This window comes from Actinoplanes sp. NPDC051343, from assembly GCF_044455125.1.
Taxonomy (GTDB): Bacteria; Actinomycetota; Actinomycetes; order Mycobacteriales; family Micromonosporaceae; genus Actinoplanes.
Map to the genome: position 1 here is coordinate 168,548 of NZ_JBITEL010000014.1, position 57,671 is coordinate 226,218.

47 protein-coding genes and 1 pseudogene (1 of these 48 cut by a window edge) are annotated in these 57,671 nt (G+C 70.4%); 25 read left to right on the forward strand and 23 right to left on the reverse strand.

All coding sequences use genetic code 11. The features are described from left to right. The first annotated feature begins 73 nt into the window (after positions 1 to 73). A complete protein-coding gene (locus ACIA5C_RS37810) occupies positions 74 to 1,405 on the forward strand; it encodes a BNR-4 repeat-containing protein (protein ID WP_396063842.1) in 1,332 nt (443 codons plus the stop codon). 166 nt (positions 1,406 to 1,571) lie between these two features. Next, positions 1,572 to 3,524, forward strand: coding sequence for a family 43 glycosylhydrolase (locus tag ACIA5C_RS37815; RefSeq protein ID WP_396063844.1), 1,953 nt, complete (start codon positions 1,572 to 1,574; stop codon positions 3,522 to 3,524). Here the strand turns inward: ACIA5C_RS37815 and ACIA5C_RS37820 are convergent. From ACIA5C_RS37820 to ACIA5C_RS37885, 14 genes are all read right to left on the reverse strand, one after another. Next, entirely contained in the window at positions 3,509 to 3,799 is a 291-nt protein-coding gene (locus ACIA5C_RS37820; protein ID WP_396063846.1) for a glycosyl hydrolase family 28-related protein, read from the reverse strand. The two genes, ACIA5C_RS37815 and ACIA5C_RS37820, sit on opposite strands and share 16 nt — an antisense overlap. A 76-nt stretch (positions 3,800 to 3,875) precedes the next feature. Further along, positions 3,876 to 6,089: an FUSC family protein gene (locus ACIA5C_RS37825; RefSeq protein ID WP_396063848.1), complete on the reverse strand. Its 2,214-nt coding sequence runs from the start codon at positions 6,087 to 6,089 to the stop codon at positions 3,876 to 3,878. A gap of 10 nt (positions 6,090 to 6,099) precedes the next feature. Next, complete coding sequence (locus ACIA5C_RS37830; protein ID WP_396063850.1) at positions 6,100 to 6,252, reverse strand: hypothetical protein; 153 nt, start codon at positions 6,250 to 6,252, stop codon at positions 6,100 to 6,102. A 102-nt stretch (positions 6,253 to 6,354) separates the two neighbouring features. Then, positions 6,355 to 6,570 carry a hypothetical protein gene (locus tag ACIA5C_RS37835; protein ID WP_396063852.1) on the reverse strand — a complete coding sequence of 72 codons (216 nt, stop codon included), beginning with the start codon at positions 6,568 to 6,570 and terminating at the stop codon, positions 6,355 to 6,357. A gap of 89 nt (positions 6,571 to 6,659) precedes the next feature. After that, complete coding sequence (locus ACIA5C_RS37840) at positions 6,660 to 10,553, reverse strand: family 78 glycoside hydrolase catalytic domain (protein ID WP_396063854.1); 3,894 nt, start codon at positions 10,551 to 10,553, stop codon at positions 6,660 to 6,662. Positions 10,554 to 10,674: 121 nt separating this feature from the next. Then, the gene (locus ACIA5C_RS37845) at positions 10,675 to 13,155 is read right to left on the reverse strand and encodes an alpha-L-rhamnosidase C-terminal domain-containing protein (protein ID WP_396063856.1); all 2,481 of its coding nucleotides are present in this window, start codon (positions 13,153 to 13,155) and stop codon (positions 10,675 to 10,677) included. Positions 13,156 to 13,301: 146 nt separating this feature from the next. Beyond that, positions 13,302 to 13,970, reverse strand: coding sequence for a response regulator (locus ACIA5C_RS37850; RefSeq protein ID WP_396063858.1), 669 nt, complete (start codon positions 13,968 to 13,970; stop codon positions 13,302 to 13,304). After that, positions 13,967 to 15,343 carry a histidine kinase gene (locus tag ACIA5C_RS37855; RefSeq protein ID WP_396063860.1) on the reverse strand — a complete coding sequence of 459 codons (1,377 nt, stop codon included), beginning with the start codon at positions 15,341 to 15,343 and terminating at the stop codon, positions 13,967 to 13,969. Before ACIA5C_RS37855 ends, ACIA5C_RS37850 begins: the two co-directional genes overlap by 4 nt. A gap of 77 nt (positions 15,344 to 15,420) precedes the next feature. After that, positions 15,421 to 16,269 (reverse strand): ABC transporter permease, encoded by an 849-nt coding sequence (locus ACIA5C_RS37860; protein ID WP_396063862.1) that lies wholly within the window; start codon positions 16,267 to 16,269, stop codon positions 15,421 to 15,423. Further along, complete coding sequence (locus ACIA5C_RS37865) at positions 16,266 to 17,192, reverse strand: ATP-binding cassette domain-containing protein (protein WP_396063864.1); 927 nt, start codon at positions 17,190 to 17,192, stop codon at positions 16,266 to 16,268. The genes ACIA5C_RS37860 and ACIA5C_RS37865 overlap by 4 nt, the downstream gene beginning before the upstream one ends. 149 nt (positions 17,193 to 17,341) lie before the next feature. Further along, positions 17,342 to 17,875 (reverse strand): NifU family protein, encoded by a 534-nt coding sequence (locus ACIA5C_RS37870; RefSeq protein WP_396063866.1) that lies wholly within the window; start codon positions 17,873 to 17,875, stop codon positions 17,342 to 17,344. 5 nt (positions 17,876 to 17,880) lie between these two features. Next, entirely contained in the window at positions 17,881 to 19,821 is a 1,941-nt protein-coding gene (locus ACIA5C_RS37875; protein ID WP_396063868.1) for a ferrous iron transporter B, read from the reverse strand. After that, positions 19,821 to 20,120, reverse strand: coding sequence for a ferrous iron transport protein A (locus ACIA5C_RS37880; RefSeq protein WP_396063870.1), 300 nt, complete (start codon positions 20,118 to 20,120; stop codon positions 19,821 to 19,823). Before ACIA5C_RS37880 ends, ACIA5C_RS37875 begins: the two co-directional genes overlap by 1 nt. Before the next feature lie 82 nt (positions 20,121 to 20,202). After that, the gene (locus ACIA5C_RS37885) at positions 20,203 to 21,843 is read right to left on the reverse strand and encodes an MFS transporter (protein ID WP_396063872.1); all 1,641 of its coding nucleotides are present in this window, start codon (positions 21,841 to 21,843) and stop codon (positions 20,203 to 20,205) included. 331 nt (positions 21,844 to 22,174) lie between these two features. Here ACIA5C_RS37885 and ACIA5C_RS37890 point away from each other — a divergent pair, with 331 nt between their 5' ends. After that, positions 22,175 to 22,285 (forward strand): hypothetical protein, encoded by a 111-nt coding sequence (locus tag ACIA5C_RS37890; protein ID WP_396064079.1) that lies wholly within the window; start codon positions 22,175 to 22,177, stop codon positions 22,283 to 22,285. Between the two features lie 78 nt (positions 22,286 to 22,363). Further along, on the forward strand, positions 22,364 to 22,594 hold the full coding sequence (locus ACIA5C_RS37895) for a hypothetical protein (protein ID WP_396063875.1): 231 nt from the start codon (positions 22,364 to 22,366) through the stop codon (positions 22,592 to 22,594). A gap of 28 nt (positions 22,595 to 22,622) precedes the next feature. Here the strand turns inward: ACIA5C_RS37895 and ACIA5C_RS37900 are convergent, their stop codons facing one another. The 3 genes from ACIA5C_RS37900 to ACIA5C_RS37910 form a co-directional block, all read right to left on the reverse strand. Beyond that, a complete protein-coding gene (locus ACIA5C_RS37900; protein ID WP_396063877.1) occupies positions 22,623 to 23,504 on the reverse strand; it encodes a hypothetical protein in 882 nt (293 codons plus the stop codon). A gap of 160 nt (positions 23,505 to 23,664) precedes the next feature. Then, positions 23,665 to 25,062, reverse strand: a complete 1,398-nt coding sequence (locus ACIA5C_RS37905; protein ID WP_396063879.1) for a glycosyltransferase family 39 protein — start codon at positions 25,060 to 25,062, stop codon at positions 23,665 to 23,667. Positions 25,063 to 25,370: 308 nt separating this feature from the next. Beyond that, positions 25,371 to 26,495 carry a Vms1/Ankzf1 family peptidyl-tRNA hydrolase gene (locus ACIA5C_RS37910; protein ID WP_396063881.1) on the reverse strand — a complete coding sequence of 375 codons (1,125 nt, stop codon included), beginning with the start codon at positions 26,493 to 26,495 and terminating at the stop codon, positions 25,371 to 25,373. Positions 26,496 to 26,764: 269 nt separating this feature from the next. Between ACIA5C_RS37910 and ACIA5C_RS37915 the strand changes: the two genes are divergently transcribed. The 4 genes from ACIA5C_RS37915 (at position 26,765) to ACIA5C_RS37930 (ending at position 33,214) form a co-directional block, all read left to right on the forward strand. Then, entirely contained in the window at positions 26,765 to 28,579 is a 1,815-nt protein-coding gene (locus tag ACIA5C_RS37915) for a thiamine pyrophosphate-requiring protein (RefSeq protein WP_396063883.1), read from the forward strand. Positions 28,580 to 28,665: 86 nt separating this feature from the next. Then, positions 28,666 to 28,866, forward strand: coding sequence for a DUF2795 domain-containing protein (locus ACIA5C_RS37920; protein ID WP_396063885.1), 201 nt, complete (start codon positions 28,666 to 28,668; stop codon positions 28,864 to 28,866). A 180-nt stretch (positions 28,867 to 29,046) separates the two neighbouring features. Beyond that, a complete protein-coding gene (locus ACIA5C_RS37925; RefSeq protein ID WP_396063887.1) occupies positions 29,047 to 30,525 on the forward strand; it encodes an arabinose isomerase in 1,479 nt (492 codons plus the stop codon). Positions 30,526 to 30,964: 439 nt separating this feature from the next. Continuing rightward, positions 30,965 to 33,214, forward strand: coding sequence for an alpha-L-rhamnosidase C-terminal domain-containing protein (locus tag ACIA5C_RS37930; RefSeq protein ID WP_396063889.1), 2,250 nt, complete (start codon positions 30,965 to 30,967; stop codon positions 33,212 to 33,214). Here the strand turns inward: ACIA5C_RS37930 and ACIA5C_RS37935 are convergent. Together ACIA5C_RS37935 and ACIA5C_RS37940 are read right to left on the reverse strand one after the other, a co-directional pair. Next, positions 33,195 to 34,241 (reverse strand): LacI family DNA-binding transcriptional regulator, encoded by a 1,047-nt coding sequence (locus tag ACIA5C_RS37935; protein ID WP_396063891.1) that lies wholly within the window; start codon positions 34,239 to 34,241, stop codon positions 33,195 to 33,197. The two genes, ACIA5C_RS37930 and ACIA5C_RS37935, sit on opposite strands and share 20 nt — an antisense overlap. A 10-nt stretch (positions 34,242 to 34,251) precedes the next feature. Then, positions 34,252 to 34,890: a LacI family DNA-binding transcriptional regulator gene (locus ACIA5C_RS37940; protein ID WP_396063893.1), complete on the reverse strand. Its 639-nt coding sequence runs from the start codon at positions 34,888 to 34,890 to the stop codon at positions 34,252 to 34,254. Positions 34,891 to 35,105: 215 nt separating this feature from the next. Between ACIA5C_RS37940 and ACIA5C_RS37945 the strand changes: the two genes are divergently transcribed. The 9 genes and pseudogenes from ACIA5C_RS37945 to ACIA5C_RS37985 all read left to right on the forward strand — a co-directional run bounded on the left by ACIA5C_RS37945 (position 35,106) and on the right by ACIA5C_RS37985 (position 45,475). Continuing rightward, on the forward strand, positions 35,106 to 36,035 hold the full coding sequence (locus tag ACIA5C_RS37945) for a carbohydrate ABC transporter permease (protein WP_396063895.1): 930 nt from the start codon (positions 35,106 to 35,108) through the stop codon (positions 36,033 to 36,035). Next, entirely contained in the window at positions 36,032 to 36,853 is an 822-nt protein-coding gene (locus ACIA5C_RS37950) for a carbohydrate ABC transporter permease (protein ID WP_396063897.1), read from the forward strand. Before ACIA5C_RS37945 ends, ACIA5C_RS37950 begins: the two co-directional genes overlap by 4 nt. After that, positions 36,850 to 39,423, forward strand: coding sequence for a family 78 glycoside hydrolase catalytic domain (locus tag ACIA5C_RS37955; RefSeq protein WP_396063899.1), 2,574 nt, complete (start codon positions 36,850 to 36,852; stop codon positions 39,421 to 39,423). Before ACIA5C_RS37950 ends, ACIA5C_RS37955 begins: the two co-directional genes overlap by 4 nt. 20 nt (positions 39,424 to 39,443) lie before the next feature. Then, on the forward strand, positions 39,444 to 40,709 hold the full coding sequence (locus ACIA5C_RS37960; RefSeq protein ID WP_396063901.1) for an ABC transporter substrate-binding protein: 1,266 nt from the start codon (positions 39,444 to 39,446) through the stop codon (positions 40,707 to 40,709). A gap of 66 nt (positions 40,710 to 40,775) precedes the next feature. Beyond that, entirely contained in the window at positions 40,776 to 42,365 is a 1,590-nt protein-coding gene (locus ACIA5C_RS37965) for a carboxylesterase/lipase family protein (protein ID WP_396063903.1), read from the forward strand. Between the two features lie 66 nt (positions 42,366 to 42,431). After that, positions 42,432 to 43,016, forward strand: a complete 585-nt coding sequence (locus tag ACIA5C_RS37970) for a TetR/AcrR family transcriptional regulator (RefSeq protein WP_396063905.1) — start codon at positions 42,432 to 42,434, stop codon at positions 43,014 to 43,016. A 43-nt stretch (positions 43,017 to 43,059) separates the two neighbouring features. Continuing rightward, positions 43,060 to 44,154, forward strand: a complete 1,095-nt coding sequence (locus ACIA5C_RS37975) for a glycosyltransferase (RefSeq protein ID WP_396063907.1) — start codon at positions 43,060 to 43,062, stop codon at positions 44,152 to 44,154. Beyond that, positions 44,102 to 44,973, forward strand: a pseudogene (locus ACIA5C_RS37980) (IS5 family transposase). The gene ACIA5C_RS37975 and the pseudogene ACIA5C_RS37980 overlap by 53 nt, the downstream one beginning before the upstream one ends. 28 nt (positions 44,974 to 45,001) lie before the next feature. Beyond that, positions 45,002 to 45,475, forward strand: a complete 474-nt coding sequence (locus ACIA5C_RS37985; RefSeq protein ID WP_396063909.1) for an NUDIX domain-containing protein — start codon at positions 45,002 to 45,004, stop codon at positions 45,473 to 45,475. Here the strand turns inward: ACIA5C_RS37985 and ACIA5C_RS37990 are convergent. Continuing rightward, the gene (locus tag ACIA5C_RS37990; RefSeq protein WP_396063911.1) at positions 45,460 to 45,927 is read right to left on the reverse strand and encodes a MarR family winged helix-turn-helix transcriptional regulator; all 468 of its coding nucleotides are present in this window, start codon (positions 45,925 to 45,927) and stop codon (positions 45,460 to 45,462) included. The two genes, ACIA5C_RS37985 and ACIA5C_RS37990, sit on opposite strands and share 16 nt — an antisense overlap. 90 nt (positions 45,928 to 46,017) lie before the next feature. On the opposite strand from ACIA5C_RS37990, the gene ACIA5C_RS37995 reads away from it, so the two are divergent. From ACIA5C_RS37995 to ACIA5C_RS38030, 8 genes are all read left to right on the forward strand, one after another. Further along, on the forward strand, positions 46,018 to 46,920 hold the full coding sequence (locus tag ACIA5C_RS37995) for an SDR family NAD(P)-dependent oxidoreductase (RefSeq protein WP_396063914.1): 903 nt from the start codon (positions 46,018 to 46,020) through the stop codon (positions 46,918 to 46,920). A 1-nt stretch (position 46,921) separates the two neighbouring features. Next, positions 46,922 to 47,803: an amidohydrolase family protein gene (locus ACIA5C_RS38000; protein WP_396063916.1), complete on the forward strand. Its 882-nt coding sequence runs from the start codon at positions 46,922 to 46,924 to the stop codon at positions 47,801 to 47,803. Further along, positions 47,800 to 48,255 carry a MaoC family dehydratase gene (locus ACIA5C_RS38005; protein WP_396063919.1) on the forward strand — a complete coding sequence of 152 codons (456 nt, stop codon included), beginning with the start codon at positions 47,800 to 47,802 and terminating at the stop codon, positions 48,253 to 48,255. The genes ACIA5C_RS38000 and ACIA5C_RS38005 overlap by 4 nt, the downstream gene beginning before the upstream one ends. Continuing rightward, positions 48,255 to 49,784 (forward strand): long-chain fatty acid--CoA ligase, encoded by a 1,530-nt coding sequence (locus ACIA5C_RS38010; protein ID WP_396063921.1) that lies wholly within the window; start codon positions 48,255 to 48,257, stop codon positions 49,782 to 49,784. Before ACIA5C_RS38005 ends, ACIA5C_RS38010 begins: the two co-directional genes overlap by 1 nt. Continuing rightward, on the forward strand, positions 49,777 to 51,117 hold the full coding sequence (locus ACIA5C_RS38015) for a hypothetical protein (protein WP_396063923.1): 1,341 nt from the start codon (positions 49,777 to 49,779) through the stop codon (positions 51,115 to 51,117). The genes ACIA5C_RS38010 and ACIA5C_RS38015 overlap by 8 nt, the downstream gene beginning before the upstream one ends. Before the next feature lie 12 nt (positions 51,118 to 51,129). After that, positions 51,130 to 52,767, forward strand: a complete 1,638-nt coding sequence (locus ACIA5C_RS38020) for an MFS transporter (RefSeq protein WP_396063925.1) — start codon at positions 51,130 to 51,132, stop codon at positions 52,765 to 52,767. A 220-nt stretch (positions 52,768 to 52,987) separates the two neighbouring features. Continuing rightward, positions 52,988 to 53,542: a Uma2 family endonuclease gene (locus ACIA5C_RS38025; RefSeq protein WP_396063928.1), complete on the forward strand. Its 555-nt coding sequence runs from the start codon at positions 52,988 to 52,990 to the stop codon at positions 53,540 to 53,542. 229 nt (positions 53,543 to 53,771) lie between these two features. Next, positions 53,772 to 55,523: an ABC transporter ATP-binding protein gene (locus ACIA5C_RS38030; RefSeq protein WP_396063931.1), complete on the forward strand. Its 1,752-nt coding sequence runs from the start codon at positions 53,772 to 53,774 to the stop codon at positions 55,521 to 55,523. Here ACIA5C_RS38030 and ACIA5C_RS38035 read toward each other — a convergent pair. The 3 genes in view from ACIA5C_RS38035 to ACIA5C_RS38045 are tightly spaced (each overlapping or abutting the next) and all read right to left on the reverse strand, a layout consistent with a single transcriptional unit that may run on beyond the window. Further along, the gene (locus ACIA5C_RS38035) at positions 55,502 to 56,230 is read right to left on the reverse strand and encodes a hypothetical protein (RefSeq protein ID WP_396063933.1); all 729 of its coding nucleotides are present in this window, start codon (positions 56,228 to 56,230) and stop codon (positions 55,502 to 55,504) included. The genes ACIA5C_RS38030 and ACIA5C_RS38035 overlap by 22 nt on opposite strands. Continuing rightward, entirely contained in the window at positions 56,227 to 56,445 is a 219-nt protein-coding gene (locus tag ACIA5C_RS38040; RefSeq protein ID WP_396063935.1) for an MbtH family protein, read from the reverse strand. The genes ACIA5C_RS38035 and ACIA5C_RS38040 overlap by 4 nt, the downstream gene beginning before the upstream one ends. Beyond that, positions 56,442 to 57,671 carry the 3' end of an amino acid adenylation domain-containing protein gene (locus ACIA5C_RS38045; protein WP_396063937.1) on the reverse strand. Its footprint extends 4,734 nt past the window's final position, so 1,230 of the gene's 5,964 nt are visible here — the last part of the coding sequence; its start codon lies off the right edge, out of view — the gene reads right to left on this strand; the stop codon is at positions 56,442 to 56,444. The genes ACIA5C_RS38040 and ACIA5C_RS38045 overlap by 4 nt, the downstream gene beginning before the upstream one ends.

The following is a 57,671-nucleotide window of genomic DNA, read 5'->3' on the forward strand; positions in this document are numbered from 1 at the left end:
TCTCTGAAGTGGCTTCCACGATTGCGAACGTTGTCCATATACATAGACAGACCTCATGCCGATCGGAGTTGCTATGCGCAGGCAGGCTGTGGCGGCGTCCTTCGCCGCGCTCGTAGCCGCGACCGGGGCCACCCCCGCCGCCCCGTCCATGCACGTCATGACGCCGGCGAGCGCGGTCGCGGCGCGCACCGACCGGCGGCCCGTGGCGGGCGGCCTCTACGACGCCGCCGCACAGAAGACCTTCATCTCCTGGGGCGGCCAGTACGAGGACAACTACGTGCAGGCCTACGACCACCGCACCCGCACCTGGTCGGCGCCCGTACGGGTGGCCGGTGGCGACAGCGACTCGCACAACTACCCGACGATGATCCAGGCCGCTGACGGGCACCTGCTCGTCTTCCGCGGCCTGCACAACAAGGAACTCTGGGTGGCCCGCTCGGCGAAGCCGCACTCGATCGACGGCGCCTGGACCGACGTGCAGATCCCCGAGGGGCTGGGCGCGACCTATCCGATGCCGGTACGCACGGCCGACGGCACGCTGTTCGTCTTCATCCGGGAGACGGCCGGCGACTTCGACCCCAACTACCCGACCGACACGCGGCCGATGAAATACGTCCGGTCCACCGACAACGGGTTGACGTGGCAGAGCTCGGCGTCGCTGACCGGCGACCGGTGGGCCATCGCACCGCTCGGCCGCCCCGACAACATGAACGAGATCTACATCGGGCAGTTGCGCTACGAGCCCGCCACGCTGCTGCACCGGGAACGGATCGCGATCGTCTACACCCTCGCCGGCGGCGGCCCCGAGGGCCACCTGCACGATCGCTATCACCGCAACCTCTACTACGCCAGCTTCAGCCCGTCCGATCTCCACTTCCACGCCGCCAACGGGCACGATGTGGGCACCTCCATCGACGACGCCGACCAGGAGGCGTACCTCAAGGTGGCGGAGACGCCGCTGCAGACCGTCAATCCGCGCTCACCCGACTACATCAGCCTGGTCGGCAGCACGCTCGGTGGGTGGCCGTTCGTGGTGTGGATGCGGCTGGACGCGGACGGCCAGGTGCACGACGAGGCCTCGATGTGGTCGCCGCTCGGCGGCTGGCGCAGCCGCGAGGTGGCCGCCGGCGTGCGGGTCCGCGACATGGAACGCCTCGACGCGAAGACGTGGCGGATCTACGGCACCGACAACGCGGGCACGCCCGGCATCACGACCTACCGGCTGAGCGGGGGCACGGACTGGCGGCTCGAGTCGGCCATCGCGACCCCGAAGGCCGTGCAGCGGATCGAGGTGATCGCCGACCACCGCGATCCGGCCCGCATCCTGGCCACCGGCGCCAGCAGCGACCGCGACGTCTCGGTGGCCGACGGGGACGTCTACGTGGCCGGCTACGCCGGACGCTGAGCGAGGTAGCCGGGCGCCGCAACCGTGACCCGGTCCGCATTGTCGGCCGGCACGACCACCCTCGCACGTTGGCCTTCCCGAACGGGCAGTTCTTCGGCCGGATGCCGGTAAAGCCGGTAACCTGATCGACGTAGGTCTATTGATACGTTTCAGGACTGGGGGAGTCATGCGCCGATGGCTAGCCGTTCTCGTGACCGCGGCCGCAGCCCTGCTCTTCGCGCCCACGGTGGCCCACGCCGCGTACGACACCACCGTCACGAACTTCGACAACGCGGGCAATCAGATCGTGCGTTTGGACGTACACGGGAACGCGGTCGACGCGCACGACGGCGAGATCTCCGTATTCGGTGGCACGTATTACCTCTACGGCACCGCATACGACTGCGGCTACCAGTGGCAGGGTGGCGGGACACCGTTCTGCGGGTTCAAGGTCTACTCCTCGCCCGACCTGGTGCACTGGGCCGACCGGGGTTACCTTTTCGACCCGACCACGAGCACCTGGCAGACGCGGTGCAACGGCAACACCTACGGGTGCTTCCGGCCGCATGTGGTCTACAACGCCGCCACCGCCCGGTACGTGCTGTGGGTCAACGTCTACGACAACAGCGTCGGCTACCGGGTGTTCACCGCGACCTCCCCGATCGGGCCGTTCACCGAGCAGGCCGTGCCCACGCTGGCCGTGAACAACTCGGCGCCGGCCGGTGGCCTGAACAACGGCGACCACAGCCTGTTCGTCGACGACGACGGCACGGCCTACCTGGCTTACACGGACTGGCGCAGTTCCGGCGACATCGTCGTCGAACGACTCGACACCGGCTATCTCACCGGCACCGGCGCGTTCGTCCGGTTGCACCAGAGCGCCACCGAGGCGCCGGCGATGTTCAAGCGCAACGGCGTCTACTACCTCACCTACTCCGACCCGAACTGTGGCTATTGCGGCGGCACCGGCACGTCGTACAAGACGGCCGCCGCACCGTTGGGGAACTGGTCGGCCGGTACCAAACTGACCACCGACTCCTGCGGTGGTCAGCCGGCCTTCGTGTCGGCGATCCCCACCAGCGCGGGCACTACGTACCTCTACGCCAGCGACCTCTGGAACAACGGCGCCACCAACGAGGCACTGGCGAACTACTTCTGGACGCCGTTGTCGTTCAGCGGCAGCGCCATCCAGGCAATCACCTGCCGGCCGAGCTTCGCCCTCGACCTCGCCGGCGGCTCGGCCGGGGCCCAGCAGCCCGCACCGGACCAGGACCAGGCCGACGGCGTGGCCGGCTTCCAGTCCTGGTGCGACGTCGGGCGCAACATCGACCGGATCCAGACCTGGGTCGCCGGGCGCACCGGCACCCTCACGTCGGTCAAGTACACCACCTTCCAGAGCGGGAATCCGGACGCGGGCCTCGAGGTCGACGTGGTCACGGCGGACGGTTCGCTTCAGCCCGCGGGCTCGCCGCTTTTCCGTACGGTCGTGCCGCAGTCCTCGATCGGCTGGTCCCCGCGCGACGTCACGATCTACCCGAATGTCACGGTGACCGCGGGCATCCGGTACGGCATCGTGGTCAAGTCGGCCAACACCATCGGCTGCTATGGCATGGTGCACAACGACAATTCGCCCTACCCGGGTGGCGGCGAGGGCTACAGCAGCAACTCCGGCGGCTCGTTCACCGTCGAGACGAACCGGTCGATCCGCTTCGCCACCACCGTGAGTTCGCGATCCGTGCTGTCGGCCGGCGCCCTGCCAGCGGGCTGGACCGCGTGCGCCGGCGAGCACGGCGTCTGCGCAGTGCCGGCGCCCGGCATGATCGCGTACGGCGCCCCTGGCGGGTACGTCTACCAGTCCGTCGCGGCGGGCGTCATGCCGTGCACGACGGTGGCATTCGGCGGGGACCCGGCCTACGGCACGTTGAAGTCGTGCTACCTGCCCCCGCAAGGCGGTCCGAGCGGGTATGCCTTCTGTGCCGGTGAGAACGGCAACTGCACGGTGTCCGGAACCCGCACCGTCGCCTACGGGCTGAACGGGGCGTACAGCTACCGATCGGTAAACGGCTCGGTGACATGCGGCAACGACGCCTTCGGCGATCCGCTCTACTCGGTGGCCAAATCCTGCTACGTCGCTCCCTGATCCGGGCGTGGAACGGCGGGGAGGGCGCCCCTGTCCGGGCGCCCTCCCCGCGGTGCCGGGCGGCCCCTCAGTCCGTCGGCACCAGTGTGAGTGCCGGACGGCACCCGGACGGTGCCGCCGCCCGCCGCCGAGGCCGCGTCGACCGCCTTCTGGATCGCCGCGCTGTCGTTGCTCAAGCCGTTCCCGGTGGCCCCGTAGTCGCGGATGTTGAAGGTGCCGGCCGCCGACGCGCTGGTCGCCGCGACGAGCGAGGCACCGAACGCGAGCGCCGACACGCCGGCCAGCAGGCCGATGGTTCAGAGGTGGCTCGGTTCGGCGTACGCGGGCGGCGGCAGCACCACGGCGCCGGCCTCAGGAAGCCCGGGCCTCGTCCAGGGCCACCACGTCCAGGCCGACCAGATCCGCGACCACGGCCAGCGCGCCGTCGATCAGCTCGAAGTCCCGTAGGGCCAACTGGACCGGTGCGGTCAGCGGGCCCGCCACGGCCACCGCGACCGTCTCGTACAGCGACGCCGACCGTACATAGATCGCCTTCTCCGCGCCGTCCAGCATCGCGGTGATCTCTTCGATCGAAGTTCGCAGCGTCTTCGTCGCCAGCGTGAGCGCCTCGGCCCGGGCCGGAGCGAATTCCGGCCCGGGTTCCGTGTCCGCGAGCAGGTTGCGGGCGTAGTTGCGGGAGGCGCTCAGGCTGGCCGCGAACTGCGCCCGCTCCGACGGCGCCGGCAGCAGAGGAAGGCCCCGTGCCGCCAGCGCGGCGATCAATGCCTGGTAGGCCACGTCCAGCCGGCGGGCGGACGCCCGCACCTCGGAGACGTCCGTCGTGCCGAGCATCCGCTCCGAGGCGAGCCCGGCAAGTGACGCCAGCTCGGTCAGATATTCCCGCGTCGCCACCCGGACGACTCGGTGGGTGCGCAGCGGCACGACGAGGAGCACGGTCAACACGGCGGCCGCCGCGCCGATCGCGGTCTCCTCGAGCCGCAACAGCAACAGGTCGTCCGAATACTCGTTCAGTTCGACGTACAACTGCGACACCGCGATGGTGATCGCGACGACGAACCACGCGTAACTGGAGCGCATCAGCCACACGCCCAGGAACAGCGCCACCAGGATCACCGCCAGGGCCACCACGACGTGCGGGCCGACGAGGTGGGCCAGCAGGGCCCCGATCAGTACCCCGGCCAGCGTCCCGACGACTCTCAGCGAGCCCTTGCGGAGTTGCTCGCCGGCGTTGTGGACGCCCATGAAGGTCACGAAGGCGGCGATCACCGCCCAGTAGTAGCGGCGGCCGTCCAGGGCGTCGCCCAGGATCAGCGCGGCCGTGGCGGCCACGCACATCTGCACCGCCACCCGCACGTTGGGTGCCAGCCGGGCGGAGGCGGTGGCGCTGACCGTGGCCGAGCCCGCGAGGAAGCCGCCCACCAACGTCGCGGCGGGCTCGAAATCGGCCGACGGCTCGTTGCCGACGGCCGCGCGGAGCACGGCCAGACCCTCCCCGAAACCGACGAGCGACGAGGCGAAACGGTGCGCCACGATGCGTACGCGGGGATCGGCCAGACCTTGACTGTCGTCGTCGGTCAGCGTCGCCAGCATCGCCTCACCGGACGCCTTCGCCGCGGCCGGGTTCAGTTCGCCGACCGCGACCAGACCCTCGCGGGCCCGCCGGTGCACCTGCGGCGGCAGGTCGGTGCTGCCCAGCGTGATCGCGAACCGGGCGATGTTGGTGACCGCCAGTTCAAGATCGAAGAGCCGCTGGTGTACGGCCGCCGGACCGCCCTGTCCGATGAGCGCGCCGGGACGGCCCAGGTAGGCGTCGACCATCAGGGCCGACTCGTTGAACCGCAGCGTGCGGCGTTGCAGGCGGCGGACCAGGCGGGCCCGCTCGCGTTCGTGACCCGGCGGCAGATCGAGCAGGTCCAACGCCACCGAGGCGACCCGGCCCGAGCGGGCGCCGAAGGATCGCCGTAGCCGGCCCAGCGTGCGGTCGTCGCGGGACGAGAGGAAAGCCAGCTGTACGGCGACCGTGACCGCCGCGGCCAGGCAAACCTCGAGGGCCAGCCAGCCGATCGCCGAGATGGTGATCAGCCCGTGCAGGAAGATGCCGAAGAAGGTGCCCTGGAAGGCGAAGTTGCCACCGAAGAACCCGCGCGGGCCGAACCGGCGGGAGTACGCGCCGAGGGTCAGCACTCCGACGATCGCGACGAAACTCCAGATCCGGTACGGCGCCAGCGCCAACCCGAGCGCCAGCCCGCCCACGGTCGGCAGCGGGACCATCGCCAGGTTCAACGCCCGCTGCCGCGCGGTCTCGAACATCGGGGCCGCGAACACCGCGACCATCGCGACGACCGCACCCAGCATCAGCGCGACCACCAGGACCCCGTGGTGCTGCGCCGCGACGGCGGCCGGAGGCAGCCCGTCACCGTCGATCTGCAACGCGCCGGTCCACCGGACGAACGCCCACTCGGCGGTCATCGCCGCCGCCATCGTGACCGCGAGCTGGCCGGCCATCAGAAGCCGGGTGGCGCCGGGATCGGCTGCCCGCAGGCGATCCACCCAGTCCCGATTCACCAGCTCAACCTTACTCCGGAGGCCATCCTCCGGAGACTGTGCGCCGGGCGGGCCGGACGAGCTGGAGGCCGGTCAGCAGAGCCCAGAGCAGGTAGCTGTAGAGCGAGATGCGTTCGGCGAGCCCGGTCGGCGTCCATCCGTAGGCGAGCGGGATGTTGAGCAACCCGATGCCGCCGAGGGCGAGGCCGGCGGTCGCCAGCCACCGGGGGAGCCTCAGAGCTCGGCCCCTGAGCGGCCGGCGGCGCCACCGCCTGGTCCGAGCTGATCAGACCAGGCCCCGGCGGGCCGCCCAGGCGACGGCGGTGATCGCCGACGGCACGCCGAGCAGTTCACAGATGGTCCGGATGCGCCGGCGCAGGGTGCGCTCCGAGACGGCGAGCCGGCGCGCCACCGAGTCCAGCGGCAGGCCCGCCGCGAGCAGGGTCAGCAGCGCGACCTCGTCGTCGCGCAGGGAGCGGGGCCGTTCGGCGGTGGTCGGCATGCGACTCCTTCCCGGTGGTGCGCACGGGCCTGAATCGTTTCAGTAACGGTTGACACTACTTAATGTTTCGGGAGTGTCAAGGTTGTCGATCAGGGGGTCAGCTCCGTTACCCGGCTGAAGCTGTTCTGCGCCGCGGTCACGACCACCCGTACCTGGCTGGTTGTCACCGCCCGGTCGAACGCGATCCAACGGTGTACGGCGGTGTTCCCGGTGACCGTCGCCTGAGTCGTCCACTGTGTGCCGTCCCAGGTCTGCACGGTGAAGTCAGTCGGTACGCCGTCGGGATGCGAGCCGAAGCCGACTCCGCCGAGGCTGACCGGGGCGGGCGCGGTGACGGTGAGCGTGTCCGGGTACCGGCTGTCGGTGTCGTCGTTCCAGAACGTCGCCGGATCGCCGTCGATCGCGTTCGCCGGATCGTAGGTGCGGGTCGCCCCGTCGACGACGTTCGGGGCGTGGAAACTGGACGCCGTGGCCGTGCTGCCGGCTGCCCACGTGCCGAAGACGAGCACGTCCACCGTCGTGGAAACGGCCGTGCCGTCGGATGCCCGGACGGTCACGGTCACCGGGTAACTGCCACTGGTCGTACCGGCCGGGGCTGTCAGGCGCAGGCTGACCAGGTCGGCCGTCGGGGCCGGGGTGAGCGGGACGAGAGGCGGGGTGGCCTGCACCGTCCAGCCGGCCGGGACCGCGGCGGTGATCCGCGCGGATCCACCGCCGGTGGAGTGGCCCGAGACGAGCAGGGTGACGTCGCCGGAGCGGCCCGGCTTGATCGGGGCCGGATCGCCGGTCGACGCCACGGTCAGCGCGGTGACCGGCGTTCGTGGCGCGGTGACGCTGAAGGTGTAGTCGCCCGAGCCGACTGTCATCGTCAGCACGTCGTCTCCGGCCGCGCCGACCGTCAGCCCGGGATCGCTGCCGACCGGGCGCCCACCGGCCCACACCACCCGGCCGCTCTCGCGAACTGTCGAGCCGGGGCCGCCGAGCAGGGGCAGCTTGATGGTCGCGGTGGCGCCCACCGGCACGCCCGCTCGGTAGTTCAGCGTGCTGCCCGACCGCTTCCACGAGCTGACGACCCGGCCGCGGACGGTCTCCTGCGACGCCGTCACCCGGGTCAGGTCGCCGACCACGCTGGGCGCCAGGGTGAAGGTGCGCCAGCCGGGCGTACCGGGCTGGATGCCGGCCAGCTGCTGGTAGTACCACTGGCCGATCGAACCGGCCAGGCCGATGTGGTCCTTGGACGAGGTTCCGTCCGGGGCGGACGAGTTGGTCCACTTCTCCCAGATGGTGCCGGGGCCGTTGGCGAGCATGTAGCCGAAGCTCGGGCCGTCGGTGCGCTCGGCGATTGCCAGGGCGACGTCGTTGCGGTGGAACAGCCCGAGCGCCTGGTAGACGAACGTGGTGCCGACGAAACCGGTGGTGACGTGGTTGGCGTGAGCGGCGATGTCCTGGATCAGCTTGGCCAGCATCGCCGGCTGCCGGTCCGGCGCGACGATCCCCAGGGCCAGCGGCATCGCGTACGCGAGCTGGGTGTTGGGCGTCGAGTTTGCGTAGCGTGCGGTGAAGCCGGCCTGGATGGCCGTCGCCAGTGCCGCATAGGAAGCGGCATCCGCGGTGTTGCCGAGGGCGGTCGCCATCTGGCTCAGCAGGCGGCTGTCGAGCAGATAGAACAGGGTCTGGAAGTAGACGTGCGGGGTGCTGACCGTGGCGAGCCAGTCGTCGCCCCACGAGCCGGGCGCGTTCGTCACGACGTGGTCGCTGTCGCTGATCGTGGCGAGGTAGTCGACCCAGGCCTTGACGGCGGCGTAGTTGTCGCGCAGCACGGTCGGGTCGCCGTACTGGGTGTAGCTGTCCCAGACCACCTGCGGGAAGGCCGTGCCCCAGGCCGGGTCGGTGAAGAAGCGGCTGCCCTCGCCCTGGTCCGGCGCCACCGACGGCACGCTGCCGTCGCCGTTGGCGCTGCTACGGATGTCGCCCAGCCACTTGGCGTAGAGCGACTGCAGGTCCAGGTTGGCCAGCGCCTCGGCGTCGGTGTCGCCGGCGTCGCCGAGCCAGCCGCGCTTCTCCCGGGTCGGGCAGTCCAGCGGCATGGTCTGCAGGTCGTTGAGCTGGGTCCGCAGCAGCGCGCCCTGGATCTGGTTGAGCAGCGGATTCGAGGTGCTGAACGAACCGGCGGCCGCCACGTCGCTGTGGATGACGTCGGCGGTGACCGTCGGCGCGGTGCCGGCCGGCAGCCCGGTGACCTCGGCGTAGCGGAAGCCCGCGTAGTTGAGCCGGGGCGTCCAGGTCTGCGCGCCCGAGCCGTCGAACGTGTACTCGTCGCGCTGCCGTCCGGTGTCCGAGTCGGAGAAGCTGATGTTGGTGGTCGACACCCGGCCGTTCGCGTCCAGCAGCTCGCCCTTGGTGATCACCGCCGTGGTCCCGGCCGGCGCCGAGGCCCGCAACCTCACTTGGCCGACGTAGTTCTGCCCGAAGTCGTAGACCCGCACACCGGGGGAGGGCGTGCTGGTGCCAACCGGGGCGAGGGTGCTGATGACCCGGGTCGGCGGCGTGCTGTCCGCCTCGAGCCGGGTCAGGCCGAACGAGCGGGCCGGGTTCGCGCCGTACAGTCCGAGCTCGGCCAGCCGGAAGGTGCAGGACGTGTCGCGGCAGGCCAGCTTGGTGGCGGTCACCCGGACGTAGCGGCCCTGACCGTCGACCGGCAGCGACACCGGCGCGGTGCCGGGGTTGGGCTGGTCGGCGCCGGTGCGGTCGGCGAGCGTGGTCGCCGTACCGAAATCGGGGTCGTCGCTGACCTGGACCCGGTAGCGGACCGGGAAGCCGGCGCCCGGGAAGTCGCCGGCCGGGTCGTTGGTCGGCCGGGCCGGGAACAGGGTCACGGTCTTGAGGCTCTGGCTGCCGCCGAGGTCGACCTGCACCCACTTGGCGGCGTCGGCGGTCGACGCGACGGCCGAGTGGTAGCCCTCGCTCTGATCGGTGGACCGCTCGACGCCGTCCACGAGGGCGGCCCGCGACCAGCCGCAGCAGGCGGTCTCGTCGAGCGCGGTGACCGGCCGCCCGAGCGCCAGGCTGGTCGCCTCCGAGACCGGTGCGTAGACCGGGACCGCCGCCCAGCCGGAGGCGTCGAAGGAGGCGCTGTCCCAGCCCGCGATCTGCTTGCGGGCGTCCCAGCTCTCGCCGTAGTAGAAGTCGTCGCGGGTGACCGGTCCGGCGGCGGTACGCCAGGACCCGTCGCTCCCGATCAGACCCGTCGAGCCGTCCGCGTAGGTGACCGACAGCTGCGCGATGAAGGTCGGCTTGCCGGAGTGCTGGCCCTGACCGGCCATCACGCCGAGGACGTTGGTGCCCCGGTGCAGCTGACCGGTCACGTCGAAGTCGCGGTAGAGCACATGCTTGGCGTAGTCGGTCACGGACGAGTCCAGCACCCGCTTCGCGTCGACCAGCGCGCCGTTGAGGTGCGGCTCGACGAGGCCCTGCGCGCCCAGGTAGAGCCGGGCCCGGACCACGCGCTGGGGGAGCTCGAAGGTGCGGCGGACCTGCGCGCCGTCATTGACCTGAAGCCAGTCGGCCGACCAGTCGTTCACCGACATGGGGCCGGTGTCGAAGCTCTCGGGCCGGGCCCACGGCGAGGCCTGCCCCCGGGTGTTCCAGGTGCGGACGGTCCACCGGTAGGTGTGGTCCGCACGCAGAGCCGGTCCGGCGTAGGCGATCCCGGCCGAGGCGTCCGAGCTCACCCGTCCGGAGTCCCAGACCGGCCGCCGCGCGGCGAGAACATCGAAAACCTTTATTTCGTACGCGGTCTGAGCCTGTCCACGGCCCGAGTCGTGAGGCGCCCAGGACAGCGCCGGGGCGGGGGAGTCGACCAGGGCGTCGGCGGCCTGCCCGGCAACCTTCAAAGTGGATGGTGCCTCGGCCGTACTCCGGCTCGCCGGGACGACACCGATGGCAAGGGAGGCCGCGGTGGTGGCGGCGAGGACGAGCTTCAAGGGGTTACCTCCGCGAGTCGGCTGAAGTTGCCGTTCTGGGCCAGGTCGGCGTCGATCGCGTTGCCCGGGTGCCGGAGCCGGGCCGAGAAGTAGTGCGGCGAGGATGGCGACCGCCCACATCTCAGGCGCCGATCATCGTGACGACGTGGTGGCCCTCGCGTACCTGCATCGTGGTGCCCCGGACTGGTCGGCCGTCGAGCAGAACCACGCCCTTGCCTGGCAGACTCACCGTGCCGGAGGTGCCGCGCGGGGCGTCGACGGTGAGCGTGAACGTCTTCCTGCCGCTGACCCAGCTGACCTTCAGCGGGCCGTGCGGGGTCGGCAACTGGCCGCGGGCCCAGGTGACGCTGCCCGGGTGCGGCCGCACCGACCACGTCGCGAAGCCCGGACCGGTCGGGGTCGCGCCGAGCAGGTCGTTGGTGAGCGCGGGCAGCACCCCGGTCGACCAGCCGTGCGCGGCCGAGGTGTACGGGCCCTCGTACATCGAGCCGTTCGCCCCGATGCCCTCCCAGCTGGTGATGCCCGGGTCGTGGGTGGTCATCCAGCCGTACATCCGCTTGATCTGGTCGATCGCCGAATCCGCCTGCCCGGTCTGGAAGCGGGCCTGGATCTCCGGGTACGAGGTGAAGGCGTAGACCCGCTGCCGCCCGTCGGAGACCAGCGTGTCGTTGTCCATGAAGGAGTTTCCGTACGGCGTGGCCGTGTTCGCCGCCAGATAGCCCAGCGCGCTGGCCGCCCGGGCCGGGTCGGCGACGCCGGTCAGCACCGCGTACCCGTTGCCGTCCTGACCGTGCCGGACCGCCCCGACGGCCGAGTCGAGGTACGCGCCGGCGTTCGCGTCCCAGAGGTGGGCGTTGATCGCGGCGGCGACCGTGCCGGCCCGGGCCGTCCACCGTGCCGCGTCCGCCGGGTGCCCCAGCGCGGTGGCTTCGTTCGCCGCGTTTTCGAGCGCCTGCACGTAGAGGGCGTTGTAGTAGGTGACCTCGCCGGAGCGGCCGAGGAAGGCGTAGTCGCCGTAGCCGTCCGGCCGCGACAGCAGCCCGTTCGCGTCGGTGACCGAGGGATACCAGCCGTCGAGCACCTTCAGCAGGTTCGGGTAGTAGGTGGCGCCGTAGCCGGTGTCGCCGGTGTAGAGGATGTAGTCCCAGCTGCTCGTCACCCAGTAGAGCGGATAGTCGAACAGCGGCAGGGTGTAGTTGTTGATCGAGGCGGGTGGGATCCAGCCGTCCGCGCGCTGGTGGTCGGCCAGGTCGGCGAGCACGTTGCGGGCCGCGCCGCCGAGAGCATGGGTCAGGTAGCCGGTGCGGCCGGAGACGGCGATGTCACCGACGTACGGGTCGCGGTCGCGCTTCGCCCCGTCGGTCAGCACCACCTTGCCGGTAAGGCCCGGCGAATCGGCCCCGCGCGGGTCGATGTCGTCGGACCGGAAGGTGTCGGTGATCAGCTCGTTGGTGTACGAGGCGTCGAACCAGTACTGATTGAGCTGCTGGTCAGAGGACTCGAACCAGCCCTGGTAGCTGGCCGGGGTGCCCAGGTAGGGCGTGAAGTCGAGCGAGATCCCGGCGACCTTGACCACGCCGTACGCCTGGGTGTCGGGGGCGTCGGCGGCGAGCGCGTCCAGGCTGATCTTCAGGTAGCGGAAGCCGTGCAGGCCGTCCGCGCAGACCTTGGTCCCGTCCGCGCAGCCGTGCGCGTCCGTCCACGTGAACGGCTTCGGGCCGACCGCCACCTGGTCGCTGCCTCCGGTGATGCTGTCGCCGTTGTAGGAGCGGCTGAAGTCGGAGACGTCGCCCAGGTACTGGGTGGTCTCGGAGAAGGCGAGCCGCACGCCAGGATTGCCCGTTGAGGCACCCGCGAACCGTACGACCGGGTAGCCGGCGACGACCTTGCCGAAGTCGACGGTCACGCTCGGGACCGGCGGATCGTCCGGGACCAGACCGGGATAGACCTCGTTGACCCGGGTGAAGTCGCCCTTGCCGGAGGACTGGTCGGCGGTGACGGTCAGCCGCACCTGGGTGGTCTCGACCGGGGCGGCGAACGGCACGCGCAGCTGGACGGCGGTGTTGCCGGTGACGGTCGCGGCGCTCTGCCAGGCGCTGCCGTCCCAGGTGTCGACGGTGAAGTCCTTCAGGACGCCGTCGGTGTTGGACAGCACCGTGATGCCGGGTAGATCCACCCCGGCGGGCGTGGTGACGGTCAGCACGTCGGGGTAGGCGCCCAGGGTGTCGTCGTTGAAGAAGGTGTCGGTGTCACCGTCGATCGCGTTGCCGGGCACGTACGTGCGGGGCCGCCCGTCGTTGCCGTTGTTGCCGGCGTGGAAGGACGACGCGGTGGCGGTCGTGCCGGCGGCCCAGCGTGGCCGGGCGGCCGGGGCTTCCCGGGTCAGCGTGGTCACGCCGCGGCCGAGCGTGCCGCCCGGGTTGACGACGGCGCCGGTGGTGGCGAACACCCGGACTGGTTGCACGTGCCGGCCGGCCGGGGCGACCACGTACCGGGCCCAGGATGCCGGGGCGCCGGGCCGGGCGGCCGCCGCGGGCGCCGCGGTGGCGGCGAGGACGGTGAAGACGACCGCGCCGAACGCGGTGGCTGTGCGGATCCGCATGGGAGGACCTGCCCTCTCTGACCGCGGTGGCGCGGCCGTTCACGTCCGGCCGACGGGCCCGGATATTCATGAACGTAGGTGGCAGACGACCCGGTTGCAACGTTTCAGTGTGGCCGCTTCCGGCCATATTGGACCGCCGGCCGCCGCTAGCGCGGGCGGGTCAGGCCCAGGTCGTAGGCGAAGATGACGGCCTGGATGCGGTCGCGGGCGCCGACCTTGGCGAGCACGCGGCCCACGTGCGTCTTGACCGTGGACTCGGAGAGCACCAGCCGCTCGGCGATCTCGCCGTTCGTCCAGCCGTGGCCGATCGCCACCAGGATTTCCCGCTCGCGGTCGGTCAGCGTGTCGAGTCTCGGGTCGGTGGCCGGTTGCCCGTCGGTCTCGCCGCCGCCGAGGTGGTGACCGAACGCGTCGAGCAGTCGTCTGGTCAGCGCGGGCGCGATCACCGCGTCACCGGCGGCGACCGCGCGGATGCCGGCAAGAAGCTCCTCCGGGTACGCGTCCTTGAGCAGGAACCCGCTGGCACCGGCGCGCAGCGCGGCGTGCACGTACTCGTCGAGGTCGAACGTCGTGAGCATGAGGATGTGCGACCGGCCGCCTTCGGCCACGATCCGGCGGGTGGCCTCGATGCCGTCCATGCCGGGCATGCGCACGTCCATCAGGACCACGTCGGGTCTCAGTTCAGTGGCCCGGCGCACCGCTTCGGTGCCGTTCTGGGCCTCGCCGACCACCTCGGTGTCCGGGTGGGTCTCCAGCAGCATTCGGAAGCCGAGGCGTTGCAACGGCTGGTCGTCGACGATCAGCACGGTGATCATGCCGGTTCACCAGGGTCGGCCAGCTGAGGGTCGGCCAGCTGAGGGTCGGCCAGCTGAGGGTCGGCCGGTTGACGGTCGGCCAGTTCGGGGTCGGCGGACTGAGGCCCGGCCGAATCGGGCCCGGCCAGATCGAGCGCGGCCGCCACGAGCCAGCCGCCGCCGGGTTCCGGACCGGCCGTGACCGTCCCGCCGTACATGGCGGCGCGCTCCCGCATGCCGAGGACACCATGGCCTTCCCCGGTTGCCGGTATCGGCCTCCCTCCGGCGGGTGGGCCGGTGTCGCGGACGGTGATCAGCAACCGGGCGCCTTCGGTACGCACCGCCAGGTGGATCCGCGTGTCGGGGCCCGCATGCTTGAGCGCGTTGGTCAACGCCTCCTGCGCGATGCGGTAGGCGGCCATCTGAACCCCGACGTCGAGCGCGTCGAGCGCGCCTCCGCTCTGGTAGTCGACCCGCGGCCCGGCGGCGCGGATGTGGCGGCACAACGCGTCCAGGTCGGCCACGCGTGGCTGGGGGCTGAGGCTGGACTCGTCGGTCCGCTCCCGCAGCACGCCGAGCATGCGGCGCAGCTCGCCGAGGGAGGTGCGGCCGGTTTCCCCGATCAGCCGGAGCGCCTCCTTGCCGCGTTCGGGTGCGGTGTCCGCCGCGAACCGGCCGCCGTCGGCCAGCGTGATGATCACCGAGAGGCTGTGGCCGACGACGTCATGCATCTCGCGCGCGACCCGGGCCCGTTCGGTCGCCGTCGCGAGCCGGCTGCGCTGGTCCCGCTCGATCTCCAGCTGGACAGCCCGTTCCCGCAGGGCGGCGAGCTGGGCGCGGCGGATCCGGATCGCGAAGGCCAGCGCGACAGCCGCCGTGCCGACGCTCGCGAGGAAGAACAACGCGTCCCACACCGGCACCACACCGGACAGCCGTATCACCACCAGGACCACCGCGACGGCGAGCCCCGGCACGGCCCAGGGCACCCGGCGCAACCGGCCGTGCAGGACCAGGCTGTAGACCCCGGCCAGCACCGCCACGTCGGCGCGCATCATGATCCCGGCCGTCCACTCCGCGACGAAGACCGCCAGCACGGTGTAGAACGCGGCCAGCGGGAAACGGCGCCGCCACCACAGCGGCAGTATCAGCGCCGACTGGAGCAGCACCATCTGCACCGGCGGGCGGACGGTGAAGGTGATCGGCCCGTCCGGGCGGTGCCGGCCGGGAAAAAGGTCCGGCGTGGCGAACAGCAGGAAGATCACCAGGACCACGGCCGTGTCCAGCACCCACCGGTGGTCCGCGTCCCATTGCCGCAGGCGCCGGCCGGCCTCGAACAGCCGGCTGGCCACCGGGTGCCCGACCAGCAGACCGACGGCGTTGTCCTCGCTGCTCACCGATCAATCCTCCGTCACCAGGGCGGTGCGGCACCCGGCTCCGCCGGATGCCGCACCGCTCGATGGGTTCCCGCTCGTCAGGCGTCCGAGCGCATCAACCGGTACGCGGCCCCGCCGAGCGCGAGCACCGTCCAGCCGAGCAGCACGAGCAGCCCGGCGCCGACCGACAGTGTCCCGGCGGAGTGATGCAGTGCGAAGACCGACTCGCCCGCGTTGCTGGGCAGGTACGGGGTGAGGTCGGCCCGCCACGACTTCGGCAGCAGTGACATCAGCCCCGGAACCAGCAGGAACGTGCCGACGAGCGCGGAAATGCCGCCCGCGGTCGAGCGCAGCAGGGTGCCGAGCGCGACGCCGATGACCCCGACCAGCCCCAGATAGAGCCCCACGCCGAGCAGCCCGCGCAGGACCCCCGAGTCCGAGAGGCTCATGGCGATCGGGGTGCCGGACAGCACTCCGCTGCTGATCAGGAAGCCGGCGAGTGCGCCGACCACCCCGGCGACGAAGGCCAGCGCCCCGTAGACGGCGGCCTTCGACCAGAGCACCGGCAGCCGGCGCGGAACGGCCGCGAGGGTCGACCGGATCATGCCCGACGAGTATTCGCCGGACGCGGTCAGCACGCCGAGCACGCCCAGTGCGATCAGCGAGAACGGCACCCCGAAAAGCGCCAGGCTGTACGCGGTGGCGTCGGCGAAGTCCGGGTCCATCGGCTGGCTGGAATTGAGCATCGACTTGTAGCGCAGGGCCGCGATGGTGCCGAAGGCGAGCAGGAAGAGCAGCCCGAGCCCGAGGGTGATCCAGGTCGAGCGCAGCGACCACAGTTTGGCCCACTCCGAGCGCAGGACCCGCGGCCCGGTCACTTTCAGGTGAGTATCGGTGGCCCGCGACGGTGCGGTCTCGGCGGGCCGGGTGTCGGCGACAACGCTCATGCCGCCCTCCCCAGCGCGCTCGTCGCGTGGTATTCGACGGACTCCTTGGTGAGTTCCATGAAGGCCTCCTCGAGGGAAACGGTCCGGGGGGTGAGCTCGAACAGCGCGAGACCGTGCGCGGCCGCCTTGAGCCCGATCTCCCGCGCCGGCAAGCCGGTCACGATCAGCTGTTCCGAGCCCGGTTGCCCGGTGATCTCGACGCCCGGGCCGGCGAGCACCCGGCGCAGTTCGGCCGGGTCCCCGGCGGCGACCGTCACGGTGTCACCGCCGGCCTGCTCAACCAGATCCCGTACGGTCGTGTCGGCCAGCACCCGGCCCCGTCCGACGACGATCAGGTGGTCGGCGACCAGCGCTATCTCGCCCATCAGGTGCGACGAGACGAAAACGGTCCGGCCCTCGGCGGCGAGGCCGGTGAGCAGGTTGCGGATCCAGAGCACGCCCTCCGGGTCGAGGCCGTTGACCGGCTCGTCCAGCATCACCGTCTGCGGGTCGCCGAGCAGCGCCGCGGCGGTGCCCAGCCGCTGGCCCATGCCGAGCGAGAAGGCGCCGGCCCGCTTGCGGGCGACCGACCCCAGGCCGGTCAGTTCGATCACCTCGGTGACCCGGGCGCGCGAGATGCCATGGGTGTATGCGAGGGCCATCAGGTGGTCGAACGCGGACCGGCCCGGGTGGATCGACCGGGCCTCGAGCAGCGCGCCGACCTCGTGCAGCGGTGCGGAGTGCTGGGCGTAGCGCCGGCCGTTCACGGTCACCGACCCGGACGTCGGCGCGTCCAACCCGATGATCATCCGCATGGTGGTGGACTTGCCGGCGCCGTTCGGCCCCAGGAAACCGGTGACCGCGCCCGGCCGTACGGTGAAGTCCACGCCGTCGACGGCGGTCTTCTCGCCGTACCGCTTGGTCAGTTGTCGTGCCTCGATCATCGTTCCCCCTCGGGACCCGTACGCCGGTGTCCCGACGTCCTCGAGGCAAACGCTAGGTCCGCACGGGCGGCGATCCGTCGTACCGCGGTCGGATCTTCGTACCCCGCCGTGGTACCGCGGTACCACTCGAAAGCTGGTTACCGCTGGTTCTACCGATCGTCGGCCGTGACTACGGTACGTAACTGCGGGCAACGCTGTCGTAGCTGCTGCTCGAATCGCCGGCCGAGCGTGAGCCGGGCGGCGGGGCAGCCGTGACAGGCGCCCTCGAGGCGTACGGTGACGACTCCGTCGTGGACGCCGATCAGCTCGATGTGGCCGCCGTGCGAGGCGGCGAAACGACCCAGATCACCGTCGAGCAGGCGCTGGGCGGTCGTCCGCAGCGACTCGTCACTCGTGCCCGCGGAACCGGCGGCGGGCACCCAGCCGTCCCGGTCGGCCAGGGCGCCGTGCAGTGCCGTGCGGACCCGTGCCCCGTCCCGGGTCCAGTCGCCGCCCGGACCGAGCGTGGTCTGGACGGCCGCCGGCTCGAGGCGTACCTCAGCAAGCGTGCCGTCCGCGAGAAGCGCGGCCAACGGCGGCGGTACGGCGGCCGCCGGGCCGGCGAAAGCCGGCACGCCGAGCGGGGTGATCCAGCGCAACCGCTCGGGGTGGCCGGGACAGGCCTGCGGGTGGAGGGGAATCATCGCGGTCACCGGCCGCCGAGCAGTCCGACCAGCGTGTGGGCGAGGTACGCCATGATCCACGCCAGCCCGGTCAGATAGCCGAACGCGATCGCCGGCCACTTCCACCCGCCGGTCTCCCGCCGCATGATGCCGACGGTGGCCATGCACTGCAGTGCGTAGGCGAAGTAGACCAGCAGCGCGGCAACCGTGGCCGGGGTGAACAGCCGGCTGCCGTCGGCGCGGGTCATCGCCTTCAGCGCCTGGGCCGGCTGGTCCGGGTTTTCCGCCGCGGCGACCTGGCCCAGGGTCGCGACGAACGTTTCGCGCGCCGACTGGGCCGAGAGGACGCCGATGTTGATCCGCCAGTCGAAGCCGAGCGGCTCGAACACCGGGGAGACGAAGCGGCCCAGGTCGGCGGCGTAGCTGTGATCGGCCTGGTACGCCGAGACCGCGGCGTTGTCACGGGGGTCGACGCCGTGGGCGCGCAGGCCGGCGTCCGAATGCAGAGGCAGGTTGAGCAGCAGCCAGAGCGCGACTGTGGTGAGGGTGATGATGGTGGAGCACTTGCGGACGAACGATCTCGCCGAGTCCCACACCGCGAGCAGCACGCTGCGCGGCGACGGGAGTCGATAGGGCGGCATCTCCATGTAGAACGGCATCATCAGGCCGCGGCGGTTGCCGATCTTCTTGAAGACCCAGGCGGCGGTCATCGCCGAGAGCGCGCCGAGCAGATACATGCCGAACATCACCAGGCCCTGCGCCGGTATCGGGCCGACCCGCGCCGACGGCTCCACCAGAAGGCCGATCAGCAGCACGTACACCGGTAGCCGGGCCGAGCAGGTCATCAGCGGCGCGGCCATCATGGTGGCCAGCCGGTCCTTGGCCGACGGCAGCGTGCGGGTGGCCATGATGCCGGGGATCGCGCAGGCGAACGAGGACAGCAGCGCGACGAACGCGCGTCCCTCCAGCCCGGCCCGGGCCATTACCCGGTCCATCAGGAACGCGGCCCGCGACATGTAGCCGACGCTCTCCAGCAGGGCGATGAGCAGGAACAGGAGCATGATCTGGGGGACGAAGGCGAGCACGCTGCCGACCCCGCCGATCAGCGCCTGGCCCAGCAGGTCGGCGACCCACCGGTTGCCGATGTGCGCGGTGACCTCGCCGGACAGCCAGCCGAAGAAGGTCGCCACCCAGCCCTGGATCGGCGCCGCCAGTACGAAGATCGTCTGGAAGAACAGCATCATCACGGCCAGGAAGACGACGGTTCCCCACACCGGGTGCAGCAGCACCGCGTCGACCCGCTGGGTGATCCGGTGCCGGCCGGCCGGACGGTACGCCGCGAACGCGAGCACCGAATCCGTCCAGGCGTCCACCTCGGCCGGGTCACTGGGCGGCGGCAGCGGCGGCACCGGCCAGGACGACCACCCGGCGAGGCGCTCGCGCAGATCGTCGATGCCGTGTCCCCGGTTGCCGACGACCCGCAGCACCGGCACGCCCAGTGCCTGCTCGAAAGCCTCCAGATCGAGATGGCCCTGCCGGGCGGACAACTCGTCGGTGAAGGTCACCGCGACGCAGGTGGGCAGCCGGCGGGCGAGTACCTGGGTGAGGAAGCGCATCGAACGGCGAAGCGTGGTGGCGTCCACGACGACCAGGAGCGCGTCGGGTGCCCGTTCGCCCTCGACCCGCCCGTCCAGGACATCGACCAGGATCTGCTCGTCGGGGCTGATCGGCTCGAGGCTGTACGTTCCGGGCAGGTCCTCGATCACCAACTGCAGCGCGCCGGCCCGAGCCCGGCCGACGTATCGGGAAACCGTGACGCCCGGGTAGTTGCCGGTCTTGGCGTGCAGGCCGGTGAGCGCGTTGAAGATGCTGGTCTTACCCGCGTTCGGGCTGCCGACCAGGGCGATGTGCGGCTCGCTGGTCCGGACCGCCCCCGCTTCGCCGTCCTCGTAGCACGCGGCCGACATCAGTCGACCACGCGCACGAGCACGCACCCGGCCTGAGCCCGCCGCAGGCACACCTCGTAGTCGCGCAACCGGTAGATCATCGGGTCACGCAACGGCGCCCGGCGCACCACCTCGATCAAGGTGCCGGGGGTGAAGCCGAGATCGGTCAGGCGACGGGCGGTCGCCTGCGACGTACCGCTGGACACCGCCGCCACGCTCGCCCGGCTGGCCGGCGCCAGGTCGCACAGCGGCACGACGTCGCCGGGCGCCGGGGCGCTGACCGCCGGACGGCGCGACAACAGCTGAAGTCTTCGAGGCACCCGCCCACCATAAGGTGAGGCTACCTTTAGTTGCCAGCTTCTGAGCCGAGAATCTCTTACGCCTTGTAGGTGCGCAGGCTGGTCAGGAATCCCTGGCCGGGCACGGCGTGCCGCGGTCGAGCGTGTAGCGGGCCTCGATGGTGTAGCTGCCGGCATCCGGAGCGGACAGCTCGGTCCAGTCGCCGTTACGGCTGAGGCAGGCGCGCGGGCTGGTGTCGTCGTCGATGTCGTTGATGGCCAGCCATGGTGACCACTCGATCCGCACCAGTGCCGACCCGGGCCGGGGCAGATGGACGGTGAGGGCGGCCGGCCCGGCGTAGGTGACCGTGGCGGGCAGCGAGGCGAGGGGATCTGAGCCCTCCACCCGGTAGATCTGCCAGTTGGCATCGCGCCACACCCGGTACAGCCACGGTTGTTCCTCGGTGATGATGCGCGCCTCGGCGATGCCGCCGCTGTCCAGCTCGGCCGTGGGCAGTACGACGTAGCCGACGCTCCAGTTGCGCAACCAGGCCCGGTAGGAGGCCGCGGTCAGGGTGTCGTCGTAGAAGAGGGGATTGCGCTGTACGTCGGCCTGCCGGTTCCAGCCGCGGGCGAGGTCGAGGTCGGGCGCTATGCCGGAGGCTTCCCAGTGGGTGCGCAGCGGTACGACTTCGACCCGACCCTGCTCCGCATGCAGCTGGTGCAGCTCGGCGAGCAGTGGCTTGGCGTCGGCGATGGCTGCATTGGCCGGCGTGGTCCTGATGAGGTCGGCGACCGGCTGGGCCGCCGTCCAGGCGGCAAGCGCGGCGGCGGCCACGTACGTCACGATCGTCCGGCGGCCGCGCGGCTCGCCGGCCCGGGCGGCGCAGATCAGAATTATGCAGCTGCCCAGCAGGGCGAGCCGCTCGACGTTGCTGCCGATCGGCGTTGGCAGTGCCCAGCACAGAGCGACGCCGAGGGCGTACACCCAGGCCCCGACCCGTACGGTTCGCCACGCGGGTGGCGTGAGCCGGGCGACGGCGATCGCGGCAGCCGCCGTCACCAGAGCTGAATACCAGGGGAACGGCTGCACCCCGGAGAAGGGGAACAGCAGCGAGGTCACCCCGATGACGACCGGTGGACCCGCTGCGAGCAGGTAGGCGTGCCGGCGTCGCCCGACGATGAACAGCGCCGCGGCCAGGACCTCGATGAACAGACCGGCGACCGGGCTGCACAGGGTGGCCACGGTGCCGGCCGTCGCCATGATCAGAGGCCGCGGCCGGTGCCGTCCGATCCCTTCCATGGCGTAGTACGCGGCCATCAGCGCGAAGGTCATGCCGAGCAGGTACGTGACCCGTCCGGCGGCGAGGTTGCACCAAACGGCCACCGACAGGCCGATGGCGGGCACCAGCGGCCGGCGGATACCGGACTTTTCCAGCAGCAGCCCGCCGAGAACGGCGCTGCCGGTGCAGGCCAGCACGCCGGTGGTGCGTACGCCGAGCCAGGCCATCAGGTACGGCGAGAGAACGCTGTAGGAGGCCGGGTGGATGCCGCCGTACCAGGACAGGTTGTAGGCCGATCCGGGGTGGTGGCGTACGAAGTTGGTCCAGGCGTACTGGGCAGCGAGGTCGCCGGCATTGCGGGCCAGCCACAGCCCCCAGGCCAGGCTCAGCGCGACGGCGACCAGTCCCGCCACGACGGCCGGTCGGCCGGGCCGGCGCGGAACGGCGAAAGGGAGCCCATTGACGCGGGCCAACAGTGTCATAGGGCTAGATGATCCGTTCGTCGGGAAATCGTTGACGAGCACAGCGGCCCCGTTGGCAGCGACGAACAGTACCGCCTTTCGGAGTCGGCGGCGCCCCGCCCCGGGCCCGGGTCACAGCATGGGCAGTGCGGTGACCCGGAACGTCGCGATCGTGCGGGCGGGAACTCACCCGGCGCAGGCTACGACGCCGAAACCAAGGGAATGCTGAAGAGCAGGCTCCGCCAATTCGTGGGCCACATTTCGCCGTTCCACCCGAAAGGGCTTTTCAGCAAGCGTTAAGCAACGCCGTCCGATAGTTCGGCGACCAAGGCTTTTCTACTGGGCGGCCATCCTGACCACGTTCGCGCTCGGCACCGCCGCCGGCGATCTCGCCACCGAGGCGCTGACCCTCGGATTCCGCAACGGCACCTTGATCTTCGGCGGGCTGATCGCGGTCACCTGAATCGCGTACCGGCTGGGCGCCGGCCAGGTGCTGACGTTCTGGATCGCGTACGTGCTCACTCGGCCCCTCGGGGCCTCGATGGGTGACCTTCTCACCCAGGACAGGGATTTCGGGGGCCTTGCCCTGGGCGCGAGCCGGACCAGCCTGCTCTTCTTGGCCGTCATCCTGGTGCTGGTGGCGCGCGAACAGATTCTGGTCACCCGCCACGGCGTGGCCGCTAAAGGAACCGAGCCGGCCGGCGGAAGCCGCCACGCAGCCCGAGCCAGTCCGACTGCGCGAGCACCCTCCAGGCACTCAGCACCAGCCTGAACAAGTTCGACGGCGTCTGACCCCGGGCTCATACGGTTCGGGCCGCGGGGAGGCGGTCGCCCGGGTGCAGTCCCTTGCGGCGTTCCTGCGTGTGGGCGTACGCCATCAGGCCGAACAGGACGGCGAGCAGGACCAGCGACGAACCGAGTGTGCCGAGGGCCAGACCGCCCTTCGCGGTCGGCTTGGTGAGGAAATCACCGGCGGTGGCGCCGAGCGGGCGCGTCAGCACGAAGGCCAGCCAGAACAGCACCACGTTCGGCACCGAGGGCACGTATTTGAGGGCGAGCAGGACGGTGAGGGCGCCGGCGACGAGCAGGGCGCCGCCGGCGTAGCCGAGTCCGGAGCTGTCGGAAAGGAAGTCGCCCATCGAGGTTCCCAGCGTGTTGGAGACCAGGATGGCGGCCCAGAACAGCGCCTCGCCGCGGAAGGTGTCGATATCGCGGATGGCGAAGGTGAGGCCGGACAGCTTCCAGACGAAGAAGATGCCGATGAGCAGCGAGACGAGAATGGTGGCGCCGGTGGGGTAGCCGAGGCCGAGGCCCTGCGGTCCCCAGCCGAGGGATTTCTCGCCCGCCGACAGGAAGCTGGTGTCGCGGTTCATGAAGTCGGACATCGTGGTGCCGGCCATGCTCGTGGACAGGATGACCGTCCAGTAGAAGAACGGGTTGTACCGCCGCGCCCGCAGCTGGATCACCAGGGTGACCACGAAGAGCACGAACAGCACGATGGTGGTCAGGAAGTAGCCCAGCTTCAGGGTCTGGGAGAACAGGTCGCCGGCGGTCTCGCCGAGGGTGGTGGCGGCGACCTTCATGACCCAGAAGGCGAGGGTGACCTCGGGCAGCTTCTTCATGACGTACCGGCCGGCTCCGGCGACGTCCATCTCGGTGAATACCTCGGGTTGCCTGGTCATCCGGCGCTCCTGAGCGTGGGCTTGGTCGTGGTCGGGGCCCAGCATGGGCACGCGGCCGCGGCCCGCGGTCAGGCTCGCCGGAAGAGCGCCCGAACATCACCTACAAGGCGTAGGATTTGGCGGCGTACACATCACGTGCCGAGCGCGCCGATCGGTGAGCTCAGGGCTGCTTGACGTAGAGCGCCATCGAGCCGTTCTTCACTTCCCATACGGCGGTCCGCCGGAAGTCGATAGTCAGAAACTGCCGCAGGTCGGGTCGCGCGGTGGCCGGGTCGCGACGACGCCCGTAGGCGACCAGCCAGATCCGGGACGCGGACGCCAGCCGGACGGTGGGGTGGGCGTACTCGGCCGCGGTCAGTGTCGCGGTGACGGCGGCCGGCTCGCTGAGCAGAACGTCGCGGGGCCGGCCCGGATCATCGCGAAGGTAGTAGTCCAGTCCCGCACGCATGGTGCGCCCCCGCTCGAACACGATGTCGTCGCCCGGCCGTTGCTGTTGCCGGATCGCGGCGGCCAGGGCGCGATAGTCGCTGCCGTTCTTGAACGTCGGTTGCCGCACGGCGACCTGCCCGGGCACCGCGGCCGCGGCGAACACGGTCAGCGCCAGCGCGGGTGGAGCCGGCGTGCTGCGAACGCCGCTACCGAGTCCGGGACGTACCAGGCCCGCCGCGGCGACGATCATGGCGGGCAGCAGCACGAAAAGCAGGTAGCGGTTGACCCAGAACGACGTCCCGACGAACGACACCACGCAGACCACGGCGAGGGGCAGGCCGGCGGCCGCGGCCATCTCGACCACCGGCCGGGTCATGCGATAGGCCGCCGACAGGAGCAGGCCGATCAGCAGCCAGGCCACCTCGGTGGAGCCGACCAGGTATTTCGGGAAGGTGTAGACGGCGCCCACCGTCATGGGCGCCACCCAGTGCAGCTGCGCCGGACGTTGGTGCAGTCCCCACCAGATCAGCGGAGCGAGGAGCACGATCGTGCCGCCGACCGCCGCCGACCACGACAGTGCGATCGATCGCCGGTGGGCCGGTTCGCGGAAAAGGCGCATCGAGAGCAGCGCGGCATGCGCCGGGAGAGCCGCCAGGGCGACGAGGCTGCCCAGGCCGAGGCCCAGAATCGTGGCGGCATAGGCCAGCCACCGGCCGATGCCCGGATGCTCGAGTGCGCGGTACAGCGACAGCAATGCGAGGACGGACATCAGGCAGGCCCAGGCGTACGGGCGTGCCTCGGCCGCATATCGCGTCATGTTCGGCACCAGACACACCAGGATCCCGGCGACCACACCGGCCGCACCGCCGAGCAGCCGGCGCCCCAACTCGCCGGTGAGCGCGGCGGCGCCGGCCATCGCCAAGATGGACGGGAGGCGCAGGCTCAGTACGGAGTCGCCGAACAGCGTGGTCCACCCGTGCATCGCCAGGTAGTACGGGCTGAAGACGGCATCGATGTGGTGGGCCAGGTTCCAGATCTGGCCGGCGGAACGCTGGGCGACGTCCGCGGTGGCGACTTCGTCCCAGCTCAGCACCGAGCGGGTACTGCCGAGCAGTCCCAGCGCGAGCATCAACGAGCCAGGGACCGCGATAGGTAACCATCGCCGCCACCTGCTCAGCCGGGGGCCGGCCGCAGGCCGTACGGGACCTGTCGCGGCAGTTGCATTTCGCGGGGCTGGCATCGCCACGGGATGGTATCGGCGCGGGCCTGAAACGTCGCTGAATAGACATGAATGCCCCGCCCACTGCATGAAAGGGCGAATTCTGACCGGCGTCGCGGGTTTGCTCGCCGTGGCGAATGCCTTCGCCGTGGCGGTAGGTCACCGGCTCCTTGGTGAAGCGGACGTTCTCCGGATAGGCGGCACTCTGCGACGTCCCATCAGGTCGCGGCGCTGCTGGCGTCCGCGTAGCGCAGGACGGCGCCGATGCCGTGTTCCAGTGACGCCTCGCCGGGGCCGATCAGGATCAGATCCGCCCCGGTGCCGGCGATCGCCCGCACCAGCGCGGCGTCCGCCCGTACCTTCAGCGGGTCGGTCACCCCGGCCTCGCGCAGCACGTGGTCGTCGAGCGAGATCAGCGTCGGGTCGTCCGGGGCGATCCAGAGGGTGTCGGTCGACGACTGGTCGTCGACGAGCAGGACGGTGTCGACCTGACCCCGTTGAAGCCGGGCCACCACATCGGTCAGGCCGCTGCTAGCAGTGCCGTCGCCCTGCTGGGCCCGGTAGCGGTCCAGGATGTCGTGGACGTGCCGGTCGGCGAGTTCGGCGATGGCCTGGATCGTCACGTCGTCCAGCGCGCTCTCGTCGGCACCGGCGTGCCGGGACCCGGCGTCGGTCTCGACCACCCGGTCCTGCCAGCGCTTCGGCAGCCGCCCGGCGAACGTCTGCACGGCCCGGACGTCCCCGCCGACCACGATGACCTCCGCGCCGACCGATTCCGCAAGGTCCGCCGCCGACGCGGCCACCTCGCCGGCGTTGCGCTTCCAGGACTCCTCGACCGCCTGCAGGTAGTGCCGGTGCGACCAGCCGCCGACATGCACCTTGCGTAGCGGGAAGGAGGCACTGCCGGTCACCTCCCGGTGCCGGGGCACACCACCGACGGAGAGGGCGTCCAGGTCGGCGCCCGTGCGGTCGGTGAGCACCCGCACGTACGGCACGTCCGCGTGGCGTTGCTCGATCAGCGGCATGACGTGCGGCAACGGCTCGAGGTAGGCCTTGTCGGCGGGGGGCGGAGCGGACAACGTCTCGAGCCGGGCGACCTCGCCGTCCCGAGCGAAGATCGCTAATCCGTACCGGCCGGGCTGATAGGGGTGCTCGTGGAGGGCGGTCTCCACGGCGTCCAGGGTGGCCGCGTCGGCCCCCCGCTCGGTCAGCTGTGCCCGCAGGCCGCGCCAGCGTAGGTTCACCTCGTGGCCGCCGTTCTCATCGGCCCGGGTGGCGTCGAGATAGACCGACACCCAGGAGCCGGGACTGGTGAACAGCGGGCGCAGGAAGTCGAGGTTCATGGCAGCACCTTCCGGTGGTCGTCACTGCGAGAGGCTCCAACGCGCGGGTACCCGCGATTCGCGAGGCCTATCTGTCGCCGGGTCATTCGCATGCTCGGTTCGCCGGCACCGCCTACCCACGCGTTCGCGGCCCTAACGTCCCGGCTGCGCGACGGTCCCTTCCCTCAGGCCCGGCACGGCCACCCGCCGCGCAGGCGTCCCTGCCGTCACGGTGATTCATCGGCGGAAGGCGGGGTAGCCAACGCCCTCAGTCGTCGGGAGGGACGGACATGAGTGACCGTACGGTGTCGGATCTGGTGGTGGAACGTCTGTCGGCGTGGGGCGTCGATCGGGTGTTCGGTTACTCGGGCGACGGGATCGACGGTGTGATGGGTGCGCTGCGCCGGGCCGGGAGGCCGACGTTCGTGCAGGCCCGGCACGAGGAGGCGGCAGCGTTCATGGCCGTCGGCCACGCGAAGTACACCGGCGGCGTGGGCGTGTGCCTGTCCACCCAGGGGCCGGGCGCCGTGCACCTGCTCAACGGCCTGTACGACGCCAAGCTGGACGGCAAGCCGGTGGTCGCCATCGTCGGCCAGCAGGCGTCGACGGTGCTGGGCAGCGCCTATCAGCAGGAGATCGACCTGCAGCGACTCTTCGGCGATGTGTGCGCGCAGTTCGTGCAGTCCGCGCACGCTCCGGAGCAGGTGCCGATGCTGGTCGACCGGGCGTTCCGGACCGCCCTGGCGACGCGCAGCCCGACCTGCGTCATCCTGCCGCACGACGTGCAGAGTGCCCCCGCGCCGGACCCGGGGGCACACCAGCACGGCGTGATGATGACCAGCCCGGGCGTGCGCCCGGCCCGCATCCTCCCGCATGAGGACGATCTCCGGGCGGCGGCCGAACTGCTCACGGCCGGCGAGCGGGTTGCGATCATGGTGGGCCAGGGAGCGTACGGCGCCGCCGCCGACATCGTCGAGCTGGCCGAACGTCTCGGCGCGGGCATCACGACGTCGCTGCTCGGCAAGCCGGTGCTCGACGAGGGGCTGCCCTTCCACACCGGCGTGATGGGGCACCTGGGCACCACGGCCAGTGCCGAGCTGATGAGCGGCTGCGACACGCTGCTGCTGGTCGGCACCAACGACCCGTGGACCGAGTTCTATCCCGCGCCCGGGCAGGCCCGGGCGGTGCAGATCGACATCGACGGGCGTCAGCTGGGCGTGCGCTATCCGGTCGAGGTTTCGCTGGTCGGCGACGCCACGGAGACCGTACGCGCGTTGCTCGGCATGATTCAGCAGCGCGAGGACCGATCCTGGCGCGAGAAGGTCGAGGGGTGGGTGCGCCGCTGGGGCGAGATCGCACAGGCGCGTGCCGATGCGCCCGCCGAGCCGATGAATCCGCAGCATGTGGTCCGGTCGCTGGGCAGCCGGCTGCCGGCCGACACGCAGGTCGCGGTGGACGTCGGGTCGGTGGTCTATTGGTACGCCCGGCACCTGCGGCTGCCACCCGCCGTACCGGCCCATCTGTCGAGCACGCTCGCCTCGATGGGTTGCGGACTGCCGTACGGGATCGCCGCCAAGCTTTCGGCGCCTGACCGACCGGTTCTGGTCCTGACCGGCGATGGTGCCATGCAGATGACCGGCCTCGCCGAGCTGGTGACGGTCGCGGCGCGGTGGCGGGAGTGGGCCGACCCGCGTTTCGTGGTGTGCGTGCTGAACAACCGGGACCTGGCCGAGGTGAGCTGGGAACAGCGCGAGATGGAGGGCGAGCCGCGTTTCACCACCTCGCAGCAGCTGCCCGATGTGCCCTACGCCGGCTACGCCGAACTGCTCGGGCTACGCGGCGTGCGCGTCACCTCCCCCGACGAGATGGCGAAGGCATGGGAGACCGCATTGTCGGCGGATCGTCCGGTGGTCATCGACGCTGTGGTCGACCCCGCCGTTCCGCTGTTGCCGCCGGGCCAGCCGTACGAGAAGGTCAAAGCCATCTATGCGGGCCTGGCGGCCGAGGACAGCGACATCGGCCGCCGGGCCGGGACGCACCTTCGGCGGGAGCGGGCTGACGAGGGCTACGACGACCCGAGCGACAGCAGCGCCGGCGCTGCTTGAAAGCCCGCGACGGGCACGCCGGCTTCAGCCGGCAACAACTGAACGAGGGGCTCGTTAAAGGCGACGAGCCGCGGGTAGGCATCGGCATGGACAGCACCCAATGGGCCGCAGTAGCCGCCGCTTTGCACTCCGCCCGGTTCCCCGCCAACCGGCAAGACCTGATCAACCACGCTCGGCAGCAGCCGGCCGAGGACGGCACGCTCGCACTGATCGAGGCACTGCCGCTCGGCATCTATCGAAACCTCATCGACGTCCGGGACCGCATGCGCGCCGGTCTGGTCCAGTAGGGCCGCGCAGACGGACCGGCCCGGTCGGCAGCATCAGCCGCGTCGGAGTGCCGCGGGCAGCAACCAGACCATCCGGCGCGGACGCCGCTTCGCCTCGGATACCGAGATCCGGCGTTGACGGGTCGGAGACCCGTCGCTACGTTGCTATGAAACGTTGCAATGGCGCTAAGGGCGGGACGCATGACCGCGACGCAGAACCCCTCCGAGGCTGTCCGGTTGGCTCCGGGCCCACTGGCCAGGATCCCCGCCCGGCCGACCCGGGTCGGCCTGGTGGCCGGCGGACTGGGTGCCTACTGGCCGCAGTTTCCCGGCCTGCTGCCGCAGTTGCAGCGCTCCGCGGACCGCGTCTCGGAGCGGATGCGCGAGCTGGACTGCGAGGTCGTCGACGTCGGTTTCATCTCGGACGCCCAGGAGGGTGCCGCGGCGGCGGAGCGGCTGCGCGCGGCGGGATGCGACCTGATCGTCGCGTTCCTCACGACTTACATGACGGCCACCATGCTGGTGCCGGTGGCGCAGCGCAGCGGCGCCCCGGTGCTGCTGTTGAACCTGCAACCGACCGAGGCGATGGACCATGCGACCTTCGACACCGGGCAGTGGCTGGCGTACTGCGGCGCCTGCCCGCTGCCCGAGATGGTGAACGCGTTTCGCCGATGCGGGGTCGAGACGCGCAGCATTTCCGGTTACCTGGAAGAGCCGGCCGCCTGGGACAAGATCGAGCGCTGGGTGCGGGCGGCCGGCGTTCGCGGCGCGCTCCGGCACGGCCGCCATGGTCTGCTCGGGCATCTTTATCCGGGCATGCTCGACGTCGCGACCGACCTCACCTCGGTGCCGGCGCAGTTCGGTGGCCACGTCGAGGTGCTCGAGATCGATGACGTGCGGGCCCGGGCCGAGCAGGTGACGCCGGCCGAGATCGACGGCCGGGTGGCGCTGACCCGGGAGATCTTCACGGTCGACCACTCGGTGGCCGAGGAGGACCTGCGCTGGGCCGCCCAGGTCTCGGTCGCGCTCGACCGGCTGGTCGACGACTTCTCGCTCGATTCCCTCGCCTACTATCACCGCGGGCTGAACGGCGAGACGCACGAGCGGGTGGCGGCCGGCTTCATTCTCGGCTCCTCTCTGCTCACCGCCCGCGGTGTGCCGGCCGCCGGCGAGTACGAACTTCGCACGTCGCTGGCGATGCTGGTGCTCGACCGGCTCGGGGCCGGCGGCTCGTTCACCGAGTTCCAGGCGCTCGACTTCCGGGCCGGGGTGGTCGAGATGGGCCACGACGGCCCGGCCCACCTGGCGATCAGCCAGGGCCGGCCGGTTCTGCGCGGGCTCGGCGTCTATCACGGCAAGCGCGGGTACGGCGTCTCGGTCGAGTTCGACGTGCGGCAGGGTCCGGTGACCCTGCTCGGCATCGGGCAGGAGCGGGACGGCCGGTTCCGGTTCGTCGTCGCCGAGGGCGAGGTGGTGGACGGCCCGCACCTGGCGATCGGCAACACCACGTCCCGGGTCGACTTCGGCTGCCATCCGGGCGAGTGGACCGATGCCTGGAGCGTCTCCGGGGTCGGCCACCACTGGGCCCTGGGCACCGGCCGTCGGGCCGCGGAGTTGCGGGCGGTCGCCGAGCTGATCGGCTTGGAGACGGTGGTCGTGGACCCGCGCCGCGACCGCTGATTGACGAGACCGAACCGGCCGCCGTGAGCGTCGGCGCTCTGCGGGAGTTGCAGAGCACCGTCAAGATCGCCGAGATCGGGCTGTCCAACGTGACGGTCGAGCAGATCGGACAGGCGCGAGCCGAGGCCCCGATCGCGGCAGTGCCAGAACCGGCTGTCCATCGCCGATCGCCAGGATCTGCCCACTGTGGCCTACTGCTGGCGGGAGAGTTTGCGTTATCGAGCGCGCACGTCCCTGCTTCCCGCCGCGGGTAACGATATCCAAGTCTTCCCTTGACCTCGGAGCGCGTCGACGCTTATGGTCGCGGAAACATGTGGGAAACGTTATCCACTCTGGTCTGCCGAGTCGTCCCGGTCAGCCACCTCGACACGTCCTTGCAGTCGCGCCGGCCGGGCCGTCGATGAAACGTTACAACCCCTCTCGAGCAGGAGGAACGACATTGCGGCGAACTAATCTCCGGCTGCCCCGGGCGTCGGCGACCCGGCGACTCCTTGTGGCCGGCCTGGTGCTGGTATTCGGCGTCACCGCCTCACCGGCACCCGCATCGGCAAGCTTCCGATCGTGGCAGTCCTACGTGCTCGGCCCCGACTCCGACCAGGTCCGGCCGGTGCGGGCCGAGGGGCGCGGCCAGGTGTCACACGTCGAGGCCCTCGCGCACGGGCAGAGCACGCTGGCGCACTGGCAGAGCAGCGAGGCGCTCGGGGGCGGCAGAAACGCGACGCTGACCACGGTCGCCGGCAAGACGCCCGCCTCGGTCGTACTCGATTTCGGCAAGGACGTCGGCGGCACGCCCTACCTGGACGTCGCCAAGACCAGCGGACCGGCAACCTTCTCGCTGGTGACCGGCGAAGCCCGCCAATACCTGCGCCACCCCGCGGCCACCACGACCACGGCCGCTGCCCCCGCCGGTTCGAGCCAGGTAACGGTCACCTCGACCGCGAACCTCGAGGTCGGCGACACGATCACCCTCGCCGGCCAGACCCGGGTCATCACCGCGTTCGACACCGCCGCCGCCACGGTGGACCTCGATCGGCCGCTGGACGCCGCGGTCGCCGCCGGGGCCGCGGTCGCCGCCTCACCGGGAGCGCCGTCCTCGGACGAATCGCGCGGGCTGGCCGGAGTCGGCGGCCCGGACACCCTTCAGGTGGGCGGGCCAGGAACGGTCACCGGCAGCTTCCACGGCGGCTTCCGGTTCGTGCTGCTGACGCTCACGACGCCGGGAACGGTAACGGTTTCCGGGGCCGGGGTGGACTTCCAGGCGTACCGGGCCACCCCGAGCGACTACCGCGGCTGGTTCCTGTCCAGCGACGACCAGCTCAACCGCATGTGGTACTCCGGCGCGTACACCCTGCAGCTGGATATGAAACTGCCCGGAGTGAACGGGCTGCCCGACGCGCGGATCTTCGACGGCGCCAAGCGTGACCGCAGCATCTGGACCGGCGACCTGCTGGTGCAGGGACCGACCATCATCAACACCCTCGGCGATGTCGGCGCCGCCTATCTGAAGTCGTCGCTGCAGGCGCTTTTCGCGACGCAGCGGGCCGACGGGGCGCTGCCCGGCTCACCCGACTTCGGCAAGGGCCGGTCGCCGGGCGGGTCGCCGCTGTTCTACTCCGACAACTACTCGGGGTACGGCGCGCGGGCCGCGATCGACTACTACCGCTACACCGGCGACAGGGACTTCATCGCCGGCCTGTTGCCCGCCCTGCGCCGGGAACTCGCCTACAACGACACGTTCCTCACCGCCGACCACCTCGTCGCTTCCAACGACCGCGACTTCTGGCAGGCCACCCAGACCGGCGAGGTCACCAAGTACAGCATCGACTACTACATCCTGCTGCGAGAGATGGCCTGGCTCGAGCGCGGCGTCGGCTCCGCCGGCGCGGCGACCGGCTACGACGCCGAGGCCGACGCGATCAGGACCGCGGTCAACTCACGGTTGTGGAATCCGACGCTTGGGGCGTACGCGCAGAGCACCGACCACCCGGACGTGCTCGTCGAGGACGCCAACGCGCTCGCGCTGCAGTACGACTTCGTACCGGCCGACCGGCGGGCCAGTGTGCTGAACGCGCTGCGGACGCTGTGGACCCCGTACGGGGCGATCATGGGTCCTGGTCTGCAGGACCCGACCGGGCACACGATCGAGCCGTTCGGCAACGGCATGGAGACCGCGGGCCGGTTCGCGGTCGGTGACGTGGACGGCGCGCTCGCTCTCATGCGGCGCACCTGGGGGCCGATGGTCGACCCGGCCAACCCGCTCTACACCGGCGGTCTGTGGGAGTTCAAGAACAGCGACGGCGGGGTCAACCGGGCGACCGCCAGCCTCGCGCACGGCTGGGCGGCGTCCCCGACCGTACAGCTGACCCAGCAGGTCCTCGGCGTCAGTCCGGACGGCGCCGGGTACAGCACGTGGGCGATCCAGCCGCGGCCCGGGAATCTCGCGTGGGCCCAGGGCGTCGTGCCCACCGCGTACGGCGACATCAGCGCCAGGTGGTCCGCCGCCGGCCGTACGTTCACGCTTCGGCTGACCACGCCGAGGCACACCAGCGGCACGGTCGCCGTGCCGGCGACCCCGCACAGCATCGTCCTGGTCAACGGCCGCCCGACCCGTACGCCGGTGGCCGGTGACGGCTATGCCCACCTGCAGCTCGGGGGCGGCGCCTACACGGTCACCGTGCTGCGCCGGTAGGCGCGGCGCTGGTCCGCCGGACGACCAGGGTGGGGGAGAGCTTCACCTGGGCCGTCCGGCGGTCCCGCTCGCCGATGCGGCTCACCACCAGGCGGGCCGCGTCGGCACCCATCTGCCGTCCGTCCTGGTCGACGCTGGTCAGCGAGACCGGGGCGAAGGCGGCCAGGGCGCTGTTGTCGTATCCGACGATCGAGATGTCGCCGGGGATCGTGAGCCCCGCCTGGGCGATCGCCTCCATCGCCCCCAGCGCGACGATGTCGGCGCCCGCGAAGATGGCGGTGGGCCGCTGGGGCCGGGCCAGCAGTTCCTTGGCGCCCAGATAGCCGCCTTCCTGGGTGTAACTGGTCGACGCGATGTCGATCTCGTCGCCCAGGCCGTGCGCGCGCATCGCGTCGCGGTAGCCCTGGGCGCGCTGGGCGTTGGGCATCTCGGCCAGCCGCACCGGATCGGTCTCGTGGTGCTCGATGTGCGCGATGCGCCGATGGCCGTGCTCGACCAGGTGGTCGACGACCAGGCCGGCCCCGGCGACGTCGTCGTCGGTGACGCTGTCGTAGGCGGGGGAGGCGCCGTGCCGGCCGACGACCACGGTCGGCACGGTGTGTGCGACCGCGGTGAGGCGCTTCTTCGACGACACCGGGGCGATCAGGATCAGCCCGTCCATGCTGCGGTCGATCATGGCGTCCATGACCCGGGCCTCGGCCTTCTCGCCGTTGCAGCCCGGAGCGAGCAGGACCTGGTAGTCGGTGCCGCCGAGCTGGGCGGTGATGCCGTCGAGGATGTCGGCGAAGAACAGGTTGCGCAGCTCGGGCAGCATCACGCCGATGGTGTAGGTCTGACCGCGGAGCCCCCGGGCGGCGGCGGACGGGCGGAATCCGAGCTCGCTGATCGCCTGCTGCACCTTTTCGCGCATGGCCGGGCTGGCGCCGTACGCGTTGCGCAGCACCTTGGAGACGGCGGTCGTCGACACCTGGGCGTGGCGCGCGACATCGACGATCGTGACCCGCCGGGGTCCAGCTTTCTCCACCACGTGATCGAGCCTACTGATCGCCCGGCGGCGGCGCCGTCGTGCGCCGCACCACGAGGTCGGCAGAGAATTTCACCGCGGTCGCCCGGTGGGCCGGATCGGCGATGCGCTCCAGCAGCAGCCCGGCCAGGTGTGACACGACGAGCGCGGCCCCGGCGAAGTCGTCGCCGGTGACCGTGTCGAAGCCGGCCGGGGAGGTGTGCCGGCCGATGACGGCCGTCGGCAGGGTGCGGGCGACGCGTTCGAGGAGGCCGGGCGACGAGACCGGCGCGACCAGGACGACACCGTCCATGCTGCGTTCGATCAGGGCGTCGACGACCAGGGCCTCGCTCGGCTCGTCGTCGCAGCAAGAAGCCATGAGCAGCTGATATTCGGTGCCGGCCAGATGCCCGGCGACGCCGTCGAGGACGTCGGCGAAGAACGGGTTACGCACGTCGGGCAGCAGCACGCCGATCGTGTACGTGCGGCCCCGCAACGCACGCGCGGCGGTCGACGGGCGGTATCCCAGCTGATCGATCGCGGCCCGGACCCGGGTGCGCATCTGCGGGCTCGTGCCGGTGGCGTTACGCAGCACCTTGGACACCGCGGTCGTCGAGACGCCGGCGTGCCGGGCCACGTCGATGATCGTGACCCGGCGTGGCGTTCTGACCATGGCACTCCCAATCTCGGAAAACGTTACCCACCATAGGTGGCGACTTGATCCGAGAACACGTCGGTTCGGGTCTTGACGCTGTTTGCCACCGGCTCGTAAGGTCGGCGAAACATTTGGAAAACGTTACCCACAACGCAGACGCCAGGGTCTGATCGCGGCTCTTGGTCGCGCGGGCCCACCACGGTCAATGAAACGCTTCAACTAAGTGGGCATCCATGACACTCGACCTCAAAGATCGCGTTGAACCGCGGCCCGCGGTCGCGACCCGGTCCCGTCGCCGCGCCACGCCGCCCTGGTGGTTCGTTCTCCCGGCCCTGGCGCTGTTCACGTTCGTGGTGCTGATCCCGAGCGCACGAGGCGTCTACTACGCCTTCACCAACTGGGACGGCCTCGACCCGCGCTTCTCCCTGGTGGGCCTGCATAACTTCACCGATCTGGCCGGCGACCCCACCGCCCGTCAGGCGGTGTGGCACACGATCCTGATCGCGGTCGCGATCACCGTGCTCCAGAACGGCATCGGCCTGCTGCTCGCGCTCGGCGTCAACAGCATGATCAAGACCCGGAACTTCCTGCGCGTGCTGCTGTTCGCCCCGGCCGTGGTCACGCCGGTCGTCACCGCCTATCTGTGGCGCAACCTGCTCGGCCCGGAGGGCGCGATCAACAGCCTGCTCGGCGCGGTCGGCTTGAGCTCGTGGCAGCAGGACTGGCTCGGCAGCCCCCGCCTGGCGCTCTGGATGATCGTGCTGGTCATCGTGTGGCAGTTCGCCGGCTACTCGATGGTGATCTTCCTGGCCGGGCTGCAGTCGATCCCCCGCGAGATCTACGAGGCGGCGGCGATCGACGGCACCGGCCCGGTCCGCCGCTTCTTCTCGATCGTCCGGCCACTGCTGGCGCCCGCGATCACGATCAACCTGATGCTGTCGATCATCGGCGGTATCAAGCTGTTCGACCAGGTCTACGCGCTGACCGGAGGCGGGCCGGGGCACGCCACCGACACCATCTCGACGCTGATCTACAAGGACGCGTTCACGCTCGGCGAGTTCGGCTACAGCATCGCCCTGGCCGTGGTGCTGACCGTCATCGTCGCCGTCGTGTCGGCCGGCCAGTACACCGTCCTGTCGCGCAACGAGAGGGCGGCGTCATGAACCGCTACACCAAGCGCACGTTCCTGCTCGAGATCGTCATGATCGCGGTCGGCATCGTCTTCGCCTTCCCGGTGTACGTGCTGGTCAACCTCGCCCTGCGGCCGTCGGCAAACACCTCGTCGCCGATCCGGCCGACCACCTCGCCGACCCTGGCCAACTTCAGCTCGGCCTGGCAGCAGGGCGGCCTCGGCGGCGCACTGATCAACAGCGTGGTGGTGACCGCCGTCAGCGTGCTGATCATCCTGACGGTCTCGTCGCTGGCCGCCTACCCGCTCGCCCGGTCGGCCGCGCGCTGGTCCCGCGGCACGTTCCTACTGATCATGCTGGGGCTGATCCTGCCGTTCCAGCTCGCGTCGCTGCCGCTCTACCAGACCGTACGGGATCTGGGGTTGCTCGGCTCGGTCTGGTCGCTGGTGCTGTTCTACTCCGGCCTGCAGGTCCCGTTCACCACGTTCCTGTACGTGGGGTTCCTGCGTGCCCTGCCCCGCGACTTCGAGGACGCCGCGTCGATCGACGGCGCGAGCCAGCTGGCGGCGTTCCGCTACATCGTCCTGCCGATGCTCAAGCCGATCACCGTGACCGCGCTGGTGCTCAACGCGGTGAACGTCTGGAACGACTTCTTCACCCCACTGCTCTACCTGTCCGGCAGCACCCACCAGACCATGCCGGTCGCCGTCGCCGGGTTCTTCGGCCAGTACGTCTCGCAGTGGAACCTCGTCTTCGCCGCCCTGGTGATCAGCATCCTGCCGGTCCTGGCGGTCTATCTCGCGCTGCAACGCAGCATCATCAACGGCTTCGCCGGAGGGCTCAAGGGATGACACCGTACGGCCTGACCACCGAACAACGCACCGAGCCGCTCGGCCTGGGCGAACACCATCCGCGGCTGTCCTGGAAACTCGGCAGCGACCGCCGCGGCGCCGCGCAGACGGCGTACCGGATCACCGCCACCGAGGACGGGTCCGACCGGACCATCTGGGATTCCGGCCGTCGCGAATCGCCCGACACGCTGCTGGTCGCCTGGGACGGGCCGCCGCTGCGATCGGGCACCCGATATCACTGGCGGGTCGAGGTCTCCGACGAGACCGGCGCGCCGGCCGGCCGCGCGCAGACCTGGTTCGAGACCGGCCTGCTGCATCCCGACGAATGGTCGGCGGTGTGGATCGGGCGCGACCCGAACCGCCTGCCGCACTTCGACCCGCCCACCGACGAGTTCCTGAGCACCCCGGGCGCGGCTGAGGCGCCGCTGGACCTGCGCCGGCCGTTCCACCTCGTCGAGAAGCCGGTGCGCGCCCGGCTCTACGCCACCGCCCATGGCGTCTACGAGCCCCGGCTCAACGGCGGCCGGGTCGGCGATCGAGAACTGGCCCCCGGCTGGACCGAGTACCACCACCGGCTGCAGTACCAGACCTACGACGTCACCGAACAGCTCCACCAGGGCGACAACGAGCTCGCCGCCATCGTCGCCGACGGCTGGTGGTGCGGGTACGTGGGCTTCGACGCCCGCAAACCGGCCCGGCACTACGGCGACGCCCGGGCGTTCCTGGCCCAGCTCGTGGTCGAGTTCGCCGACGGCTCCCGACGGGTGATCGCCACCGACGAGAACTGGACCGAACGGCCCGGCGCCATCCTCGCCGCCGACCTGATGATGGGCCAGTTCGTCGACGCCCGCCGCACGACCGGCCCTTCGTGGCCGGCAGTCGTTCTCGATACCGCGATCGGGCCGCTCGTGGCCGAGCCCGACCACCCGATCCGGATCACCGACGACCTGGTTCCGGTTCGGGTGTCGGCTCGGGAGCCGGGGCGGTTCATCGTCGACTTCGGACAGAACCTGGTCGGCCGGATCTGCCTCACCGTCCGCGGCGCCACCTCCGGGCAGCGCATCATGCTGCGCCACGCCGAAGTACTCACCGCCGACGGCGAGCTCTACACCGACAACCTGCGCCGGGCGGCGGCCACCGACACGTACGTCAGCGCGGGCGGCCCGCATGAGATCTTCGAGCCGCAGTTCACCTTCCACGGGTTCCGGTACGCCGAGGTGACCGGCTATCCGGGCGAGCTCACCGAAGACGACCTGATCGCCCGGGTCATCCACAACGACATGCCGTACACCGGCCGGTTCGAGTGCTCCGACCCGACGGTCAACCAGCTGCAGTCCAACATCGTCTGGGGGCAGCGCGGCAACTTCCTCGCCGTACCCACCGACTGCCCGCAACGGGACGAGCGGCTCGGCTGGCTGGCCGACGCCCAGGTGTTCGCGCCGACGGCGACCCGCAACGCGGACGTGTCCGCGTTCTTCGCCCGATGGCTGCGCGACGTCGTCGACGGCCGGGACGACGGCGGCGCATTCCGTGACGTCGCACCGATGCTGTCGGTCGACCGCGAGGGCGCACCCGCGTGGGGCGACGCCGGCGTGATCATCCCGTGGCTGCTGTGGCGCACCTACGGCGACCGGCGGGTGCTGGAACGCTGCTTCGACGCGATGGTGGGCTGGGTCGAGCACATCCGCCGGCACAACCCGGACCTGCGCTGGCGCAACCGGACCGGTAACTCGTTCGGTGACTGGCTGCAGGTCGACGCCGAGACACCGCGCGACGTGCTCGCCACCGCCTACTTCGCGCGGAGCACGGCGATCGTCGCCGACGCCGCGCTCGTGCTGGGCCGCGAGCGGGAAGCGGCCGAGTACCGGGCACTGAACCACGCGATCCGGGCGGCGTTCGTCGAGTCGTACGTCGGGGACGACGGCACCGTCGACGGGGGCACCCAGACCGCGTACCTCCTGGCCCTGGAATTTGATCTTCTGCCGCCGGAGCTGATCGACGCGGCCGTGGACCACCTGGCCGCCGACGTCGAGAAGCGCGGCAATCGGCTCACCACGGGATTCGTCGGCGTGCCGCTGCTGTGCCCGGTGCTGGCCGACCACGGCCGCACCGACCTGGCTTATGCGTTGCTGCAGCAGGACGAATACCCGTCCTGGGGCTACTCGATCCGGCACGGCGCCACGACGATCTGGGAACGCTGGGACGGCTGGACCGAACACGGCGGGTTCCAGTCGGCCGCGATGAACTCGTTCAACCACTACAGCCTCGGCAGCGTCGGCAACTGGCTCTACGGGCAGGTCGCCGGCATCGACCAGACCCCCGGCTCGGTCGCCTACTCCGAACTGCTGCTGCGGCCCCGGCCCGGCGGCACCCTCACCTGGGCCCGCGCCGAGCAGGAGACCGCACGCGGCCGGGTGGCCTGCGGATGGTCGATCACTGATGACCGGCTCACGGTCACCGTCGCGGTCCCGCCGGGCAGCACCGCCCTCCTCGAGTTGCCTACCCCCGAAGCCGGCGGAGCGACGCTCCGGCTGAGCTCCGGCAGCTACACCTTCACCACCCCTTGTTGATCTCCATCCTGGGAGAACCGATGACACGCAGACTGATCCCCCTGGCCGCGGCCCTGACCACTCTGACCCTCATCGCCGCTTGCAGCAGCGGCACCAACTCCGCCTCCAGTTCCGGCGGTGGCAGCAAGACGCTGACCATCGCGTCGGTCGACCAGGGTTCCATCGAGAAGGTCGTCGACGCGTTCAAGGCCGCCAACCCGGGCGTCACCGTCAACCTCACCACCGCCGGCGCCGACCAGTACCAGCAGCAGATCCGCACCCAGCTCGCCTCCGGCACCGCCCCCGACGTGATGACGGTCTGGCCCGGCAACGGCAACCCCGGTGCCACCTACGTACTCGCCAAACCGGGCTACCTGCTCGACCTGTCCGATCAGCCCTGGGCGTCCCTGCTACCGGACGCGTTCAAGCAGGTCGCCCGGTACAACGGCAAGACCTACAACGCGCTGTTCGGCCTCAACGGCATCGGCGCGGTCTACAACGACGACGCCATGAAGAAGGCCGGCCTGACCGCGCCGACCACCTGGACGGACCTGCTGTCGTTCTGCAAGGCGGCCGCCGCCAAGGGCACCCCGGCCTTCGCGCTCGGCATCCAGGACAACTGGGTCACCCAACTCGTCCTGTACGCGCTGGTCGCCACCACGGTGTTCGGCCCGGACAAGGACTTCGCCACCAAGATGGCGAACGGTCAGGGCACCTTCGCCGGCTCGCCCTGGACCGCCGCGATGGCGAAGTACCAGCAGATGAACACCAGCGGCTGCTTCCAGAAGAACCCGCTCGGCACCAGCTACGAGGCCAGCCAGACCCTGGCCGCCACCGGCAAGACGCTCGGCCTCGTGCAGGGCAACTGGGTCATCGCGCTGCTGAAGAAGCAGAACCCGAACGGGCATTTCACCATGAAGGCGCTGCCGGCCACCGACGACCCGGCCACGTTCCTCATGCCCGCCGCCGCGGGCGCCGGTTACGGCGTCAACGCCAAAGCCAAGAACAAGGAACTCGCGCTCAGGTTCATCACCTACGTCATGTCGCCGGAGGGCATGAAGACGTTCAACGAGGCCCAGGGCAGCCTGCCCACCCTCGCGAACGCCGGCACCCCGGTCGACCCGGGCCTGGCCGAACTCACCACGTACGTCAAGGACAACAAGACGGTGCCGTTCATGGACCAGCTGTGGCCCAACGCCAAGGTGCAGCAGACCATGCTCAGCGGCCTGCAGGAGATCTTCAGCAACCAGTCCACCCCGGCCAAGGTTCTCACCGCGATGGACTCCAATTACAACGCCGGAGCCTGACACCGTGAACGACTTCCCGGACGGCTATCTGTGGGGCAGTGCCACCGCCGCTCATCAGGAGAGCTCATGATCACTCGCAGAGCGTTGGTCGGTGGATCGTTGTCCGCGGCCGCCGCCACCCTTCTTCCCGAGGCCGCACACGGCTCCGGGCGCAGAGACGAAGCCGCCACCCGCTACGGCCGGGTGCGTGGCCGCCGCGAGGACGGCATCGTCAAGTTCCTCGGCGTGCCCTACGCGACGCCGCCGCTGGGCCGGCTCCGGTTCCGGGCCCCGAAGCCGCCGAAGTGCTGGCGCGGTGTCCGCGACACGGTGGACTTCCCCAACCCGGCGTTCCAGGCGGCCGGTGGCGAGATGGGCCCGACCGGCAACGGCCGGATGCCGGCGCCCTCGGAGGACTGCCTCTACCTCAACATCTGGACCCCGGCCGCCGACCACGAGCGCCGGCCGGTGATGTTCTACAACCACGGCGGCGGCTACATGATCGGCTCCGGCTCGGCAACCGGACAGGACGGCACCCACCTGGCCCAGCTCCACGACGTGGTGGTGGTCGAGTCCAACCACCGCCTCGGCCTGCTCGGCTACCTGTTCCTCGGCGACCTCGCACACGGCGACTACGCCGCCAACACCGGCATGCTGGACATCCTCGCCGCGCTGCGCTGGACCAGCGAGAACATCGAGAACTTTGGCGGCGACCCGGACAACATCATGGTCTGGGGCGAGAGCGGCGGCGGCGCCAAGACCGGGGCGGTCTACACGATGCCGGCCGCCGCACGCCTGTTCCACAAGGCCTCCATCGAGAGCGCCGCGCCGCTGCGCCTGGCCACCCGCGAAGGCGCCACCGCCCGCGCCGAGCGCACGCTCGGCCTGCTCGGCCTGACCACCGCCGACATCCCCAAGCTGTACGACATCCCGGCCGCGAGACTGCTCGAGGTCCAGCAGTCCGAGGCCGCGAACGGCGAGGCGCCCTGGGGAGACCCCGGCGCTCTTCCCGGCTTCGGCGCCTTCGTCGACGGCCGTGTCATCCCCCGGCAACCCTTCGCCGACGGCGCCGCGCCGTTCTCGGCCCACAAGCCGTTGATGGTCGGCACCTGCCGCGACGAGACCGTGTTCTTCAGCCTCTTCGGGCCGCCCGACATCTTCAACATCGACGAAGCCGGCCTGCGCAGCGCACTGGGCGGCACCTATCAGGGCGCCGAACTCGACCGGATCATCAGCACGTTCCACCGGTCGCGGCCCGACGCGACCCCGGCCCAGCTGTACTTCGCGATCACCACCTCACCCATCCGGCGCGACGCGATCAAGATTGCCGAGGCCAAGGCGGCGCAGCACGCCGCGCCGGTGTTCATGTACCAGCTCGCCTACCCCGACCCCACCTTGGTGCCAGGTACCAACTTCCCGATCGGCTCCCCGCACGCCTCCGACATCCCCCTCAAGTTCGCCAACGTCGGCCCGGACGAGCGGCCTGGCAAACGGGCGACCGCCCGGCACATGAGCGCACTGTGGGCCGGCTTCGCCCGCTACGGCCGCCCCACCGCACCGCACGTGCCGCAGTGGCCCGCGTACACGCCGAAGAAGCGCGCGACGATGTGGCTCGACGCCCAGTGCCGGATCGTCAACGATCCGGACAGGCCAGAAAGGCTGTTCTGGTCGAGCTGATGCCGCGCCCAATTTCGTGTTAGTAGGCATTGACCTCAAACTTGCTGGTCGCCTACTGTCTTGGAGGTGAGTGCTCCTCGGCCGTACACCATGCGAGCTCGGGCCGAGGCCAAGGCAGCGACACGGCTGCGGATACTGCGGGCGGTCCTCGGGTTGAGCGAGGAGAAGATGACGATCGAGATCACGCTCGATGAGGTCGCCCGGCGGGCCGGCGTGACTGTGCAGACGGTCCTGCGGCATTTCGGCAGCCGCGACGGCTTGCTCGACGAGGCGGTCAAGCTGGCCTCCGCCGAGGTCGAGCAGGAACGTCGCGTCAGGCCCGGCGACGTTGCCGGCGCTGTCGAGGCGGTCGTCGCTCATTACGAGAAGCGTGGTGATTACGTGTTGCGGCTGCTCGGTCAGGAACACGACCCGCGCATCGCCGCCGTGACCACGCCGGGCAAGCAGTTGCACCGGCGCTGGGTTCACGACTGCTTCCGGCCGCAACTGCAGGCCCGTCCGGCCCGCGACCGTGAGGCGCTGACCGATCTGCTGGTGGTCGCCACCGACTTGTACACGTGGAAGCTGCTCCGACGCGATCGTGGCCTCGATCCGCCGACCGTCCGGGCCCGCATGCGCTGCCTGATCACCGCAATCCTTGCCGGCGGATGAACCCGGAACTGAACCTCAGACGACCAAGGCAAGGAGGTAGCTCATGGACGCGCTGTTCGTCACGGTCGACGGAGGCGGCAACCTTCCACCCGCGCTCGGGATCGCCCGCGAGATCGTGCGACGAGGTGGCACCGCGCGTTTCCTGGGCCACGAACCTCAGCGGCCACTGATCGAGCAGGCCGGGTTCGGCTTCACGCCGGTCCGGGACGGCCGTCCCTACGACGCGGCGGCCCCGCGTGGAACGGTGTCGGGCCTGCGTGAGCTCACCGCAGTCTTCGCCGATCGCGGCATCGGCGCGGACGCGCTGCGGCTGGCCCGCGCCGAACCCACCGACGTGGTGATCGTGGACTGTCTCCTGCTCGCTGCGCTCGACACCCTTGTCCGCGCCGGGCTCCCGACCGTTTCGCTCGTGCACACCCTGTGGAGCTTCTTCGAGGGCGAGGCGCGCGGCCCGGTCGGTGCCCTGCTGCGCCTACGGGGCCTGCGGATGAAGCCCGTGCTGCGATCACCGGCATTGAGCCTGGTCACCGTGCGCGCCGACTTCGAGCCGCCGGCGCCGCCCGGGGTCCGGCATGTCGGCCCGGTCTGGCAGGACCCGCCCGCTCCGGCCGTACCGGCTGCCGGAGCGCCACGAGTGCTGGTCAGCCTGAGCACGACCCGCTTCCCCGGCCAGGACAGGACGCTGCAGAACATCCTCGACGCGATGGGCGAGCTCGAAGCCGAGGTGATCGTCACGACGGGTCCCACGATCGACCCGGCCACCCTGCGTGCGCCGGGAAACGCTGTCGTCCTGCGCCATCGCGATCACGGCGAAGTCCTGCCGACGACCTCTCTGGTGATCGGCCACGGCGGTCACTCGACCACCGCAAGGGCGCTCGCTTACGGCATCCCCCTACTGATCCTGCCGATGCATCCGCTCATGGACCAGGCCGCGATCGGCCGCGCAGTCGAACGTCACGGCGCCGGCCGGATGCTGCCCAGATCGGCACGCGCCGACGCCATCCGCGCCGCAGCACACGAACTGCTCGGCAACGGCCCGCAGCGCACCGCCGCCGCCCGGCTGGGCGCCGACATCAGACAACACGATGGCGCTGTCACCGCCGTCGACCTACTCGAACTTGGAGCCGTTGTTGCCTGAGCAGGGCAAACGGGGCGGTAGGTGGCGTGATCACCGGCAGGTGATCAACGGGATCTGCTGGGTGAAACGCACTGGATCACCGTGGGCGGACATGCCTGAGCGGTACGGGCCGTATCAAACGGCGTACGACCGGTTCTGCCGCTGGCGTGACGACGGCACCTGGGCCCGGCTCAAAGCAGCGGTCATCGCGCTGGCCGAAGCCGAGCAAGACATCGACTGCAACGCGCAGGCCGACTCAACGATCGTGCGGGCCCACCAACACGCGGCCGGGGCTCGTAAAGGGGGCTGGATGCCAAAACCTCGCAGGCACGTCAAGGTCTGGGTCGCTCCCGCGGGGGACTGACCACGAAGGTGCACACTATGGCCGACGGCCGGGGCCGGTCGCTCGCCACGCGGGTCACTGCTGGTCAGGCTTCTGACACCCGGCAACTGATCGCCTTGCTGGACCAGGTCGCCGTGGCCCGGCCCGGCGGCGTGGGCCGGCCGCGCAAGCGCCCGGACTCGGTGACCGCCGATAAGGCGTACTCCGGCAAGGCGAACCGGGCCGCGCTATGCGCCCGCAAGATGGTGGCCGTGATCCCCGAGCGCAGTGACCAGAAAGCCAACCGGGCCAACAAGAAAGCAGCCGGTGGACGCCCGCCGGACTTCGACGCCGAGCGCTACCGCGACCGCAACAACGTCGAACGAGGCTTCAACCGGCGAAAGCACTGGCGTGGCCTGGCGACCCGATACGACAAGCGAATCGACTCCTACCAGGCCACCCTCGACCTCGCCGAAACCCTTGACTGGCTGCGCGCTACCCGCGACCACACACCATGATCCGTCAGTTACGCCCTAACCTGACCCGGTGACCGAGGACTTCACCGCCACGCTGCCGCGCAAGCGGATGGGGGCCGGCGCGCTGCTGACCGACGATCGGGGACGGCTACTGCTGGTCGAGCCGACCTACAAGCCGTACTTCGAGATTCCGGGCGGCGCGGTGGAGGCTGATGAGTCGCCGCACACGGCGGTCGTACGGGAGCTCGAGGAGGAGCTCGGCCTGTCCGTGCAGCCAGGCCGGATGCTGGTGGTCGATTGGGTGCCGCCGCGGCCGGACCGCTCGGAGGGTCTGATGATGGTGTTCGACGGCGGGATCCTGACGCCCGCCGAGACGGAGCGCATCCGGTTGCCGGCCGACGAACTGCGCAGCTGGGCCTGGTGTAGCGAGCGGCAAGCCGGTGAACTGCTCTCGGAACTGCTGGCCCGGCGCGTCAGCGCGGCGGTTCGGGCGCGTGCCGAGGGCACGATGGTCTATCTGGACAACGGCTACTTCGTGGCCTGACCGCGGTGCTCGGCCGGGGGCGCTGTGCGGGCTTCCGGTTCGGTGAGGGCATGCCAGGCCGATGTCAGCGCCCCGCGAAGCTGGGTCGCGTCCAGGCCGCCGGTCATCTGGTCCTCCAGGTGGCGGACCGGCTCGGCGAGTTCGGCCAGCAGCGCGATTCCGTTGCCGGTGAGGTAGATCAGGAGTTCGCGCCGGTTGTCCGGGTTGCGTTCGCGGCGGATCAGGTCGCGTCCTTCCAGGGCCGAGACCATGTCGGCCATGGCCTGTGCGGTGACGAAGGAGTTGCGGGCCAGCTGGGCCGTCGACAGGCCGTCGTGCCGTTCGAGCACGGTCAGGGCCGTGTATTGCAGTGCCGTGATTCCGGCCGGGCGGACCAGGTCAGTCAGTCGTGCGCGGACCGAGAGCTCCAACTGTTTGACGAGGTAGAGCAGGGAAGGAGCAGTCGCAGTCATCGGCACCATCGTAGGCCATTGACAGGAAACCTGTTCGACATCAAGCTGAGCATCAACAGGTTTCCTGTCCTTCTTGGCTGTGAGGTGTTCATGGATCTCGATGGCAAGGTCGCCGTCGTCACCGGCAGCGGGCGGGGGCTCGGCCTGGCGTACGCCAAGGCCCTGGCCGCCTCCGGCGCCGCCGTGGTGGTCAACGACGTGGACGGTGACGCGGTCGAGGCCGCGGTCGGTGCGATCACGTCGGCCGGCGGCCGCGCGACCGGCGTGACCGCTCCGGTCGGTGACACCGAGACGGCCGAGGCTCTGGTACAGACCGCGGTCCGCGAGTTCGGGCGGCTCGATGTGCTGATCACCAACGCCGGCATCCTGCGCGATCGGGTGCTGTGGAAGATGACCGACGAGGACTTCGACGCGGTCATCCGGGTGCACCTGCGCGGCACGTTCACCTGCGCTCGTGCGGCCGCGGTACGGATGCGCGAGCAGGGCGAGGGCGGCCGGATCATCCTGGTCTCGTCGCCGGCCGGGCAGCGGGGCAACTTCGGGCAGACCAACTATGCGGCCGCCAAGGCGGGCATCGCGGCGATGGCCCGCACCTGGGCGCTGGAACTGGCCCGGGGCGGCATCACCGTCAACGCCGTCGTCCCGGTCGCGGCGACCGAGATGACCAGGACCATCCCGGCCTTCGCGCCGCTGATCGAGGAGTCCGAGCGCACCGGAAAGCCGCTGCCCGCCTGGGTTCGGCGCGACGAGGGCCTGGGCACGGTCGACGACGTCACCGGACTGATCACGTTCCTCGCCTCCGACGCCTCCAAGGACATCACCGGCCAGGCGATCGGCATCGGCGGCGACCGGCTCGCCCTCTGGGCCCATCCCCAGGAGAAGGCGGTCGCCTTCGCCGACGGCGGGTGGAGCGCCTCGTCGATCGGTGCGGCGCCGATTTTCGGTGAGCTCGAGACGTACGGCATCCCCGCCCCGAAGGCACCGGAGGTGTGAGATGAACGTCGACGCTCTCACCGCCATCGACGTGCACACGCACGCCGAGATCAGCCGGGACGGCCACGGTTCGCTCAGCCCGGAACTGTTCGGGGCGTCCGAGGCGTACTTCAAGGCCCAGGGCCACCGGCAGCCGACCATCGACGAGACCGCCGACTACTACCGGGAGCGCCGGATGGCGGCGGTGGTCTTCACGGTTGACGCCGAGCACGCCACCGGCTGGCCGCGGATCGCCAACGAGGAGGTCGCCGAGAGCTGCGCGGCCCATCCCGACGTGCTGATCCCGTTCGCCAGCGTCGATCCGCACAAGGGCCGGGCCGGCGTGCGCGAGGCCCGGCGCCTGGTTACCGAGTACGGCGTGCGCGGCTTCAAGTTCCACCCCAGCATCCAGGGGTTCGCGCCCGACGAGCGGATGGCCTATCCGCTGTACGAGGCGATCGAGGAGCTCGGCGTGCCGGCGCTGTTCCACACCGGACAGACCGGGATCGGCGCCGGCGTACCGGGCGGAGGCGGCATCCGGCTGAAGTACTCCAACCCGATGCTGGTCGACGACGTGGCCGTCGACTTCCCGGAGTTACGCATCATCCTGGCCCACCCGTCGTTCCCGTGGCAGGACGAGGCTCTCGCCGTCGCCACCCATAAGCCGTACGTCCACATCGACCTGTCCGGCTGGTCGCCGAAGTACTTCCCGCCTCAACTGGTGCGTTACGCCAACTCGCTGCTGCAGGACAAGGTGCTGTTCGGTTCCGACTACCCGGTCATCACCCCGGACCGCTGGCTGGCCGACTTCGAGAAACTCGAGATCAAGCCGGCGGTCCGCCCCAAGATCCTCAAGGAGAACGCCGCCCGCCTGCTGGGCCTGGTCAAGGAGAACGCCTCATGATGACCGTCAACGGGCTCGACGAGATCAAGGCGCTGGCCGGGCGCGACCTCGGCCGCAGCGACTGGCTGGAGATCACCCAGGAGCGGGTGAACACCTTCGCCGACGCCACCGGCGACCACCAGTGGATCCACGTGGACGTCGAGCGGGCCGCGACCGGGCCGTTCGGCGCCACGATCGCCCACGGCTATCTCACCCTGTCGCTGGTCATCCCGCTGTTCACCGAACTGCTCGAGATCACCGGCACCACGATGAGCGTCAACTACGGCCTCGAGAAGGTGCGGTTCCCCCACCCGGTGCGGGTCGGCTCGAAGATCCGGCTCGCCGCCGTCGTGGCCGAGGTGACCGAGGTCGCCGGCAACGGCGTCCAGATGGTCCTCGACTTCACGGTCGAGATCGATGGCCGGCCCAAGCCGGCCTGCGTCGCGCGTCCCGTCTACCGCCACTACGCGTGATGCCCGCGCTCGGCGTGCACAACCGGGGGCTGGGGTCGTGGCCCGCCCGGCGAGCGGCGATGTCCCCGGACCGGCCGGCCCTGCTGTTCGGCGACGAGGTCACCACGTACGCCCAATTGCTGGACCGGATCGCCCGGCTGGCCTCGCAACTGTCGTCGCGGGGCGTCCGCCCCGGCGACCGCGTCGCCTACCTGGGGCCGAATCACCCGGCGTTCGTGGAGACGATGTTCGCCGCCCACCTGCTCGGCGCGGTGTTCGTGCCGCTCAACTTCCGCCTCGCCGGGCCCGAGGTCGACTACATGCTGCGGCACAGCGGCGCGACCGCGCTCGTGCACGCGCCGGGCAGCACCTTCTCGGAGCGGCCCGATGCGGTTGTCGAGGTCGGCGACGCGTACGAGAACTGGCTGGAAGCCGCCGGCGAGCCGGCGGCGATCGACGTGCCGGTGGACCCGGACGACGTGGCTCTGATTCTCTACACCTCGGGCACCACCGGGCGGCCGAAGGGCGCCACGCTGACCCACGCCAACGTGGTCTGGAACTGCTTCAACCTGCTGGTCGGCGTCGACGTGGCGAGCGACGAGGTAACCCTGATCGGCGCGCCGCTGTTCCACGTGGCCGCCCTCAACCAGTGCCTGCTGCCGACCTTCCTCAAGGGCGGCCGCAGCGTCATCATGCCGTCGTGGGACGTCGAGTCGGCGCTCGACCTGATCGCCCGGCACCGGATCACCTGGATGTTCGGCGTCTCGGCGATGTTCGCCGGCCTGGCCCGGTCGCCGCGCTGGCCCGGCGCCGACCTGTCGTCGGTGCGCAGCGTGATGTCCGGGGGCGCGTCGGTGCCCGAGGCGCTGATCGCGGCCTACCAGGCACGCGGTCTGACGTTCTGCCAGGGCTACGGCATGACCGAGACGGCGCCCGGGGCCACCTTCCTCGAGGCGCGGGAGAGCGTCGAGCACATCGGATCGGCCGGTCTGCCGGTCTTCTTCGCCGACGTCCGTTGCGTGCGCCCGGATCTGACCGACACCGAGATCGGCGAACCCGGGGAGGTGCTGGTGCGCGGCCCGAACGTCACCCCGGGCTACTGGAACGATCCGCAGGCCACCCGGGATGCCTTCACCGACGGCGGCTGGTTCCGTTCCGGCGACATCGCCCGCTTCGACGCCGGCGGCCACCTCCACGTCGTCGACCGGGTCAAGGACATGTACATCTCCGGCGGCGAGAACGTCTATCCGGCCGAGGTCGAGGCGGTCCTCTTCGAGCACCCGTCGGTTGCCGAGGCCGCGGTGGTCGGCGTGCCCGATCCGACGTGGGGCGAGGTCGGCCGGGCGTTCGTCGTCCCGCTGCCCGGCGCCGCGCTGCAGGCGGACTCGGTGCGGGACTTCCTCACCCCGCGCCTGGCGAAATACAAGCTACCGGTCTATGTGGACGTCGTCACGGCGCTCCCGCGGACCGGCTCGGGCAAGGTGCGCAAGGCCGACCTGCGCAGCCGCCCGTTCCCACCTGACTTTTCGGAAGGGAGTTCCCATGCGTAAGACGGCAATGCTCGCCGCGGCGGCTTGCGCCGCCGCGGTCATCGCAGCACCGGCCGGTCCGGCCCTCGCGGCCTCCGGCAGCTTCACCGGTACGCTCCCCGACGGCGCTACCTGGGTCGCCGACGTGCCGTCCCACTGGAACCACACCCTCATCCTCTACAGCCACGGCTACGGCCCGCTCACCGCGCAGGACGCGCCCGACGCCGCCACCAAGGGGCAGTTGCTCGCCGGCGGGTACGCCCTGGTCGGATCCTCCTACTCCGGCCCGTCCTGGTGGGCGACGGCGTCCGCGGTCGGCGACCAGTTCTCCTCGCTGGCCGCCGCCACCCGCATCACCGGCGCCCCGCGTCGCACGATCGCCTGGGGCACCTCGATGGGCGGCCTGGTCAGCGCCCTAGAATCGGAGAACCCGCGGCACCTGATCGACGGCACCCTCACCACCTGCGGCCTGGTCGCCGGCGCCCTCAACCTCAACGACTACCAGCTCTACGGCGAGTACGCCCTCGCCCACCTGCTCGCGCCCGCCCAGGCCATCAAACTGGTCCGCTACGCCGACGCGACCGAGGCCGGCGCCGCCGCGACACAGCTGTCCACCGTGGTGTCGGGTGCCCAGGGGTCGGCGGCCGGTCGCGCCCGCATCGCCCTCGGCGCGGTGCTGCTCAACGAGCCCGGCTGGTTCACCGGGGCGACCGCGCCCGCCCCGCGGGACTACGCCGGCCAGGAAGCCCAGCAGGAGCAGGAGATCGCCACGTTCCTGCTGCCGTTCATCATGAGCGGCCGCCAGCAGATCGAGCTCGCGGCCGGGGGTAACAGCTCGGCCACCCGGGGCGTCGACTTCAGCGCGGTTCTGCGCTCGAGCGCCCACGCCGGCGAGGTCCGCGCCCTCTACCGGGACGCCGGGGTCAGCCTCGACGCCGACCTGCGCAAGCTCACCCGCGACGCGGACATCACCGCCGACCGGCGCGCGATCGCCACCCTGGCCCGCACGTCGATGGTGACCGGCCGGTTGGGCGTTCCCGAGCTCGACATTCATACGATCGCCGACCAGCTGGTGCCGGTCGAGCAGGAGAACTGGTACGGCAAGCAGGTCCGGCGCCGGGGGAGCGGGCCGCTGCTGCGTCAGGCGTACGTGAACACCACCGGGCACTGCGCCTTCCAGCCGGCCGAGACGATCGCCGCGTTGCACGCCGTCGAGCACCGGCTCGACACCGGCCGCTGGGGCGACACGTCGCCGCAGGCGCTGAACGCGGCCGCGGCCGTGCTGGGCGGCACCGGCCGCTACCTACGGTACGACCCGCCGCGCCTCGTCGGCGGCCTCGGTGAACCACGCTGAACCGGAGGCATCATGACCACCGTCGCCCCTCCCTCGACCGGCTCCCGGGCCGCCGTCCACACCGCTTTCCTGACGCCCGGCACCCGCATCGCCACCGCCCTTGCCGTCCTCCTCGCGCAGGTCGGGCTCGCCATCCCGGCCGTACTCAACGGCCTGTTCCAGGAGGACCTGCACACCACGTCGGCCCAGCTCACCTGGATCTCCGACGCGTTCCTGGTCCCGGTGACCCTGCTCGAGCTGACCTTCGGCGTGCTCGGCGACCTGTTCGGCCGTAAACGCCTGCTCATCGGCGGCAGCCTGCTGATGGCCGTCGGCGAGGCGCTCAGCGTGCTCACCCCGGCCGCCGGAGCTTCCAACACTGGCGCGGTCAGCCTGCTCTGGACCGGGCAGGCCCTGACCGGCATCGGCGCGGCCGTGCTGTTCCCGACCAGCCTGGCGATGGTCGCCGCGGGCACCCACACCGTCCGCGACCGCGCCCGCGGCATCGCCATCTGGGCCGCCGCCCTGTCCTCCGGCGGGTTCGTCTCGCCGCTGCTCGGCGGCCTGGTCACCAAGCTGCACTGGGGCGGCAGCGAGACCGCGGTCTGGCGCTGGGCGTTCGTCGCCGTCGGCATCCTCGCCCTGATCAGCGCCGGCGTGGCGGTACTCGCGCAGAACTCGTCCGCACCCGAGGGCCGATCGCTGGACTTCGGCGGCCAGATCACCATCGCGGTCTCGCTGTTCGCCCTGCTCTTCGCCGTCATCCAAGGCTCGACCTGGGGCTGGTCCAACGGCTGGGTGATCGGCGGCTTCATCGCCGCGGTGATCTTCTTCGCCCTGTTCATCACCGCCGAACGCCGGTCCGGCGCCCCGCTGCTACGCCTGGAGCTGTTCGCCAGCCGCGCCTTCTCGATCAACTCGATCATCACCGTGATCGGCATGTTCGCGTTCCTCGGTACGGCCTACACCACCAGCATCCGCCTCGCCGCCATCCAGGGCTTCTCCCCGATGAAGACCGCGATCGCGTTCGTGCTCCTGCAGGGCTTCGCGCTGGTACTGATGCCGCTGACCGCCAAGGTGATCCACTCCTACAACCCGCGCTGGGCACTGACCGGCGGCTTCCTGCTGATCGGCGCCGGCGACCTGTGGCTCGCCACCCGCCCCGCCGCCGACCTGTCGATCTGGCCGATCGTCGGGCCGCTCGTGCTGGTCGGTATCGGGTTCGCGTTCGCGCTGTCCGGCGTCACCGCGGTCGCCGTCAACACGGTGCCCGGCCACCTCGCCGGCATGGCCTCCGGCACCACCAGCCAGCTGCGCGACTTCGGCTTCACCCTCGGCCCGGCCGTGATCGGCGCGATCGCGCTGAGCCGGGCCGCCACCGACGTGCAGAACCACATCGCCGCCAGCCCGGCGGTGCAGTCGGCGTTGGCGGCGTTCGACAAGTCGGCACCCCCGGCGGTGGTCGGGGCGGTACATTCCGGCCCGCTGGGGGCCAACGCCATTCCGGGGAACCCGCTCAAGGCGCTCGCTTTCGCGGCCCTGGACCACGCGTACGCCCTGGGTTACGTGGTGTGCGGCGTAGCCGCCCTGATCGCCGCCGGGCTGGCGGCGGCCGGCCTGAGCGGAACCGGCCAGCGCCCGCTGGTGACCGAGGAGTCACTGGCCGACTGACGACGTATGCATACCAGGGTGACCGCGGGCAGCGCGGCGTCGACAGACATGCTCGGTGTTGCGCAGCGGGAAGGGCGGGGCGGCCAGCAAGATCAGGAAGGATTGCCGGCTCGCCGCGCCCGACAACCCGGCAGGCCTATGGAGGCTGCTTGTCGCTGACATCGCGGTATCTTGAGTTTGGTAGCCGATGACACTCCAGGGGGTGTGTGTGACTGTCGAGATGGTCGCGCCGGCCTGGATGCATCAGCAGGTCACGGCCGAGCAGTACGAGGCTTGGACGGAAGAGCAGTGTGCGGGCGTCGAGATCGTGGATGGGATGGTCCTGGCGAGTCCGAGCGCGTCCAAGCGGCATAGTCGCCTGGCCCGGCTTCTGGCGAACGCCTTGGACGTCGCCGCGGGGCCGGACTGGAACGCGGACACCGACTTCGACGTCCGGCTCCAGGATGTGCCGCTGAACAACCGTCGCCCTGACGTGACGGTGTACCGGGCGGAGACCATCGACCTCACCCCCACGCGGCCCGAGCATGTGCTTCTTGTGGTCGAGGTGGTCTCGCCCGGGTCGGAGACGACCGACCGGATCGTCAAGGCTGATCAGTACGCGAGGGCCGGCATCCAGTTCTATTGGCGTGTGGAGCAGGCCGCCACCGGTGCGCCTCTCGTTTACACGTACGTTCTTGACCCGGCAACCGGCCGCTACCGCGACAGCGAAATCTTCACCGGCGTCGTGAAGCTGACCGCGCCCTTCGTCGTCGAAATAGATCTCGGCCAGATCTGATTCCCGCTTCTGCGATAAGCGCGCGTCGCTGTACCGCATCGTGACCAACGCGCTGCGGAACGCAAGCAGGCCACTCGACGAGGTGAGGCGCCCCCCGGTGACCTGCGAATACCTCTGCGCCCGAAATGTTTACTCGGGCGAACAATTTCACAAATGATTTATGGCGCTCCGATTCTGCCCGGTCTGCCCCGTAGCCTCTACGCAGCCAGTCAGGAAGGGGTCCGCAGTCTTGGAGGTTTCCACTGCCGCGAAGCAGGCGCCCGAGGTCTCCCTGCGCCGCGTCGGCGGCCTTCTCGCTCCGCACTGGCCGCGGCTGGCGGCGGTCACCGGGATCATCGTCGCGTCGTCGCTGGTCGGCATGGCCACGCCTTTTCTGTTGCGCGGCATCATCGACCGGGCGCTGCCGGCGCAGAACCTGAGGTTGCTGAGCTGGCTGGTGGCCGGGCTGGTCGCCGTCGCCGTGCTCACCGCGGTGTTCGGGCTCACGCAGACGTGGATCGCCACGGCGGTCGGCCAGCGGGTCATGCATCAGTTGCGGGTGGACGTCTTCCGGCATTTGCACCGGCAGTCCGTGTCGTTCTTCACCCGCACCCGGGCCGGCGAGATCCAGTCGCGGATCACCAACGACATCGGCGGCATGCAGGCGGTTGTCACCTCGACCGCGACCTCGATCGCCTCGAACCTGACGACGGCCGTCGCCACCGCGGTCGCGATGCTCGCGTTGTCCTGGCAACTCTTTCTCGTGTCGGTGCTCGTGCTGCCGCCGGCGCTCTTCCTGGCCCGCCGCGTCGCCCGGATGCGTAAGGAAATCACCGCCCAGCGTCAGCGGGAACTCGCCGACCTCAACGTCATCATCGAGGAGAGCCTGTCGATCAGCGGGCTGCAGCTCAGCAAGATCATGGGGACCGGCCCGGCGCTGATCGAGCGCTTCGCCGGCTCCTCGGCCCGCCTCGTCGATCTACAGCTGCGTTCGCAGCTGGCCGGTCGCTGGCGGGGCGCCTCCATGAACATCATCTTCGCCGCGATCCCGGCGATCATCTATCTCAGCGCGGGCCTGCCGCCGGCCGCCGGCTCGCTGACCATCGGCACCATCGTGGCGTTCACCAGCCTGCAGTCCCGGCTGTTCCAGCCGATGATGGGCCTGCTCGACGTCGGCGTCTCGCTGTCCAGCTCGACGGCGCTGTTCGCGCGCGTCTTCGAGTACCTCGACCTGCCGGTCGAGGTCGACGACCCGGCCTTGCCGGTTCGGTTGCCCCAGCCCGTACGCGGCCACCTGCGCTTCGAGGACGTCACCTTCACGTACCCGGGCAATGACGAACCCGCGATCAGCGGCATCACGCTGGACGTGCCGCCCGGCTCCTCGCTGGCGCTGGTGGGCGAGACCGGCTCGGGCAAGAGCACGGTGGCCGCGCTGATCGTCCGGCTCTACGACCCGTCCGCGGGCCGGATCACCGTCGACGGTTTCGACCTGCGCGCGCTGCGGCTCAACGAGCTGGTCGGCGTGATCGGCATGGTGGGGCAGGACACCTACCTGCTGCACGCCTCGGTCCGGGAAAATCTGCGCTACGCCCGGCCGGACGCCACCGACGAGCAGGTGGAGTGGGCGGCGCGGGCCGCGCAGGTGCACGAGGTGATCACCGCGCTGCCCGAGGGCTACGACACCGTCGTGGGCTCGCGCGGGCACCGGTTCTCCGGCGGGGAGAAGCAGCGGATCGCCATCGCCCGTACGCTGCTGCGCGATCCGCCCATCCTGGTGCTGGACGAGGCGACCAGCGCTCTGGACAACTCGACCGAGCGGGCGGTCCAGCGTGCCCTGGAGGAGCTCGCCCGCGGCCGTACGACGGTGACCATCGCGCACCGGCTGTCCACTGTGCGCAACGCCGATCAGATCGTCGTCATGCGTGACGGCCGGATCCTCGAGGCGGGCACCCACGACAGCCTGATCTCGATCGGTGGTTTCTACGCCGCGCTCACGGCGTGAGAACGCGCCCACTTCCGTAACACGTTGTAGTGCGGGCGATGGTGCCAATAACAGTCGTAAAGGAAGCGATCGTTATCCACTGTGGACTCATAACCTCGCGAAGAGCGCTCGAAACGGGAGCTGCCGGCCGCGTCGCGGTGCCACTGCGAAGTCCGGCTCCAGACCTTCTGATCCCCTGGTCTCCAGGACAGCGACGACTCCAGGAACGGGATGCCGGCGTGCCGGCAGTAGCGCTCTACCGTACCCCGCGCATCGGTCACCAGGGCCTCGGCCTCGACCACGTACGGCCGTACGCCGGTCACCTCGCGCACCCGCCGCGCGAGCTCCACCTGGTTGCCGTAGCCGATCTCGTCGCAGACCATGTCCGGGTTCATCGCGTAGTGCGACGGGATCACCAGGCGCGGATCGCGGATGATGAAGGTGTGCCGCCCGACTTCCGGGATGCGATCACCGCCGGTCGTAAGGTAGTCGTACTCGGTGGTCTCCTTGACGAACACCGGGTGCTCGCAGGCGCGCTCCTCGAGCAGCTTCAGCAGCTCGTCATGGCTGGTCGCGGTCTGGTCGCCGACGATGGTCCAGCCCCGCACGACGATGCTCGAGAACGGTTCGTGGAACACCTCGTGGTCCCCGCGTTCCAGCATCATCCGGAGGAACGCCGTCGACATCGACCGCGGTGTCCCCCAGAGGAAGAGCAGGCCCGGGTTCATGACGGCGCCTCGGTCATCCGGGCGACCAGCGATGCCGGGCGGATGTCCCACCACGACTTCTCGACGTACGCCAGGCAGGCGTCGCGGCTCTCCGGCCCGAGCACCGTACGCCAGCCGGCCGGCACGTCGATCACCTCCGGCCAGAGCGAATGCTGTCCTTCGTCGTTGACCAGCACGAAGTAGCTGATGTCCTCGCGTTCGAACGGGTTGGTCATGCCGTCGGCCCTTCCGTGGGAGTGAGACGTATGTGCTCGGCCACCCGGGCGCCGATCATCTCCAGCACCTCGGCCCGGGCGAGTTGCCGGTGCTTGTACTTGAGGGCCATGACGTCGACGACGCCGGCGACGTACTGATGCCACATCGGTGCGAAGAAGTGCTCGGACGGCCGCGCCGCGGTCGCCTCGACGAACAGCACGTCGCCGTCGAAGACGGAGAATTTGTGGCCGTCGGTCAGCTTGATCATGTTTTCGTAGAAGTCGACCGTGTCCCGGCCCTTCTGCCGCATCAGGAACGAGTAGGGCCCCTGACGCTGCCGAAGCTGCTCGTACAGGATGTCGCCGGTGAGGTGCGGCCGTTCCTCGGCGGGGACGTTGAGGTCGAAGTGCCGGGCGACCGCGTTCAGCCGCTCCACCTGGGTCGCCGGTCGCTGCGGCGTCGGGCGCGCGTCGAGCATGGCGACCAGGGCCACCTGTTCGCCGGCGCGCTGCAGTTGCACGCCCATCTCGTGGGCGATTTCCCCGCCGGTGCTCAGACCCAGCAGGTGGTACGGCCCGTGCGGCTGGACGAGCCGGATCTGCTGGACGTAGTCGGCCGCCATCGCGGTCATGGTCGTCGGCAACTCCTCGCCCGGCCGCAGACCGCGGGCCTGGACCCCGTACACCCCGACGGTCGTCGGAATCGCGTTGACCAGCGGGTAGTAGAGCCAGCTCAGCCCGCCCAGCGGATGGATGCAGAACAGCGACACCGGGCTGGTGCCCGCCCGCAGCGGCACCACCACGTCCAGGGTCGTCTCGCCGGATGATGCGACGATCCAGCCGGCGAGGTCCTTGGCGGTCGGCACGGCGGACACGACGAGCGGGTTGACGGCCACACCGAACTCGCCCTCGATGGCCTGTGCGAGCGCCTCGACGGTCTGCCGGCCCCCGCCGAGGTCGAAGAGGTTGTCCTCGGCGGCCACCTCGTCGACGCCCAGCGCCCGGGCGACCAGCACGCGCATCCGATCCTCGGCGGTCGCCTGCGGTTCCTCGTCCGGCAGCCGTGGCAGGTCGTCGACCCGCGCGGCCAGGTCGGCGAGCGTCAGGCTCTCGAAGACGGTGCGGAACGGCAGTTCCACGCGCAGCAGCGTCCGGAGCTCGTTGACCATCTGCATCGCCAGCAGCGAATGGCCGCCGAGCGCGAAGAAGTTGTCGTCGCGGCCCACCCGAGCCACGCCGAGCAGGCC

Coding starts and splice junctions, on each gene's coding strand:
- ACIA5C_RS37845 (WP_396063856.1), bottom strand. CDS start 13,155: ATGCGGATCCGCACAGCCACCGCGTTCGGCGCGGTCGTCTTCACCGTC.
- ACIA5C_RS37810 (WP_396063842.1), top strand. CDS start 74: ATGCGCAGGCAGGCTGTGGCGGCGTCCTTCGCCGCGCTCGTAGCCGCG.
- ACIA5C_RS38035 (WP_396063933.1), bottom strand. CDS start 56,230: ATGAACCCGGGCCTGCTCTTCCTCTGGGGGACACCGCGGTCGATGTCG.
- ACIA5C_RS37900 (WP_396063877.1), bottom strand. CDS start 23,504: ATGACCAGGCAACCCGAGGTATTCACCGAGATGGACGTCGCCGGAGCC.
- ACIA5C_RS37950 (WP_396063897.1), top strand. CDS start 36,032: ATGAACCGCTACACCAAGCGCACGTTCCTGCTCGAGATCGTCATGATC.
- ACIA5C_RS37945 (WP_396063895.1), top strand. CDS start 35,106: ATGACACTCGACCTCAAAGATCGCGTTGAACCGCGGCCCGCGGTCGCG.
- ACIA5C_RS38025 (WP_396063928.1), top strand. CDS start 52,988: ATGGTCGCGCCGGCCTGGATGCATCAGCAGGTCACGGCCGAGCAGTAC.
- ACIA5C_RS37905 (WP_396063879.1), bottom strand. CDS start 25,062: ATGCTCGCGCTGGGACTGCTCGGCAGTACCCGCTCGGTGCTGAGCTGG.
- ACIA5C_RS37850 (WP_396063858.1), bottom strand. CDS start 13,970: ATGATCACCGTGCTGATCGTCGACGACCAGCCGTTGCAACGCCTCGGC.
- ACIA5C_RS38015 (WP_396063923.1), top strand. CDS start 49,777: ATGCGTAAGACGGCAATGCTCGCCGCGGCGGCTTGCGCCGCCGCGGTC.
- ACIA5C_RS37885 (WP_396063872.1), bottom strand. CDS start 21,843: ATGACACTGTTGGCCCGCGTCAATGGGCTCCCTTTCGCCGTTCCGCGC.
- ACIA5C_RS37995 (WP_396063914.1), top strand. CDS start 46,018: ATGGATCTCGATGGCAAGGTCGCCGTCGTCACCGGCAGCGGGCGGGGG.
- ACIA5C_RS37925 (WP_396063887.1), top strand. CDS start 29,047: ATGACCGCGACGCAGAACCCCTCCGAGGCTGTCCGGTTGGCTCCGGGC.
- ACIA5C_RS38000 (WP_396063916.1), top strand. CDS start 46,922: ATGAACGTCGACGCTCTCACCGCCATCGACGTGCACACGCACGCCGAG.
- ACIA5C_RS37870 (WP_396063866.1), bottom strand. CDS start 17,875: ATGATTCCCCTCCACCCGCAGGCCTGTCCCGGCCACCCCGAGCGGTTG.
- ACIA5C_RS38040 (WP_396063935.1), bottom strand. CDS start 56,445: ATGACCAACCCGTTCGAACGCGAGGACATCAGCTACTTCGTGCTGGTC.
- ACIA5C_RS37920 (WP_396063885.1), top strand. CDS start 28,666: ATGGACAGCACCCAATGGGCCGCAGTAGCCGCCGCTTTGCACTCCGCC.
- ACIA5C_RS37955 (WP_396063899.1), top strand. CDS start 36,850: ATGACACCGTACGGCCTGACCACCGAACAACGCACCGAGCCGCTCGGC.
- ACIA5C_RS37965 (WP_396063903.1), top strand. CDS start 40,776: ATGATCACTCGCAGAGCGTTGGTCGGTGGATCGTTGTCCGCGGCCGCC.
- ACIA5C_RS37895 (WP_396063875.1), top strand. CDS start 22,364: ATGGGTGACCTTCTCACCCAGGACAGGGATTTCGGGGGCCTTGCCCTG.
- ACIA5C_RS37975 (WP_396063907.1), top strand. CDS start 43,060: ATGGACGCGCTGTTCGTCACGGTCGACGGAGGCGGCAACCTTCCACCC.
- ACIA5C_RS38010 (WP_396063921.1), top strand. CDS start 48,255: ATGCCCGCGCTCGGCGTGCACAACCGGGGGCTGGGGTCGTGGCCCGCC.
- ACIA5C_RS38005 (WP_396063919.1), top strand. CDS start 47,800: ATGATGACCGTCAACGGGCTCGACGAGATCAAGGCGCTGGCCGGGCGC.
- ACIA5C_RS37915 (WP_396063883.1), top strand. CDS start 26,765: ATGAGTGACCGTACGGTGTCGGATCTGGTGGTGGAACGTCTGTCGGCG.
- ACIA5C_RS37875 (WP_396063868.1), bottom strand. CDS start 19,821: ATGTCGGCCGCGTGCTACGAGGACGGCGAAGCGGGGGCGGTCCGGACC.
- ACIA5C_RS37860 (WP_396063862.1), bottom strand. CDS start 16,269: ATGAGCGTTGTCGCCGACACCCGGCCCGCCGAGACCGCACCGTCGCGG.
- ACIA5C_RS37940 (WP_396063893.1), bottom strand. CDS start 34,890: ATGGTCAGAACGCCACGCCGGGTCACGATCATCGACGTGGCCCGGCAC.
- ACIA5C_RS38020 (WP_396063925.1), top strand. CDS start 51,130: ATGACCACCGTCGCCCCTCCCTCGACCGGCTCCCGGGCCGCCGTCCAC.
- ACIA5C_RS37960 (WP_396063901.1), top strand. CDS start 39,444: ATGACACGCAGACTGATCCCCCTGGCCGCGGCCCTGACCACTCTGACC.
- ACIA5C_RS37990 (WP_396063911.1), bottom strand. CDS start 45,927: ATGACTGCGACTGCTCCTTCCCTGCTCTACCTCGTCAAACAGTTGGAG.
- ACIA5C_RS37865 (WP_396063864.1), bottom strand. CDS start 17,192: ATGATCGAGGCACGACAACTGACCAAGCGGTACGGCGAGAAGACCGCC.
- ACIA5C_RS37815 (WP_396063844.1), top strand. CDS start 1,572: ATGCGCCGATGGCTAGCCGTTCTCGTGACCGCGGCCGCAGCCCTGCTC.
- ACIA5C_RS37835 (WP_396063852.1), bottom strand. CDS start 6,570: ATGCCGACCACCGCCGAACGGCCCCGCTCCCTGCGCGACGACGAGGTC.
- ACIA5C_RS37910 (WP_396063881.1), bottom strand. CDS start 26,495: ATGAACCTCGACTTCCTGCGCCCGCTGTTCACCAGTCCCGGCTCCTGG.